This window comes from Pseudomonas sp. SWI44, assembly GCF_002947915.1.
Taxonomy (GTDB): Bacteria; Pseudomonadota; Gammaproteobacteria; order Pseudomonadales; family Pseudomonadaceae; genus Aquipseudomonas; species Aquipseudomonas taiwanensis.
The window spans coordinates 2,061,954-2,119,624 of the sequence record NZ_CP026674.1 but is presented as its reverse complement, the minus strand read 5'-3'; the positions used below and the strand labels follow the sequence as shown (position 1 = coordinate 2,119,624).

The 57,671-nt window shown below is 62.2% G+C and carries 43 protein-coding genes and 1 pseudogene (2 of these 44 cut by a window edge); 25 read left to right on the top strand and 19 right to left on the bottom strand.

Annotated features, from left to right (window positions below; genetic code table 11):
• The 5 genes from mscK to betI form a co-directional block, all read right to left on the bottom strand.
• Nucleotides 1-22: the start of a mechanosensitive channel MscK gene (gene mscK, locus C4Q26_RS09995; protein ID WP_027907922.1), read on the bottom strand. Its footprint begins 3,287 nt before the window's first position; 22 of the gene's 3,309 nt are visible here — the first part of the coding sequence; the start codon lies at nt 20-22; its stop codon lies off the left edge, out of view.
• 36 nt (nt 23-58) lie between these two features.
• The gene (locus C4Q26_RS09990) at nt 59-1,801 is read right to left on the bottom strand and encodes a potassium/proton antiporter (RefSeq protein ID WP_023378259.1); all 1,743 of its coding nucleotides are present in this window, start codon (nt 1,799-1,801) and stop codon (nt 59-61) included.
• A 203-nt stretch (nt 1,802-2,004) separates the two neighbouring features.
• Nucleotides 2,005-3,702, bottom strand: coding sequence for a choline dehydrogenase (betA, locus tag C4Q26_RS09985; RefSeq protein ID WP_023378260.1), 1,698 nt, complete (start codon nt 3,700-3,702; stop codon nt 2,005-2,007).
• Nucleotides 3,703-3,779: 77 nt separating this feature from the next.
• Nucleotides 3,780-5,252, bottom strand: a complete 1,473-nt coding sequence (betB, locus tag C4Q26_RS09980) for a betaine-aldehyde dehydrogenase (RefSeq protein WP_023378261.1) — start codon at nt 5,250-5,252, stop codon at nt 3,780-3,782.
• Nucleotides 5,253-5,290: 38 nt separating this feature from the next.
• On the bottom strand, nt 5,291-5,947 hold the full coding sequence (gene betI / locus C4Q26_RS09975) for a transcriptional regulator BetI (RefSeq protein ID WP_023378262.1): 657 nt from the start codon (nt 5,945-5,947) through the stop codon (nt 5,291-5,293).
• Between the two features lie 477 nt (nt 5,948-6,424).
• Between betI and C4Q26_RS09970 the strand changes: the two genes are divergently transcribed.
• Both C4Q26_RS09970 and C4Q26_RS09965 read left to right on the top strand, forming a co-directional pair.
• Nucleotides 6,425-8,428: a BCCT family transporter gene (locus tag C4Q26_RS09970; protein ID WP_023378263.1), complete on the top strand. Its 2,004-nt coding sequence runs from the start codon at nt 6,425-6,427 to the stop codon at nt 8,426-8,428.
• Nucleotides 8,429-8,547: 119 nt separating this feature from the next.
• Nucleotides 8,548-13,221 carry a DUF6543 domain-containing protein gene (locus tag C4Q26_RS09965; protein WP_104883037.1) on the top strand — a complete coding sequence of 1,558 codons (4,674 nt, stop codon included), beginning with the start codon at nt 8,548-8,550 and terminating at the stop codon, nt 13,219-13,221.
• A gap of 4 nt (nt 13,222-13,225) precedes the next feature.
• On the opposite strand, the gene C4Q26_RS09960 is transcribed toward C4Q26_RS09965, so the two are convergent.
• The 4 genes from C4Q26_RS09960 to gpmI all read right to left on the bottom strand — a co-directional run bounded on the left by C4Q26_RS09960 (nt 13,226) and on the right by gpmI (nt 18,368).
• Nucleotides 13,226-13,993, bottom strand: a complete 768-nt coding sequence (locus C4Q26_RS09960) for a divergent polysaccharide deacetylase family protein (protein ID WP_023378265.1) — start codon at nt 13,991-13,993, stop codon at nt 13,226-13,228.
• A gap of 8 nt (nt 13,994-14,001) precedes the next feature.
• Complete coding sequence (locus C4Q26_RS09955) at nt 14,002-15,318, bottom strand: S41 family peptidase (RefSeq protein WP_023378266.1); 1,317 nt, start codon at nt 15,316-15,318, stop codon at nt 14,002-14,004.
• A gap of 81 nt (nt 15,319-15,399) precedes the next feature.
• A complete protein-coding gene (locus C4Q26_RS09950; RefSeq protein ID WP_027907925.1) occupies nt 15,400-16,692 on the bottom strand; it encodes a murein hydrolase activator EnvC in 1,293 nt (430 codons plus the stop codon).
• A gap of 140 nt (nt 16,693-16,832) precedes the next feature.
• Complete coding sequence (gene gpmI / locus C4Q26_RS09945) at nt 16,833-18,368, bottom strand: 2,3-bisphosphoglycerate-independent phosphoglycerate mutase (protein WP_023378269.1); 1,536 nt, start codon at nt 18,366-18,368, stop codon at nt 16,833-16,835.
• A 205-nt stretch (nt 18,369-18,573) separates the two neighbouring features.
• Here gpmI and C4Q26_RS09940 point away from each other — a divergent pair, with 205 nt between their 5' ends.
• Genes C4Q26_RS09940 through secB form a run of 3 tightly spaced genes read left to right on the top strand, consistent with a single transcriptional unit; the run spans nt 18,574 to nt 19,762 of the window.
• Nucleotides 18,574-18,987: a rhodanese-like domain-containing protein gene (locus C4Q26_RS09940; protein ID WP_023378270.1), complete on the top strand. Its 414-nt coding sequence runs from the start codon at nt 18,574-18,576 to the stop codon at nt 18,985-18,987.
• A 1-nt stretch (nt 18,988) separates the two neighbouring features.
• Entirely contained in the window at nt 18,989-19,243 is a 255-nt protein-coding gene (grxC, locus tag C4Q26_RS09935) for a glutaredoxin 3 (protein ID WP_023378271.1), read from the top strand.
• A 39-nt stretch (nt 19,244-19,282) separates the two neighbouring features.
• Nucleotides 19,283-19,762 (top strand): protein-export chaperone SecB, encoded by a 480-nt coding sequence (secB, locus tag C4Q26_RS09930; RefSeq protein ID WP_027907926.1) that lies wholly within the window; start codon nt 19,283-19,285, stop codon nt 19,760-19,762.
• Between the two features lie 121 nt (nt 19,763-19,883).
• On the opposite strand, the gene trmL is transcribed toward secB, so the two are convergent.
• The gene (gene trmL, locus C4Q26_RS09925; protein ID WP_013974580.1) at nt 19,884-20,345 is read right to left on the bottom strand and encodes a tRNA (uridine(34)/cytosine(34)/5-carboxymethylaminomethyluridine(34)-2'-O)-methyltransferase TrmL; all 462 of its coding nucleotides are present in this window, start codon (nt 20,343-20,345) and stop codon (nt 19,884-19,886) included.
• Here trmL and C4Q26_RS09920 point away from each other — a divergent pair.
• On the top strand, nt 20,344-20,781 hold the full coding sequence (locus tag C4Q26_RS09920) for a hypothetical protein (protein ID WP_104882271.1): 438 nt from the start codon (nt 20,344-20,346) through the stop codon (nt 20,779-20,781). The genes trmL and C4Q26_RS09920 overlap by 2 nt on opposite strands.
• A 568-nt stretch (nt 20,782-21,349) precedes the next feature.
• Nucleotides 21,350-21,535 (top strand): hypothetical protein, encoded by a 186-nt coding sequence (locus tag C4Q26_RS09915; protein WP_023378274.1) that lies wholly within the window; start codon nt 21,350-21,352, stop codon nt 21,533-21,535.
• A gap of 85 nt (nt 21,536-21,620) precedes the next feature.
• On the opposite strand, the gene ntrC is transcribed toward C4Q26_RS09915, so the two are convergent.
• The 4 genes from ntrC to glnA form a co-directional block, all read right to left on the bottom strand.
• Nucleotides 21,621-23,057 carry a nitrogen regulation protein NR(I) gene (gene ntrC / locus C4Q26_RS09910; protein WP_023378275.1) on the bottom strand — a complete coding sequence of 479 codons (1,437 nt, stop codon included), beginning with the start codon at nt 23,055-23,057 and terminating at the stop codon, nt 21,621-21,623.
• Nucleotides 23,054-24,139: a nitrogen regulation protein NR(II) gene (gene glnL / locus C4Q26_RS09905; protein WP_023378276.1), complete on the bottom strand. Its 1,086-nt coding sequence runs from the start codon at nt 24,137-24,139 to the stop codon at nt 23,054-23,056. Before glnL ends, ntrC begins: the two co-directional genes overlap by 4 nt.
• Nucleotides 24,140-24,394: 255 nt before the next feature.
• A complete protein-coding gene (locus C4Q26_RS09900; protein WP_027907928.1) occupies nt 24,395-24,937 on the bottom strand; it encodes a chorismate mutase in 543 nt (180 codons plus the stop codon).
• 148 nt (nt 24,938-25,085) lie between these two features.
• Nucleotides 25,086-26,492, bottom strand: a complete 1,407-nt coding sequence (gene glnA, locus C4Q26_RS09895; protein WP_023378279.1) for a glutamate--ammonia ligase — start codon at nt 26,490-26,492, stop codon at nt 25,086-25,088.
• Nucleotides 26,493-27,106: 614 nt separating this feature from the next.
• Here glnA and thiI point away from each other — a divergent pair.
• Together thiI and typA are read left to right on the top strand one after the other, a co-directional pair.
• Nucleotides 27,107-28,561, top strand: coding sequence for a tRNA uracil 4-sulfurtransferase ThiI (thiI, locus tag C4Q26_RS09890; RefSeq protein WP_104883036.1), 1,455 nt, complete (start codon nt 27,107-27,109; stop codon nt 28,559-28,561).
• 129 nt (nt 28,562-28,690) lie between these two features.
• Nucleotides 28,691-30,511, top strand: a complete 1,821-nt coding sequence (gene typA / locus C4Q26_RS09885; protein WP_023378281.1) for a translational GTPase TypA — start codon at nt 28,691-28,693, stop codon at nt 30,509-30,511.
• A gap of 97 nt (nt 30,512-30,608) precedes the next feature.
• On the opposite strand, the gene C4Q26_RS09880 is transcribed toward typA, so the two are convergent.
• Nucleotides 30,609-31,013 carry a YkgJ family cysteine cluster protein gene (locus tag C4Q26_RS09880; RefSeq protein ID WP_023378282.1) on the bottom strand — a complete coding sequence of 135 codons (405 nt, stop codon included), beginning with the start codon at nt 31,011-31,013 and terminating at the stop codon, nt 30,609-30,611.
• Between the two features lie 188 nt (nt 31,014-31,201).
• Here C4Q26_RS09880 and C4Q26_RS09875 point away from each other — a divergent pair, with 188 nt between their 5' ends.
• The 3 genes from C4Q26_RS09875 to C4Q26_RS09865 all read left to right on the top strand — a co-directional run bounded on the left by C4Q26_RS09875 (nt 31,202) and on the right by C4Q26_RS09865 (nt 35,470).
• Nucleotides 31,202-33,652: a glycogen/starch/alpha-glucan phosphorylase gene (locus C4Q26_RS09875; RefSeq protein ID WP_027907930.1), complete on the top strand. Its 2,451-nt coding sequence runs from the start codon at nt 31,202-31,204 to the stop codon at nt 33,650-33,652.
• Between the two features lie 207 nt (nt 33,653-33,859).
• Nucleotides 33,860-34,870 (top strand): class 1 fructose-bisphosphatase, encoded by a 1,011-nt coding sequence (locus tag C4Q26_RS09870; protein WP_023378284.1) that lies wholly within the window; start codon nt 33,860-33,862, stop codon nt 34,868-34,870.
• Nucleotides 34,871-34,873: 3 nt separating this feature from the next.
• Nucleotides 34,874-35,470: a DUF924 family protein gene (locus C4Q26_RS09865; protein ID WP_023378285.1), complete on the top strand. Its 597-nt coding sequence runs from the start codon at nt 34,874-34,876 to the stop codon at nt 35,468-35,470.
• A gap of 63 nt (nt 35,471-35,533) precedes the next feature.
• On the opposite strand, the gene C4Q26_RS28745 is transcribed toward C4Q26_RS09865, so the two are convergent.
• Both C4Q26_RS28745 and C4Q26_RS28740 read right to left on the bottom strand, forming a co-directional pair.
• Complete coding sequence (locus C4Q26_RS28745; RefSeq protein ID WP_371919599.1) at nt 35,534-36,259, bottom strand: methyl-accepting chemotaxis protein; 726 nt, start codon at nt 36,257-36,259, stop codon at nt 35,534-35,536.
• 177 nt (nt 36,260-36,436) lie between these two features.
• Nucleotides 36,437-37,426 (bottom strand): annotated as a pseudogene (locus C4Q26_RS28740) (cache domain-containing protein); the annotation flags it as partial.
• A gap of 226 nt (nt 37,427-37,652) precedes the next feature.
• Between C4Q26_RS28740 and bamE the strand changes: the two are divergent.
• Both bamE and C4Q26_RS09850 read left to right on the top strand, forming a co-directional pair.
• On the top strand, nt 37,653-37,907 hold the full coding sequence (gene bamE / locus C4Q26_RS09855; RefSeq protein WP_023378287.1) for an outer membrane protein assembly factor BamE: 255 nt from the start codon (nt 37,653-37,655) through the stop codon (nt 37,905-37,907).
• Nucleotides 37,904-38,476 carry a lipocalin family protein gene (locus tag C4Q26_RS09850; RefSeq protein ID WP_023378288.1) on the top strand — a complete coding sequence of 191 codons (573 nt, stop codon included), beginning with the start codon at nt 37,904-37,906 and terminating at the stop codon, nt 38,474-38,476. The genes bamE and C4Q26_RS09850 overlap by 4 nt, the downstream gene beginning before the upstream one ends.
• Before the next feature lie 73 nt (nt 38,477-38,549).
• On the opposite strand, the gene C4Q26_RS09845 is transcribed toward C4Q26_RS09850, so the two are convergent.
• On the bottom strand, nt 38,550-39,914 hold the full coding sequence (locus tag C4Q26_RS09845; RefSeq protein ID WP_023378289.1) for a formimidoylglutamate deiminase: 1,365 nt from the start codon (nt 39,912-39,914) through the stop codon (nt 38,550-38,552).
• 144 nt (nt 39,915-40,058) lie between these two features.
• On the opposite strand from C4Q26_RS09845, the gene hutC reads away from it, so the two are divergent.
• The 10 genes from hutC (at nt 40,059) to hutG (ending at nt 51,299) form a co-directional block, all read left to right on the top strand.
• Nucleotides 40,059-40,769 (top strand): histidine utilization repressor, encoded by a 711-nt coding sequence (gene hutC, locus C4Q26_RS09840; RefSeq protein WP_177325254.1) that lies wholly within the window; start codon nt 40,059-40,061, stop codon nt 40,767-40,769.
• The gene (locus tag C4Q26_RS09835) at nt 40,766-41,344 is read left to right on the top strand and encodes a HutD family protein (protein ID WP_023378291.1); all 579 of its coding nucleotides are present in this window, start codon (nt 40,766-40,768) and stop codon (nt 41,342-41,344) included. Before hutC ends, C4Q26_RS09835 begins: the two co-directional genes overlap by 4 nt.
• Before the next feature lie 317 nt (nt 41,345-41,661).
• The gene (hutU, locus tag C4Q26_RS09830; protein ID WP_023378292.1) at nt 41,662-43,341 is read left to right on the top strand and encodes a urocanate hydratase; all 1,680 of its coding nucleotides are present in this window, start codon (nt 41,662-41,664) and stop codon (nt 43,339-43,341) included.
• A 165-nt stretch (nt 43,342-43,506) separates the two neighbouring features.
• Nucleotides 43,507-44,475, top strand: coding sequence for an ABC transporter substrate-binding protein (locus C4Q26_RS09825; RefSeq protein WP_023378293.1), 969 nt, complete (start codon nt 43,507-43,509; stop codon nt 44,473-44,475).
• Nucleotides 44,476-44,501: 26 nt separating this feature from the next.
• Nucleotides 44,502-45,353 (top strand): proline/glycine betaine ABC transporter permease, encoded by an 852-nt coding sequence (locus C4Q26_RS09820; RefSeq protein WP_023378294.1) that lies wholly within the window; start codon nt 44,502-44,504, stop codon nt 45,351-45,353.
• A complete protein-coding gene (locus C4Q26_RS09815) occupies nt 45,350-46,180 on the top strand; it encodes a glycine betaine/L-proline ABC transporter ATP-binding protein (protein ID WP_023378295.1) in 831 nt (276 codons plus the stop codon). Before C4Q26_RS09820 ends, C4Q26_RS09815 begins: the two co-directional genes overlap by 4 nt.
• Before the next feature lie 8 nt (nt 46,181-46,188).
• Complete coding sequence (gene hutH, locus C4Q26_RS09810) at nt 46,189-47,712, top strand: histidine ammonia-lyase (protein WP_023378296.1); 1,524 nt, start codon at nt 46,189-46,191, stop codon at nt 47,710-47,712.
• A 21-nt stretch (nt 47,713-47,733) separates the two neighbouring features.
• Nucleotides 47,734-49,266, top strand: coding sequence for a histidine ammonia-lyase (hutH, locus tag C4Q26_RS09805; RefSeq protein WP_023378297.1), 1,533 nt, complete (start codon nt 47,734-47,736; stop codon nt 49,264-49,266).
• A gap of 13 nt (nt 49,267-49,279) precedes the next feature.
• Nucleotides 49,280-50,485, top strand: coding sequence for an imidazolonepropionase (gene hutI, locus C4Q26_RS09800; RefSeq protein WP_023378298.1), 1,206 nt, complete (start codon nt 49,280-49,282; stop codon nt 50,483-50,485).
• Nucleotides 50,486-50,495: 10 nt separating this feature from the next.
• Nucleotides 50,496-51,299, top strand: a complete 804-nt coding sequence (gene hutG, locus C4Q26_RS09795; RefSeq protein ID WP_023378299.1) for an N-formylglutamate deformylase — start codon at nt 50,496-50,498, stop codon at nt 51,297-51,299.
• 69 nt (nt 51,300-51,368) lie between these two features.
• Here hutG and C4Q26_RS09790 read toward each other — a convergent pair whose 3' ends face one another.
• Nucleotides 51,369-56,894, bottom strand: a complete 5,526-nt coding sequence (locus C4Q26_RS09790) for a dermonecrotic toxin domain-containing protein (protein WP_104883035.1) — start codon at nt 56,892-56,894, stop codon at nt 51,369-51,371.
• A gap of 147 nt (nt 56,895-57,041) precedes the next feature.
• Here C4Q26_RS09790 and pip point away from each other — a divergent pair, with 147 nt between their 5' ends.
• Nucleotides 57,042-57,671, top strand: partial view of a prolyl aminopeptidase gene (gene pip / locus C4Q26_RS09785; protein WP_023378301.1) — the 5' portion only. The gene runs 342 nt beyond the window's last position; only the first 630 of its 972 coding nucleotides appear in the window; its start codon is at nt 57,042-57,044; the stop codon falls past the right edge of the window.

Below are 57,671 nucleotides of genomic sequence, written 5' to 3'. Positions count from 1 at the left end.
GAAGGTGCGCGCGCAGGGACATAGGCAGACTACATTGTGGATCGGGCAGAATCGGAGTTTAGAGGAACAAGCCCGGGCCGGGTCGGGTTCCTTCGGGGAATCTGACGCCGACTTTCTGGACATTGTTCCCGTCCATGGTCGCGACGGTCCAGATGGTGCCATGCCATTCGACCTGGTCGCCTACTACTGGAGCGCCTCCGACCTTCTGTCGGATGAACTGCGCCAGTGGCATTTTTGCGTCGAGACCATCGAGTTTCAGGCCGTAAAGCGCCGCCACCGCACCCAGTTCGGCATCGCCTTCGAGGACGAAGTCGCCGAAGAAGCGCAGGTCGAGGCCGCGCTGCGGCGCCTGGCTGAACAATTTGCCCAGGGCTGGAAGGTTATGTTCATGGCCAATCACGCAGAGCATGTCGCCGACTTCCAGCACGGTGCTCCCGGAGGGGTGCAGCAACTGCTCGCCCCTGAACAATGCGGCGATGCGCGTGCCTTCGGGCATCTTCAGCTCACGCAGGGCGGCGCCGATGCACCATTTCTCGGCGCCCAGGCGATAGACGAACAACTCCCACTCGCTGGTGACGTGCACCTCCAGTGCGGAGCGGGAAATCGGCGCAGGGTCTGGCGGTACGGTGACCTTGAGCAGCTTGGCCATCCACGGCAGGCTGGTGCCTTGGACCAGCAGCGACACCAGGACGATGAAGAAGGCCAGGTTGAAGAACAGCTGGGCGTCCGGCAAGCCCGCCATGAGCGGAAACACCGCCAGGATGATGGGTACCGCGCCGCGCAGGCCGACCCACGAGATGAAGGCCTTCTCGCGGCCATGGAAGGCCTTGAATGGCAGCAGGCTGGCCACTACCGACAGCGGGCGGGCCACCAGGATCATCCACAGCGCAAGGCCAAGTGCAGGCAGGGCGATGGGGAGCAGGTCATGAGGGGTTACCAGCAGGCCCAGGACCAGGAACATGCCGATCTGCGCCAGCCAGGCCATGCCGTCGAGCATGTGCAGAATGCCGTGGCGGCTGCGAATGGGTTTGTTGCCCAGCACCAGGCCGCACAGGTAGACGGCGAGGAAGCCGCTGCCATGCAGGGCGTTGGTCAGCGAGAACACCACCAGGCCGCCTGCCACCACGAGGATCGGGTACAGGCCACCGGCCAGGTTGATGCGGTTGACCAGTTGCAGCATCAGCCAGCCACCGCCCAGGCCCAGCAGGCCACCGATACCGAACTCGCGGATCAGGTGGGTCAGCAGGCTCCAGTGCAGGCCAGTCTGGCCGCTGGCGATCATGTCGATCAGGGTGACGGTGAGAAACACCGCCATGGGGTCGTTGCTGCCCGACTCGATCTCCAGCGTCGCCGTCACCCGCTCGTTCAGGCCCTTGCCGCCCAGCAGCGAGAACACCGCCGCGGCGTCTGTGGAGCCAACGATGGCGCCGATCAGCAGGCCCTGGATCAGGTTCAGGTCGAACAGCCAGGCAGCGACCATGCCCGTCAGGCCGGTGGTGATCAGCACGCCGACGGTGGCCAGCGACAGGGCCGGCCACAGGGCTACGCGGAAGCTCGCCACCCGTGTACGCAGGCCGCCATCGAGCAGGATCACGGCCAATGCCAGGTTACCCACCAGGTAGGCGGTCGGGTAGTTGTTGAAGATGATGCCGCCACCGTCCACGCCCGCGACCATGCCGACGGCGAGGATGATGACCAGGATGGGGATGCCCAGGCGCGAAGATAGCGAGCTGACCAGAATACTTGCGCCCACCAGCAATGCGCCGATCAGGAACAGGCTGTTGATGGTGCTTGCATCCAAAGGCAGGTACTCCGGGACATCGCGAGAGAAGGGACTTGCGAGAATGAACTAGCAGGTCGCGTGCCAACTGATTCTAACCTGATGAATTAGCAGGCTGTAAAGCGTTTCCGCAGATGAAAAAAAGGCACCGCGCAGGGTGCCTTTTCTGGTGTTGCAGGGGTGGGCTCTTTCGCGGGTTCACCCGCGAAGAGGCCGGGGCAGGTTCATGCCTGCTTCACCTCGCGCATCGGCTTGCCCTTCACCGGTGCACCATTGGCCACGTAGTACTTGGCGGTGCTGCGCGGCAGTGGCTTGCGGCCACGGATCTTGTCCGAGATCTTCTCGGCGATCATGATCGTGGTGGCGTTGAGGTTGCCGGTGATGATGATCGGCATGATCGACGCATCGACCACACGCAGGCCTTGCATGCCATGCACTCGGCCTTCGCCATCGACCACCGCCATGTCGTCGGTGCCCATCTTGCACGAGCAGGACGGGTGGAAGGCGGTTTCGGCGTGCTCGCGGATGAACTTGTCCAGTTCTTCGTCCGTCTGCACGTGCGCGCCCGGGCTGATCTCACGGCCACGGTACGGGTCGAGTGCCGGCTGGGCCATGATCTCGCGGGTCAGGCGGATACCGTCACGGAATTCCTGCCAGTCCTGCTCGGTGGCCATGTAGTTGAACAGGATGCTTGGGTGCTGGCGTGGGTCTTTGGACTTGAGCTTGATGCGGCCACGGCTAGGCGAACGCATGGAGCCCATGTGTGCCTGGAAGCCGTGCTCCTTGACCCCGTTGGAACCGTTGTAGTTAATCGCGACCGGCAGGAAGTGGTACTGAATGTTCGGCCACTTGAACTCAGGGCGAGTACGGATGAAACCGCCCGCCTCGAACTGGTTGCTGGCGCCGATACCGGTGCCGTTGAACATCCATTCGGCGCCGATGGCCGGCTGGTTCCACCACAGCAGCGACGGGTACAGCGAGACTGGCTGGGTGCAGGCGTACTGCAGGTACAACTCGAGGTGGTCCTGCAGGTTCTCGCCAACGCCAGGCAGGTCGTGCACGACCGGGATGTCGAGGCTTTCCAGCAGGGCGCGCGGGCCCACGCCGGAGCGCTGCAGCAGCTGTGGCGAGGCGATGGCGCCGGAGCTGACGATGACTTCCTTGCGGGCGCGGGCTTCGACGCGCTCTTCGCTGTCGCCGACCAGGTAAGTCACGCCGATGGCGCGCTTGCCGTCGAACAGCACGCGGTCGGTCAGGGCATGGGTGACGATGGTCAGGTTCGGACGCTTCTTGGCCTGGTCCAGGTAGCCTCGGGCGGTGCTCGAACGGCGGCCTTTCTTGGTCACGGTACGGTCCATCGGACCGAAGCCTTCCTGCTGGTAGCCGTTGAGGTCTTCGGTGCGTGGGTAGCCAGCTTGCACACCGGCTTCGACCATGGCGTGGAACAGCGGGTTGTTGCCGGCCTTGGGCGTGGTGACGCTGACCGGGCCTTCGCCGCCGTGGTAGTCGTTCGGGCCGATGTCGCGAGTTTCTGCCTTGCGGAAGTACGGCAGGCAGTCCAGGTAGGTCCAGTCTTCCAGGCCTGGCAGTTCTGCCCAGCCGTCGAAGTCCATGGCGTTACCGCGGATGTAGCACATGCCGTTGATCAGCGAGGAGCCACCCAGGCCCTTGCCACGACCACATTCCATGCGGCGGCCATCCATGTGCGGCTCTGGATCGGTCTCGTAGGCCCAGTTGTAGCGGCGGCCCTGCAGTGGGAAGGCCAAGGCGGCTGGCATCTGGGTGCGGAAGTCGAAGCGGTAGTCGGGGCCACCGGCTTCCAGCAGCAGTACGGTGACGCCGGCGTCTTCGGTCAGGCGGGCGGCCAGGGTGTTACCGGCCGAGCCGGCACCGACGATGATGTAATCGAATTCTTGGGACATGGAAGTACCCTCGTGTTGGCGGTGATCAGGGAGCGGAAACGCCCGTGCTCATTGGCACGGGCGTGGCTAGACAGGGTTCAGAAAACCGAGTTGTAGCCGCCCAGCTCGACCTGGACCGACTTGATGCGAGTGTATTGAGCCAGCGAGCTGACGCCGTTCTCACGGCCGACGCCCGACTGCTTGTAGCCACCGACCGGCATTTCCGCCGGCGATTCACCCCAGGCGTTGATCCAGCAGATACCGGCTTCGAGCTTGTGGATGATGCGGTGGGCGCGGCTGATGTCGTTGGTGCACACGCCAGCGGCCAGGCCGTATTCGGTGTCGTTGGCGCGGCGGATGACTTCTTCTTCGGTCTCGTAGGTGAGGATGCTCATCACCGGGCCGAAGATTTCTTCCTTGACGATGGTCATGTCGTCGGTGCAGTCGGTGAAGACGGTCGGGGCCACGAAGGCACCCTTGGCGAAGTCGCCTTGGGTCAGACGCTCACCGCCGCACAGAACGCGGGCACCTTCTTCCTTGCCCTTGGCGATGTAGCCCAGGACGCTCTCCATGTGCGGGAAGCTGACCAGCGGACCGAAGTTGGTGTTTTCGTCTTCTGGGTTGCCAGCACGGATACGGGCCACGCGCTCGACGATCTTGGCTTCGAAGGCTGCCTTGAGTTCGGCTGGGATGAACACGCGGGTGCCGTTGGTGCACACCTGGCCCGAGCTGTAGAAGTTGGCCATCATGGCGATGTCGGCGGCCTTGTCCAGGTCGGCGTCGGCGCAGATGATCAGCGGCGACTTACCGCCCAGTTCCATGGTCACTTCCTTCAGCGAGGAGCTGGAGGCGCTGGCCATGACCTTCTTGCCGGTGGTGGTGCCGCCGGTGAAGGAGACTTTCTCGATGCGTGGGTGCTCGGTCAGCCAGGTGCCGACTTCACGGCCGCTACCGGTCAGGACGTTGAATACGCCATCCGGCAGGCCGGCTTCGGTGTAGATCTCGGCCAGTTTCAGCGTGGTCAGCGAAGTGACTTCCGAAGGCTTGAAGATCATCGCGTTGCCGGCAGCCAGGGCTGGCGCGGATTTCCACAGGGCGATCTGGATCGGGTAGTTCCAGGCGCCGATACCGACGGTTACGCCCAGTGGCTCGCGGCGGGTATAGACGAAGGAGGATTCACGCAGCGGAATCTGCTCGCCTTCGATGGCCGGTACCAGGCCAGCGTAGTACTCCAGCACGTCGGCGCCGGTGACGATATCGACGTAGCGGGTTTCGGAGTACGACTTGCCGGTGTCCAGGGTTTCCAGCATGGCCAGTTCGTCGTTGCGCTCGCGCAGGATGTCGACGGCGCGGCGCAGGATGCGCGAGCGCTGCATGGCGGTCATGGCAGCCCAGACTTTCTGGCCGCGCTCGGCGCTTTCCACGGCTTTTTCGACGTCAGCCTGGGTAGCGCGCTGTACGTAGGCGAGGACTTCGCCAGTGGCCGGGTTGATGGCTTCGAAAGTGGCATCGCTGCCGGCGTCGACATAACCACCATCAATGTAGAGTTTTTGCGTTCCGAAACGGGCCATAGTGTCCTCGCAAGTGCAGTGTGTGGTTGGCTTTCGCGTCACGCTCCTGCCGGGTTGGCAAGTGCCGTGCGCGGTTGTTCAGCGGCCTGGTCGTCAGTGCCCAGGGTGTGCTGTTTAGCCAGTTGTAGATCCATGTATTCGTAAGCAATCCGTATCGCCTGATCGGTGTCGAATGCGTCACCCGACAGTGCTCCACGCAGCCACAAGCCGTCGATCAGGGCCGCCAGGCCGCGGGCTGCCTTGCGCGCATGGTAGAGCGGCAGGGCGCGGCGGAACTGGCAGCACAGGTTGGAGTACAAGCGGTGGTCATTGATCCGCTGCAACCTGTGCAAATCGGGCTGGTGCATGCTGGAAGCCCAAAAGGCCAACCAGGTTTTCATCGCCGGGCCGTTCACCTGGCTGGCATCGAAGTTGCCCTCGATGATCACTTTCAGGTGGGCTCGCGGGCTGTCGTCGGTCAGTGACTGGCGACGCGCCCTCACGCCTTCGTTGAGCATGCTCATGATGTAACCCATCGTCGCTGCGATCAGGCCGTTCTTGTCCCGAAAGTAGTGACTGATGATGCCGTTCGACACCCCGGCCAAACGGGCAATCAGCGCAATGCTGGCGTCCCCCAGGCCGACCTGATCGACCGCCTGTAACGTGGCTTCGATCAACTGCTGGCGGCGGATGGGTTGCATACCGACCTTGGGCATCTTGCTATCTCCTCAGGCCTGCGAGCAGACGACGGGCGGCTGACTCGGCGAAGGCCAGTCTATTTTGTTTTGATTGAACGTTCAATCAATAAAGAATAAGCTCTGCGACAATTTGTGCCATTGACAGTATTTCACACGGTCGAGAAGGCACGAATCGACACCCCAGGAAATCGTGTAACCCCCGGAATACAAGGCGTTGACGGGCTAGAGCGAAGCGAAAGACAGATTCTGCCAGACGGTCGACGACCTGCGGCAGGCCCTTGGAGCGGGCGGTGTGCTCTGTGACCAATGCGCGCACTTTCAGGGTGAGTGCACAGTCGGACACGGACCACCTGTCTGGTTTTTTGCAACGTTTCGATTCGGGATCACGGTTTCCAGGGTGCTTTTATAACACCTGACGCAGTGGGGCTATTGCACCAATTGCGCGGGAAAAGACTGATTAGCCTCCACAGCCGCACTGCCCGGAGCATTCGTGCAATGAGTTCTGCCTCCCTTACCAAACCCCCCGCCGAGAGGGTGCGGGTCAATCGCGTGGTGTTCTACACCTCCGCGCTGTTGGTCCTTGTTCTGACTGCCTTGCTGATCGCTGTACCCGAAACCGCCGGCCAAGTACTGGGCGTAGCCCAGAAATGGCTCACCCGTACCTTCGGTTGGTACTACATGCTGGTGATCTGCGGTTACCTGCTGTTCGTCGTTTACCTGGCTTTCTCCGATTTCGGAAAACTCAAGCTCGGTGGCAAGGACGACCAGCCCGACTTCAGCTACGGCGCCTGGGCCGGCATGCTGTTCTCTTCGGGTATCGGCATTTCGCTGCTGTACTTCGGCGCTTCCGAGCCGCTGGACCACTACTTCAACCCGCCGGAAGGTACGCCAGCCAGTCTCGAAGCCGCGCGCCAGGGCTTGCAGCTGACCTTCCTGCACTGGGGCCTGCATGGCTGGGCGATCTATGCGCTGGTCGGCCTGGCCGTGGGTTACTTCGCCTACCGTCACAACCAGCCGCTGGCATTGCGCTCGGCACTGTTCCCGCTGGTCGGTGAGCGTTGGGTCAAGGGCGCTGCCGGCAATGCCGTGGACATCTTCGGGATGTTCGTCACCCTGCTGGGTCTGGTGACCAACCTGGGTATCGGCGCGATGCAGGTATCGTCGGGCCTGGAGTACCTGTTCGGCATGCAACACAGCCAGACCAACCTGCTGATGGTGATCCTGGTGATGGCTGGCGTTGCTACCGTCGCTGCGGTATCGGGTGTCGAGAACGGTATCCGCCGCCTGTCGAACCTGAACATCATGCTGTTCAGCGGCCTGCTGATCTTCGTTCTGCTGGGTGGCCAGACCCTGCACCTGCTCAATGGCTTCGTGCAAAACATTGGCGACTACCTCAATGGCATCGTGCTGAAGACGTTCGACCTGTACGTCTATGAAGGCGAAGCGGGCAAGTCCGAGCGCTGGTTGGGCCTGTGGACCGTGTTCTACTGGGCCTGGTGGATTTCCTGGGGTCCATTCGTCGGCATGTTCATCGCCCGTATTTCCAAGGGCCGTACCGTGCGTCAGCTGGTCAGCGGTGTACTGTTGATTCCACTGGGCTTCACCCTGGCCTGGCTGTCGATCTTCGGCAACACTGCGCTGGACCTGGTGATCAACCAGGGTGCTGTGGAATTGGGCAAGACCGCGCTGGAACAGCCGTCGATGTCGATCTACCAGCTGCTGGAATACTTCCCTGCGGCCAAGATCGTGATCGGTGTGGCGGTGTTCGTTGGCTTCGTGCTGTTCCTCACCCCAGCCGACTCCGGCGCGGTGATGATGGCCAACCTGTCGTGCAAAGGCGGCAAGGTCGATGAAGACGCCCCGCACTGGATGGTGGTGTTCTGGTCGGTGGTCATCACCCTGGTAACCATCGGTCTGCTGTTCGCGGGTAACTTCGAGGCCATGCAGACCATGGTGGTTCTGGCAGGCCTGCCATTCTCGGTGGTGCTGGTGCTGTTCATGTTCGGCCTGTACAAGGCCATGAAGCAGGACGTCGCGGTTGAAAACGAGCGCGCCGAGCTGGCAGCCCGCGGCCGTCGCGGTTTCAGCGAGCGCTTGACTCAGCTGGATCTGCAGCCGACCCAAGCGGTGGTTCAGCGCTTCATGGACAAGCAGGTCAGCCCGGCGCTGAAAGAGGCGGCCACACAGCTGCAGAACCTTGGCTTCGACGTGGAAACCCGTGTAGGCCAGTCGCGCAACATGATGGGCCTGCGGGTGATGATGGAAGAGGGCAACCCGTTCGTCTATGAAGTGAGCCTGGATGGCTACCTGGCCGCGCCGAGCGAAGCCCCGGTGGAGGGCGAACCGCAAGTGCGCCAACGCTTCTACCGTGCCGAGGTCTACCTGCACGATGGCAGTCAGGAGTACGACCTGATGGGCTTCGCGCCTGATCAGATCGTGCGTGATGTGCTCGATCAGTTCGAGAGCCATCGGCAATTGCTGGGACGCGTCTACAGCTGATGCGTATGAAAAAGCCCTGCTGCAATAGCAGGGCTTTTTGTCGGTGCTTGCAATAAGTAGCACCGCAGGCGCGACCCTGCGCGCAAGGCTTCCGGTCCACTCACCAGGAGGCCAAGGGCATGCCCAGTTTCGACACCCCGACATTCGACTTTCAACGCGCCGCTGCCCGGCAGTTCGGCGATCGCCCGACGCTGCGCCAGGTCGCGAGCGAACAACTGCTCAAACTGCTGCTTGCCGAGCTGCCGTGGCTGGCATCCGTACAGCCTGCATTGTCGTCCGCCGACCCATTGACGTTGGACAGTCCAGACCCATCGACCCCGTACTGGAACACCCAACCGTTGGTCGAGCGCGTTCTGCAGGCCATGCTCCAGACCCAGTCCATCGACCTGCAACCGCTTGATGGGCGCCATCATAACCTCGGGCTGATCGCACCTTATCGCTTCGCCGGTTCCAGCAGCGCGTACGACACCCGCCAGTTGCCGGACCTAGGCCCGGCGCTCGACGAGCTGATCGAGCGATTGCCGCAACATTTCTGCCAGGCTCAGCTCGACTATTGGAACGGTGTCGGCAGTGGTGCAAGCAGCCGAGACAGCTGGATGCGGTTGCTGTTGAAGACCGCGCTATTGCGTGGGTTGCCATTGCAAGGCTTGGATGCCCAGGAGCAGGCGTGCATACGAGGGCTGATTCGCGGTGGTGGCGATCAGCCTGACGTGAGCTTCGTGCAGGTCGAGTTATCCACAGGCTCGCGTAGCGTGAACGAAACCTTGGGTCATCTGCTGGTCACCGGCGAGTGGGATGAGCGGGAGGTCATCCTATGGTGCGCGCCTTCTGGGCAGGTGAGCAGTTTCGCCTCGATGAAGGCGTTTGCCGTGGCCCTGCGCAATGAACTGGCGCAGCGCTACAGCTTCGATGCCATGAGCTGGCAGCGATACAGGGTGGAGGGCAATGTCGCGGCGCAACAAGTGGTGCAGTTGCTGGAGCAGATGTTCGAACGGGTCCAAAGGGTGCGCTACGGGCGCTTGGCCGATGTGCCGGCGCTGGAACAGCTGTTCGCCCAGCTGAGCGACCCGGCGCAGTGGTTCGTCAGCTACCTGGACGACACGCCTGCGGTCAAACCGCCACCGGGGCTGCTGACAAGCGCAGCCAATGACACGTTCCAATACCGCAATGCGTTGCTGCAGCTCGCTGTGGACCACTTGGATGCCGAAGGCGTGGCTGCCCTGGATGGCGTCATGAGCTTGCACGACTACACCCACCAACGACTGAGCGAGCAAATGCTCAAGGAGCATGGCGATGCCATGTCGCCGGATGAACTGCTCCTTGAATTCTACATCGCGTCGGGTATCCCCGGAGGATCGGCCACAGGAGCCGGTGGGGGCGAGCCTCTTGCCTGGGCGGGCGAAAAGACCTTGACCGAATATGCCATCGGCAAGCTTGGCTCGCTCAAGGACGCCTCGGTAATACGTATCCGTCATGCACAGGGGGCCACAGTACCCGCGTGGCTGAACGCCGAAGCGGCCAGGCGACTGGTCGAGCGCGTCGACATCGGCGGCACCTATCCTCGCTATGTAGCGCAAGTGCTGGATGATCCGCTGCAGCGGGACCGGCGTGTCCAACGGTTTGGCCGGGAATGGCGCAATGCCCTGCGGTTCAGCGCCCTGCAAGGCAAGCTGGACGGTAAGATCACCGATACTGGCCTGCAGTGTGTCGTCAACTTCTGCAATGGTCATGACGATCCGGACGCACCGCGAATTACCCTGATGCCACTGACCTTCAGGCGCCAGCCCCAGTCCCGCCACGATGACACGGTGCGTGGCATGTACGTGTTGTTCTGCGCCGAGCCCACGCGGGTGCTGCTGTATCGTCCGTTGTACAGGCAGGACACACTGCGTGAGTATGCAAGCTTCGAGAAGTTGCTGGAACACGTGCAAACGTCCGTGCGATTGCAAGCGAGCGTACTCGACTGGTTGCAGCCGCAGGTTCGCCATATCTACGACAACGGCGGTTTCATCGAGCCGCATGTCGCCAGCATCGGCCTGGACCCTTCCAGCTTGCCCGAGCGACCGGCTCCGCCAGTCCTTCAGCCGGTGTTCTGGAATACCAGTCTGGACAACAAGCTTTACGACGCGAACCGTGATTTGCTGGTAGAGCTGGCCGACCAGCAGTCCACCTCCAATGCCGAGCGCCGCTGGGAAACGCTTTCACAAGGCGCTTGGCTGCTGTTCGATGTGGTCACGCTGGTGTTGCGCGGGCCTGTGGCCAGCGTGACGTGGATGGTGCAACTGCTAACGTCTCTCGATCACGATTTGCTTGCCCTTGAACAGGAAGGTGACTTCGACCGGTCTGCCGCCGTGGTCGATTTGTTGCTGAATCTGGGAATGGTCCTGTTGCATGCACGCCAACCCGGCGCTTTGCCTGAAGGTTTTGGGCAAATCCCAGACGCATCGGCTCTTGAAGGGCTGGCCGCGCAGAGCGGTGCGTTTCGCGAGATTTCCCTGGTGCCCTCAGAAGGGCCGGTAGCGATGGTCGGTGCACTGGGGGCGCTGCCCGACCGCCAGCTGGACTTCACCTGGCGGGGCAACCATGGTTTCAACTGGCTGCCACCTACTCAGCGCCAGGCGTTGCGCGCCATGCGCTCGGGCGTGGCGTTCGATTCCTCCAGCCTGCAGGCCAGCGGAGATGCCGCGGGCCTGCACCTTGTCGACGGGCAGTTCTATGCCGTCATGAGCGCAGACGCCTACCCTGTGGAGGTGACGGCGCAGGGCGTGCGGGTAATCGACGGCAAGGGCGGTTACGGGCCCTGGTTAGTCCATGTGGATGGCGGCTGGCGAGTGGATAGCACGCTGCGCCTTGCCGGAGGCATGAAGAACAGTCGCTTGGGCAAGAACCTTGCCGCTCAATTCGAAGCGCTCAGGCACTCGGTCGAAGCGCTCGATAGTCAAGGCAAGGTCGCGATCAGTGCCTTCAGCCAGATCAGTCTGGACATCACCGAACTGCTGGAGAAGATCGACAAGCTCAAGGCGCTTCGCCAAGGTGCGCAGGCCACGCTCGAGGCTGGAGGCTCAGCCGACCAACGCAAGTCGACCGAGGCTGTCATCGAGCACTACGACGCTCGGATCGGTCAATGGCAAGCGCAACTGCTCAGCAAGCGCCATGAATCGGTTCCTCACCTTGAGGTGGCCGTGCAAAAAGACAAGCAGATCAAGGTCAAGCTCGACGCCATGCTTGAACCGAAGTATTCCAACAGCCGCAGCCAGGCGCTCGATAGTGCGATCCAGCAACACAGGGACAATGTCCTGAGCAGCCTCATCTATTACAGCGACTTCATCCTCAACGAACTGTGGAGCCTTGCTGACTACACCGAGTTGTTGGCGCTCAAAGCGGCAGTCGAAGGGCAGCCGCTGGTGCAGGTACAAGAACAGTACCTGGCCTATCTCGACAAGCTCAAGCGTGTCGCGGCAGTCCAGGATCGTATTCTGAGCGCCTATGAGGACCTCGACGTGTTGCTGGTCGAGGCTCCTGCCGATCTGGTCATAAGCATCGGCATGGAAGCCGTCACTCGAACCGCTGGTTCACTCATTCCCAAGCGAAAGTTCAGTACGGTGCAGTTTCGCTTTCACCATGTCCTGAATCTGGCCGACCTGGCGCTGAATCTGGGGTCTGTGAATGATCAGCACATCTTGCGTGGTTACCGGAAAGAATTGGCCGGGCATGAGTTGCGTAATGTGGCCGGTGCCCATGGTGAGCTTGATTTCGCCAATCTGCCGGTCGATGACCGCATAACCATTCTCCAGGATGCCTGGGATGGCTACTCCGAGGCGCTGCTCAACAGCGCGCGCATCGGCAGGGAAGGTGGTGCCTTGGTCAGGGGCGAGATGCTTGACCGCTACCGGACCGAACTGGAAAAACTCAAGGCAGATGCAGGACGACGGCTGGTGGACGCCGTCGAGGAGGCCGAGAAAGGCGTCGTGGCAAGCCAACGTAAAGCTTATCTGGCTACCACCAACTCTCAACGGGTGGTGCGTAACGGGAAGGGGCAGATACTCATCGGCACTGTGATCTCGGAGAACGGACAGGACGTCCTGGAGGTGCGGGAGCCATTCAGCGATACGCTGCTGGCCCGTTTCGATCGGGTGAATGACCGTTGGCAAGAGCGCGACTCAGAGCCAGTCTCTGCCGAGCCGGTGGTGCAAGAGACGGATTCGGCGATGCGCGTGCAGCGCTTGTTGGATGAAAATGCTCAGCTCTCGCGCAAGGCTGATGAATATGTCAAAAGCGACATCAAGGGAACGCGGCTGGCGCAACTGTTCGATGAACAAGTCGATAAGCTAGGCCGTGAGGTGGACTGGTTGACCAGGCAAGGTGCTAGCACCAGTTTGATCAAGGCATTGGAGGCTGCCTCCGACGAGCTGCGCGCGGAAAAGAACCTGAAGCTGATCAAACTCTACACCGAAACGCGTTATCCAACCGCCGAGGCGCTTCGCTTCCTGCATTCTCAGCAGCTGCTGAGAGTGCAGTACATGGGCCCGCGACAGGTCATGCGCAATGACAGTGCATTCGATGAGTACAAGATTATGCGCACCCAGGCGGGCGCTGCGTCTGGCAGGCCGTTGTGGGTGGCGCATTTTCACATGCGATCTGCGGACTCGCCGGCGCGGGATTTCACCCGAGGCCACCTCAAAACCTGGGCTCAGCGGCGCGTGAGTAGCCAGGAGGCCGCGCAGATGGGGCGTCGGGTCCATCGTGGCAGGCTGACCCTCGAGCAAGCCGAGGGCATCATCCCGTTCGATTGAAGCCTCAGCGGTTGCTGTAGCGGCCATGCTTGCCATGGGCAGGCATGGCCTGGTTGCTTCGTACGCTTATCATCTGGCGCAGTCCAATCAGGACAACACCTTCAGACTTCAGGCGAGGCAGCTCGCGCTCGAGCACTTGCAGGGTCTGTGGGTAAGGATGCCCGATCACCACGGCCGAGCCTTGGCGCTGCGCCAAGGCGACAGCCTGGTGCAGCTGTCCCTCGATCGCCTCCACGGTGCGTACGTCATCCAGGAACACATCCCGCGAGACATGCGCGACGTCCTGGGCCTGCGCCTCGGCTGCGGCCACGGTGGCGGCGCTGGTGCGGCTGTCGACGAAGAACAGATGGCGCCGTTGCAGCTCGCCCATCAGCCAGGTCATGGGCTCGCGTTGGGCGGTCATGCGGCTGCCCATGTGGTTGTTGAGACCGGCGGCATAGGGCACTTTGGCCAGGGCTGCATCCAGTCGACTGGCCAGTTCCGGCAACGGGGTGCCGGGGTGCCAGGCATAGGGGCCGGTGGCCGGATCCATGGGCATGTGCAGGATGACGGTCTTGCCTGCCTTATGGGCCTGGCGGGCGAAGTCGGTGGCATGGGGCGTATCGGGCATCACGGCCAGGGTGATCGGGCCGGGCAGGGCGAGGGTGCGGCTGTCGCGCTCGCTGCTCTGGCCTAGGTCGTCAATGATGATGCTGATGTAGGCCTTGCCGGCCGGTGCCGCTTGCGCGACCCCGGCCAACAGCCATAGCAGTGAGAACAACAGGTACCGCATGGGGGGCATCATTTACCCGAGGTGATGTTCAAACCTTTGAGCAGGCTCAGCGCCTGGCTCAGTTGGAAGTCATTGTCCTGCGGGCGCTCCTTGCGCTTGCCGCTACCGGTCGGACGGTCGGCGCCACCGTTACCGTTGCCCAGGTGGCCTTGCAGGTCGGCTTCCTTGAAGTTGTCATTGTCGACCTCTGCGGTGAGCTTGGCCGGGCGCACTTCGATGTCCGGCACGATACCCTGGGCTTGGATCGAGCGGCCATTGGGGGTGAAGTACAGTGCGGTGGTGAGCTTCAAGGCACGGTCGTTGGCCAGCGGCAATACGGTCTGCACCGAGCCCTTGCCGAAACTGTCGGTACCCATCAGCACGGCGCGTTTCTGGTCCTGAAGGGCACCGGCGACGATCTCCGAGGCCGAGGCGCTGCCGCCGTTGATCAGTACCACCAACGGCACGCCTTCGCTGGCGTCGGCCGGGTCGGCGGAGAAGCGCAGCTCGGAGTTGGCGATGCGGCCCTTGGTGTAGACGATCAGGCCCTTGGTCAGGAAGTGGTCGGCCACCTCCACGGCAGACTGCAGCACGCCGCCTGGGTTGTTGCGCAGGTCCAGCACCACGCCGCGCAGTTTCTTGCCGTTGTCCTTGCGCAGCTTGGCCAGGGCCTTGCCCACTTCGTCGCCGGTCTTGACCTGGAACTGGGTGATACGGATGTAGCCGTAATCGTTTTCCAGCAGCTGGCTCTTCACGCTCTTGACCTGGATCACCGCGCGGGTGAGGGTCACATCGAATGGGTTGCCGCCATCGCGAACCAGGGTCAGGGTGATCTTTTCGCCAACCTTACCGCGCATCTTGTCCACGGCTTCGGTCATGGTCTGGCCGCGAGTCGGTGCGCCGTTGATCTTCACGATCAAGTCGCCAGCCTGGACGCCTGCGCGCGAGGCCGGGGTGTCGTCGATGGGCGAGACCACCTTGATGAAACCGTCTTCCTGGCCGACTTCGATGCCCAGGCCGCCGAATTCGCCGCTGGTGCTTTCCTGCAGCTCCTGGAAGTCTTCCGGGCCCAGGTAGGCCGAGTGTGGGTCGAGGTTGCTTAGCATACCCTTGATGGCGTTCTCCAGCAGGGTCTTGTCGTCCACGGGTTCGACGTATGCGGCCTTGATACGGTCCATGACCTCGGCAAAGGTACGCAGCTCCTCCAGCGGCAACGGCGCCTTGGCCGTCACTTCGGTGGCCGGTACCGAGGCTGGCTTGGCCGGCTCGGCAGCGATGGCCAGGGGCGCGCCGACCACCAGGGCGATGGTCAGGGCCAGCTGGGTGAGACGTGGGGAGTGCAGCATGTCGAACGAACTCCTGATCCTGTAGGCGCTCCCTGCGGGAGCATCGGTGCGGTGCCGGGCACCGCGCCGTAAAAAAGTGAACTAGCCTCGGCACCACTGGGCTGGGTCGGTAGGACGACCCTGCTGACGGATGGCGAAGTACAAACCTGCGCTGTCCTGCCCACCGCTGTCACCCACGGTGGAAATGGCCTCGCCGGCCTTGACGATGTCGCCGGCGCTCTTGAGCAGGCTTTGATTGTGGCCGTACAAGCTCAGATAACCATTGCCATGGTCCAGAATGACCAGAAGTCCGGCGCCACGCAACCAGTCGGCGAACACCACGCGCCCGCCATGCACGGCGCGGACCTGGGTGCCGGGGCTGGCGCTGATCATCACGCCGTCCCACTTGGCCCGGGCATCGCTGCCTCGGGCATCGCCGAAGCGTGCAAGCAATCGACCATTGACCGGCCATGGAAGTTTTCCCCGTGCGGCGGAAAATGCACCGCCATAGCTTGCGCCATCGCTGGACACCATCGGGCCCAGGGTGGTGCGGGCCTTTTTCGCAGGCTCGGCATCGTCGCGCTCGCGGGCGGCGGCCAGGGCCTCCTGCTGACGGCGCTTTTCCGCTTCCTGCTGGGCCAGCAGGGCTTTCTTGCGCGCCTCCTCGGCCTCGCGGGCCTGGCGAGCCAAGGTTTCCTCGATGGTCTTGAGCACCTTGGCCAGGTCGGCCTGGTCCTGCTCGCGGGCCTGTAGTTTCTGGTCGCGGTCCTTCATGTCGCTGTTGAGCTTGGCCAGCACTTGCTGACGCTTGCTGCGCTCAGCCTCCAGGGCCTGGCGCTGGGTATCGAGGTCGGCGCGCTGGGTGAGCAATTGTTCCTGCTGGCGAGCGATGTCCTGTTCGACATTGGCCAGTTGGCGCAGGGTTTCGTTGAAGGCGCGCAGTTGCTCCATGCGTGCCTTGCTCAGGTAGTCGTAGTAGGTAAGGGTGCGCGCGAACTTCTCCGGGTTCTGCTGGTTGAGCAGCAGCTTGAGGTACTCCTCGCGACCGTTCTGGTAGGCCGAACGGGCCTGGATGGCAATCAGTCGCTGTTGTTCAGTGCGGGCGCTCTGGAGTTTTTTTTTCTCGGTATCAAGGCGCTCCAGCTCGCCCTCGGTCTTTTTTAGTTCTTGCTGCAGAGCCTCCACCTGCTTTTCGAGGTTGCCGATGTCGGTCTCGGTGCTCTTGAGGTCTTTTTGCACGCCTGATTTTTCTTCCTGGAGCTTGCCCAGCATCTTCTTGAGCTCGGCGATGTCCTGGCGGGTGGCGTCCAGTTGTTGCTGGGTCTGTGCGCGCTCGTCGGCGAAGGCCGGGCTGAGCAGGCAAGACAGGGCGAGGAGGATCAGGGCGCGAAGCATGAGGTTGGGCGTACCAAGGATGGAGACTGGCCTAGTATGCCCGCGCAAGCCTGCAAAAAAAACGCCTCACTGCCGGTGCAGAGAGGCGTTTGTCTGGAATTCATGTGCCAGGGGGCCGCAAAGCAGCCCCTGGGTGTCGATCAGGCATCGACCAGAATCGAGGTGCCGGTCATCTCCACCGGCTTTTCCAGCCCAAGCAGCTTCAGCATGGTCGGCGCCACGTCAGCCAGGACGCCGCCTTCGCGGACCTTGACGTTGCGCTTGCCGACATAGATGAACGGTACCGGCTCGGTGGTGTGGGCGGTGTGCGCCTGGCCTGTGCACTCGTCTTCCATTTGCTCGACGTTGCCGTGGTCGGCGGTGATCAGCGCCTCGCCGCCGACTTTATCCAGAGCCTCGACAATGCGCCCGACACAGCCGTCCAGTGCCTCGACCGCCTTGACCGCTGCTTCGAACACGCCGGTGTGACCGACCATGTCGCCGTTCGCGTAGTTGACCACGATCACGTCATAGCGCTGCTGCTCGATGGCTTCGACGATACGGTCGGTGACCTCGGGGGCGCTCATCTCCGGTTGCAGGTCGTAGGTGGCGACCTTCGGCGAAGGGATCAGGATGCGTTCTTCGCCTTCGAACGGCTCTTCGCGGCCGCCCGAGAAGAAGAAGGTCACATGGGCGTATTTCTCGGTCTCGGCGATGCGCAGCTGGGTCTTGCCCTGTTTCGCCAGATACTCGCCCAGTACGTTGTTCAGGCTGGCCGGGGCGAAGGCGGCGGGTGCCGGGATTTTGGCCGAGTACTGCGTCAGGCCGATGTAGGCGGCCAGTTTCGGCAGGCGGGCGCGAGGGAATTCGTTGAAGTCCGGCTCCACGAACACCCGGGACAGCTCGCGGGCGCGGTCGGCACGGAAGTTCATGAAGATCACGGCATCGCCATCTTCGACCTTGACCGCTTCGCCGATACGCGTGGCCTTGACGAACTCGTCGCTTTCGTCACGGGCGTAGGCGGCTTCCAGGCCAGCAACGGCGCTGTCTGCGGTGTACTCGGCAACGCTGTCGACGATCAGGTTGTAGGCGGCGCTGACGCGGTCCCAGCGGTTGTCACGGTCCATCGCGTAGTAGCGGCCGATCAGGCTGGCGATACGGCCCTTGCCGAGCTTGGCGAAAGTGGCGTCGAGCAGCTCGATGGAGGTCTGCGCGCTACGCGGCGGAGTGTCACGGCCGTCCAGGAAGGCATGCAGGTAGATTTTTTCAGCGCCACGTCGAGCGGCCAGTTCGGCCATGGCGATCAGGTGGTCCTGGTGGCTGTGCACGCCGCCGTCGGAGAGCAGGCCGAGGATGTGCACCGCCTTGCCGGCACCGGCAGCCTTGTCCACGGCGCCAGTGAGTACGGGGTTTTCGAAGAACTCGCCGTCGCGGATGGCTTTGGTGACGCGGGTGAAGTCCTGGTACACGACACGGCCAGCGCCGAGGTTCATGTGACCGACTTCGGAGTTGCCCATCTGCCCGTCCGGCAGGCCGACGTCCATCCCGGAACCGGAAATCAGACCATGCGGCTGACTGGCGCGCAGGCGGTCGTAGACCGGGGTGTTGGCGGCATAGATGGCATTGTATTCGGGGCTTTCGCTATGACCGAAGCCATCCAGGATGATCAGGACCAGGGGTTTGGGCGTGCTCGTCATCAATCAAACTCACGGTTGTTCAAAGATGATAAAGACACGCATTTTAGGGCAAATGCGCCATCAACGGCGAATAATCGTCCCGTTGCCCGACCGGCGCGGCGATGGTGCGGGATGAAAGTGCCTTCGCCGCCGGCCCGTCGGGCTTTGGTGGTCATAAGCGGCTGTGTATACTGGCCGGCATTTTCAATCGCGTGGAACACCCCAGATGGTTGCTAACCTGATTCAATTTGCGACAAACCACTACATCCTGGTGGCGATCTTCGTTGTCTTGCTGGTCGCCCTGTTGGTCAACGAAATCCGTCGTGGCGGGCAGAGCCTGAGCAACGGCCAGTTGACCGCACTGGTCAACGCCGAAAAAGGTCTGGTCATCGACATTCGTCCGGCCAAGGAATACTCCACCGGTCACATCGTCGGCGCGCTGAACATCCCCCAGGACAAACTGGTCAACCGCATGACCGAGCTGGAAAAGCACAAGGCCAAGACCCTGATCGTCGTCGATGCAATGGGCCAACAGTCCGGCACCATCTGCCGCGAGTTGCTCAAAGCTGGTTACACAGCCGCCAAGCTCAGCGGTGGCGTTTCCAGCTGGAAAGCCGATAACTTGCCCCTGGTGAAGTGATATGAAGCCCGTCATCGTCTATTCCAGCGACTACTGCCCCTACTGCATGCGCGCCAAGTACCTGCTCGAGAGCAAAGGCGTGGAGTTCGAGGAAATCAAGGTCGACGGCAAGCCGCAGGTACGCGCCGAGATGAGCCAGAAGGCCGGCCGTACTTCGGTGCCGCAGATCTGGATCGGCAGCACCCACGTCGGTGGATGCGATGACCTCTACGCCCTGGAGCGTGCCGGCAAGCTCGACGCGCTGCTGGCGGCCTGATTTGCATTGCATTCAAAAACATTAGGATAAGGATCTGCCATGACTGACCAACAGACCAACGGCGCAGCAGAAGACAACAGCCCTCAGTTCTCCATGCAGCGCATCTATGTGCGTGACCTGTCGTTCGAGGCCCCGAAAAGCCCGCAGATCTTCCGCCAGCAGTGGGAGCCGAGTGTTGCCCTGGACCTGAACACCAAGCAGAAGGCACTGGAAGGCGACTTCCACGAAGTGGTGCTGACCCTGTCGGTTACCGTGAAGAACGGCGAAGAAGTGGCCTTCATCGCTGAAGTCCAACAGGCCGGCATCTTCCTGATCAAGAACCTGGATGCGGCGTCCATGAGCCACACCCTGGGCGCTTTCTGCCCGAACATCCTGTTCCCTTATGCCCGTGAGACCCTGGACAGCCTGGTCACCCGCGGTTCGTTCCCGGCGCTGATGCTGTCGCCGGTCAACTTCGACGCCCTGTACGCTCAAGAAATGCAGCGTATGCAGGAAGCCGGTGAAGTGACCGTGCAGTAATCGCTGCCCACGAAAAAGGCGACTTCGGTCGCCTTTTTTTATATTCGTGCGCCGTGCTGATCGCCGGCAAGCCGGCGCCTGCAGGGACTGCGATGGTTTTCCGAACGCCGTAGGTGGTCGATCAACTCCCGGCAAACCCGTTTTGTCGCCACGCCTCGTACACCGTCACCGCCACGGTATTGGACAGGTTCAGGCTGCGGCACCCAGGCCGCATCGGCAGGCGCAGGCGTTGTTCGGCTGGCAGGCTGTCCAGCACCTCGGCCGGTAGCCCACGGCTCTCGGGCCCGAACAGGAACGCATCGCCCGGCTGGTAGGCCACTTCGTGAAAGGGGTGCGAGCCTTTGGTGGTGAAGGCGAACAAGCGGGGATTGCCGAGGCTCTCCAGGCATCCGGCCAGGCTCTCGTGGCGTTTGAGCGTGGCATACTCGTGGTAATCCAGCCCCGCCCGGCGCAGGCGCTTGTCATCGAGCTCGAAGCTGATGGGTTCGATCAGGTGCAGGTCGCAACCGCTGTTGGCACAGAGGCGAATGATGTTGCCGGTATTCGGCGGAATTTCTGGTTGAAAAAGGATGACGTGAAACATGCACGGCTCCAAGCGTGAAGATGGCGAGCATTCTACCCCTGAACCGGACCTGCGTTCGAAAGGCTTCCCACGGGTGATGCTCTCGTTGGCGATCATCGGTCTGATGGTCGGCCTGATGATCGGTAAGTTGACCACCCCTGACCAGCGTGTGCTGGAGCAGGTGGAGGTGGTGCAGGACGGGCTGGACCTGTGGTTCAACGAAGAACCCAAGCTGCATGGCGAGAACGTGGAGGGAACGGTCGCGGTGCTTTTCGAGGCTGAGGGCAAAGCCCAGCGAGGCCAGTTGAGCCTTCAGGGCAAGCCAGTGGGCTGGCGTTTACAGAAGCGTGATGAAGGGCTGCTGCTGACCCTGGTAGCCGCGCGTCCCCTGCACGGCGAGTGGGCCGGTGCAGAGGACGCCGGACGTTGGCGCGTGCAGGTGAGGCTGCACGAATAAAAGAGGGGATTCCCGGCCTGCCTGTACCGAGGTCCCCGAAGGGCGATGCTACGGCATGTAAAAGAGGGGATGTCTCGGCCTGCCTGTACCAAGGTCCCCGAAGGGTGGTGCTACGGCATGTAAAAGAGGGGATGTCTCGGCCTGCCTGTACCAAGGTCCCCGAAGGGTGGAGCTACCGCGTGTAAAAGAGGGGATGTCTCGGCCTGCCTGTACCAAGGTCCCCGAAGGGTGGAGCTACTGCGTGTAAAAGAGGGGATGTCTCGGCCTGCCTGTACCAAGGTCCCCAAAACTGGAGCGACTGCGAATAAAAGAGGGGTTCACCCGGCCTGCCTGTACCGAGGCCCCCGAAACTGTAGGTACAGGTCTTATTGCAGATGGCGTGCCAGTTTTGAAATACCCGGAAACAGGCGGGTTTAGGGTGATTTGGCCGACTTTTGAGGGGGTTTGTGCCTTAGCAAGGTGCAGCGGGCACAGGATCGGTGCAGGAAGCCTTACCGAGTTCAGTCAAGGGCGCTTGGGTTTTAGTGTCGATATCGGCATTTGCCATCCATCGAAACGGAGATGAATCATGAGCGAAGACAAGCAGCCCACCACCGTGGAGCAGGCGATGAAGATCCTGGATGATCTGTCCCAGCTGGGGAAAGTCGAAGAGATCGGGAAGGGCGGCCAGCAGTCGCTGGCGCTTCTGGTCGATAAGCTCCTGGGTGTCCGTGGGGCCTTCGACAAGTGGCGGGCCAAAGCCCAAGCAGAGTAATTGATCCAAATGCTGGTCGCCCTACACCACTGGCCTGCCAGATTGGCCGGTGGTGCAGGGCAGCGACGGGTTTGAGGATTGGGACTTAACCTTCCTCGTCTCCATCGTCATCCGCGGCATCGACATTCATGCCCAGTTCCTTGATCTTGCGGGTCAGCGTGTTGCGACCCCAGCCCAGCAACACCGCGGCATCCCGGCGACGGCCAGCAGTGTGCTTGAGCGCTGTCTCGATCATGATCCGCTCGAAACTGGGCACCGCGCTGTCGAGCAAGTTCGACTGCCCGCGTGCCAGTGCCTGGTCGGCCCACTGACGCAGGGCCTGCTCCCAGTTGGTCACCGGGGCGGCGTCCTGAGGCAGGTTGAGCAGTTCAGGGGGCAGGTCGCCAATCAGCACTTCGCGGCTGGATGCCATCACCGTGATCCAGCGGCAGGTATTTTCCAGCTGGCGCACGTTGCCCGGCCACGGCAGGTTACGGATGAACTCCTCGGTCTCAGGCTTCAGCAGCTTCGGCTCGACCGCCAGCTCCTGGGCCGCGCGGCCGAGGAAATGACGAGCCAGGGCCGGAATATCTTCACGACGGTCCGCCAGGCGCGGAATGTGGATACGGATCACATTCAGGCGGTGGAACAGGTCTTCACGGAACTTGCCAGCCTGTACCAGGGATTCGAGGTTCTGGTGCGTCGCGGCGATGATGCGCACATCGACCTTCACCGGAATATGGCCGCCGACCCGATAGAATTCGCCATCGGCCAGGACCCGTAGGAGACGGGTCTGGGTGTCGGCGGGCATGTCGCCGATCTCGTCGAGGAACAGCGTGCCACCGTCGGCTTGCTCGAAGCGGCCACGGCGCAGGTTGGCCGCACCGGTAAATGCGCCTTTCTCGTGGCCGAACAGTTCCGATTCCATCAGATCCTTGGGAATGGCCGCCATGTTCAAAGCGATGAACGGCGATGCCGCTCGCGGACTGTGGCGGTGCAGGGCGTGGGCCACCAACTCCTTGCCGGTACCGGATTCGCCGTTGATCAGTACGGTGATGTTGGAGTGGCTGAGGCGGCCGATGGCGCGGAATACCTCCTGCATGGCCGGCGCTTCGCCGATGATTTCCGGCGTGCGCGCCAGGCTTTGCGGAACATCCAGTCCCTGCTGCTCCTGTGCGTGCTGGTTGGCCCGCTTGACCAGCGAGACTGCCTCGTCCACGTCGAACGGCTTGGGCAGGTACTCGAAGGCGCCGCCCTGGTAGGACGCCACTGCGCTGTCCAGGTCCGAGTGGGCCGTCATGATGATGACCGGCAGGCGTGGGTGCTGTTCGCGGATCTGTGCCAGCAGGTCGAGGCCGCTGGCACCCGGCATGCGGATGTCAGAGATGATCACATCCGGTTGCTGGCGGGCCAGCCGGCTCATCACGCCATCGGCGCTGTCGAAGCTCTGGGTGGCCATGCCTTCCTGTTGTAGGGCTTTTTCCAGGACCCAGCGAATGGAACGATCATCGTCGACGATCCATACGGTTTCACTTCGGCTCATGAGGCAGTGGCTCCTTGTTCCAGGGGCAGGAAGATCGAGAAAGCGGTATGGCCGGCATGGCTTTCGCACTCGATCAGGCCCTGGTGCTGGCTGATGATGTTCTGGGTGATGGCCAGGCCCAGCCCGGTACCGTCCGGGCGTCCACTGACCATGGGATAGAAGAGGGTGTCCTGCAGTTCCGCCGGAATGCCTGGGCCGTTGTCGATGATCTCGACCCGGGCGACCAGGCGGTGGCGCACATGGCCGATGGTGAACTGACGCACCGCACGGCTGCGCAGGGTGATGCGGCCAAGGCGCAGTTCGTTCTGCGAGCTGATCGCCTGCATGGCGTTGCGCACGATGTTGAGCACCGCCTGGATCATCTGCTCGCGGTCGATCAGTACGTCTGGCAGGCTAGGGTCGTAGTCACGCACCAAAGTGATGCAACCCTGGCTTTCGGCCTCCACCAAGCTGCAGACCCGCTCCAGCACCTCATGGATGTTGGTCATGGCCAATGACGGCAGCTTGTTCGAGCCGAGCATCCGGTCGACCAGATTACGCAGGCGATCGGCCTCTTCGATGATTACGTTGGTGTAGTCGCGCAGTCCGTCATCGGGCAGTTCGCGCGATAGCAACTGCGCCGCGCCGCGAATGCCGCCAAGGGGGTTCTTGATTTCATGGGCCAGGCCGCGCACCAGCATCTTGGTGGTTTCCTGCTTGCTCAGCTGAGCTTCTTCCTTGGTGATGCGCAGCAGTCGGTCACGCGGGTGCACCTCCAGCAGCAGCAAGGTATTGCCCAGGTGCAGGATTGGCGTGACGGCATAATCGACGGTGATGGTCTGGCCGGTCAGCGACGTCAGTTGCGCCTCGCGCTTGGTGAACGGGTGTGCCTGTTCCACCGCCTGGCGCAGCGAATTGAGCGCTTCGGTCGATTCGGTGAACAGCTCGCTGATGAACTGCCCGTGGCTGCGCTGACCGCTGACTGCCAGAAGCATTTCGGCAGCCGGGTTCATGTACTCCAGACGCAGCTCCGAATTGAGCAGGAGCGTGGCCGTGGTCAGGTTGTCCAGAAGCAGACGGTGCTGTGCATCGCTGATGGTCATAAGGCGTCGGTGACCTCTTTTTGCGCTGGCGTATCCTTGGCCGTGCCAGGGATGGGGGCGCTATGGATCCGCTGATGCCAGGAAAATGCAAGAAACAAACCAAAGCTCCGAAAAGAAGCGGTATTTCGTGACAAAGTCCCGAAATTGCGCTTATTCGGATCAAAAAGCGGTGGTTTAACGTTTCAAGTGACCTTTTTTGGGCTGCAGCGTGGGGCGTCGATCATTGTTGCGCACCAATATAGAGCATAGCGATGGTCAGGACTTCACGCACAGCTGCGCCGTGGCTCGGACCAGCGCTATGTGCCGTAGCGGATCATTGGTGCGTTGTTGCAGTGCGCTAGCCAGCTTTTTCGGGCAGTCACGCATGTCGAGCAGGTCAAAACGGCGGAGCTCGTCCAGCAAAGTCGCTTGAAGCGTGTCCAGCCGTGGGCGAAGTTCGTGCACGAGGTCGCGGGATGTGCTGGTGGGCTGACTGCCCAGGGCATTCCAACGATCGATCAGCGTGTATTGAACGAGCTTGTTGGCTTCGATCTGGTCGCTGAAGAATGCCGCTGCGCGAGGTGGATCGAGGTCGTAGTCGGGCGCATCCTGGCGGACCTTGGCCAGGACTTGCTGCTCGCGTTCAGGGGCTTGGACCGGTAGCGTGAGTTTCCATTTGTGCGTCGCGACCGAAACAGCAAGGTCCAGGCGGTGTTCGATGGCGGTGAGCAACGGGTCGAATTCGGGCTGGGTGGGCGAGGTTGCGCGGCAGCCGTTAAGGGCCAAGGCCAAGCACATCATGGCGGGGATAAGGCGCATGTTGATCTCCTTTTCGTGGAGACCTGAGTGTGGCCAGTCTGCGGGCTTTCACTTGTAGGAAGCTGCTGATAGGTCTGTGCGTAAACAAAAACGGCCTTCGTATGAAGGCCGTTTCTGGTGATTCAATCAGCGCAGCGCGCCGATGTCATCAAACGCTGTAGTACAGGTCGTATTCCAGCGGGTGAACGAAGGTACGGACCTTGATCTCTTCTTCCGATTTCAGCTCGATGTAGGCATCGATGAAGTCGTCGGAGAACACGCCGCCCTTGGTCAGGAACGCACGGCCCTTGTCCAGCTCTTCCAGAGCTTCCTTCAGGCTGCCGCAAACCTGCGGGATTTCCTTGGCCTCTTCAGGCGGCAGGTCGTACAGGTTCTTGTCGGCTGCATCGCCTGGGTGGATCTTGTTCTGGATACCATCCAGACCAGCCATCAGCAGGGCGGCGAAGCACAGGTACGGGTTGGCAGCTGGGTCCGGGAAGCGCGCTTCGATACGGCGGGCTTTCGGGCTGGAGACGTAAGGGATACGGATCGAGGCCGAACGGTTACGGGCCGAGTAGGCCAGCATGACCGGCGCTTCGAAGCCAGGTACCAGACGCTTGTAGGAGTTGGTCGCCGGGTTGGTGAAGCCGTTCAGGGCCTTACCGTGCTTGATGATACCGCCGATGAAGTACAGGGCGGTGTCGGACAGGCCGGCATAGCCTTCGCCCGAGAAGGTGTTCTTGCCGTCTTTGGAGATCGACATGTGAACGTGCATGCCCGAGCCGTTGTCGCCGTACAGCGGCTTCGGCATGAAGGTAGCGGTCTTGCCGTAGGCATCGGCAACGTTGTGCACGCAGTACTTCAGGGTCTGAACTTCGTCAGCCTTGGTGACCAGGGTGTTGAAGCGCACACCGATTTCGTTCTGGCCGGCAGTGGCCACTTCGTGGTGGTGAACTTCGACGACCAGGCCCATTTCTTCCATGGCGTTGCACATGGCGGTACGGATTTCGTGGTCGTGGTCGCACGGCGGAACCGGGAAGTAGCCGCCTTTCACGGCAGGGCGGTGGCCCTTGTTGCCGCCTTCGACGTCCTGATCGGTCATCCAGGAGCCTTGCTCGGAGTAGATCTTGAACATCGAGCCCGAGATGTCGGACTTGAACTTCACCTGGTCGAAGATGAAGAACTCAGGCTCCGGGCCTACCAGTACGGTGTCACCGATACCGGTCGACTTCAGGAATTCTTCGGCACGCTTGGCGATGGCGCGTGGGTCGCGGTCGTAGCCTTGCATGGTGGACGGCTCGATCACGTCGCAGACCAGGATCAGGGTCGGCTCTTCGGTGAACGGGTCCAGGACGGCGGAGGAGTCGTCCGGCAGCAGGATCATGTCGGAAGCTTCGATGCCTTTCCAGCCTTCGATCGACGAGCCGTCGAACATCTTGCCAGCTTCGAAGAAGTCGTCATCCAGCGCGTCGCGAGCGGGCATGGTGACGTGGTGCTGCTTGCCTTTGGTGTCCGTGAAACGCAGATCAATCCACTTGACGTCATGATCTTTGATGAGTTGAACCGACTTCGACATGTTGTCCTCCGGATGGTCTAGGGCGCTTAGCCGCTGCCCTGGAAAAAGGGTGTCGCCGGGCGCGCATAGTCGGCCAAGCTTACCTGCCTCACAAGAGAGCAAATTGCATGCCAGTGCCCAAAAATGGCGAGGGCGGGATAAAAGGGGGCGTTTACGGGCATCTGGCCGGCGTCTGGCGTACAAAAGTGCATCTTTTGAGGGCGCTTTCTGGTGCTCGCGCACCAAATATGTGCGTGTCGTGGTTTTTGTGGTGCGCCTGAGGTCGCACCGCCCGCGCGGCGCATCGCGAGCAAGGCTCGCTCCTACATTTGTTCCTGGCCACTAACGTCAATGACAGGCGCGCGCGACCGCCTTGTGTGTACGCCGCGATATCGTGCCGGGCACCAAGGCGTTCGCGCGTAGATCCCACAGACCTCATAGGCCAGAAACAAATGTAGGAGCGAGCCTTGCTCGCGATGCGTCGCGCGGGCGGCATTCGATCTCACAGGCAGCGGAAAACCCGCCCCCGGCATCCCCTCCCAAACGCTCTGACCAAAAGTTGGTCAAAACCTGAGCAATATCCGCTATAATTCGCGCCCCTCATTTTCGGCAGGCCCTGCGCGCGCTGTTAACCAATGAAACTTATCGTCAAAGTCTTCCCAGAGATCACCATCAAGAGCCGGCCGGTGCGCAAGCGTTTCATCCGTCAGCTCGGCAAGAATATCCGTGTCGTGCTCAAGGACCTGGACCCTGAGCTCGCGGTCGATGGTGTCTGGGACAATCTCGAAGTGGTCACCCGCATCGAGGACGAGAAAGTCCAGCGCGAAATGATCGAGCGCCTCACCTGCACGCCGGGTATCACCCATTTCCTGCAGGTCGAAGAATACCCGCTGGGCGACTTCGACGATATCGTCGCCAAGTGCAAGCAGCACTTCGGCCACCTGCTGGCCGGCAAGCGTTTCGCCGTGCGCTGCAAGCGCGGCGGCCATCACGATTTTACCTCGATGGACGTTGACCGCCACGTCGGCAGCCAGTTGCGTCAGCAGTGCGGCGCCGTCGGCATCGACCTGAAGAACCCGGAAGTGCTGGTGCGCATCGAAATCCGCGATCAGCGCCTGTACGTCATTCACAACCAGCACAACGGCATCGGCGGCTACCCGCTGGGTGCCCTTGAGCAGACCCTGGTGCTGATGTCCGGTGGCTTCGACTCCACCGTGGCGGCCTATCAGATGATGCGCCGCGGCCTGATGACCCACTTCTGCTTCTTCAACCTGGGCGGCCGTGCCCACGAGCTGGGCGTGATGGAAGTGGCCCACTACTTGTGGAAGAAGTTCGGCAGCAGCCAGCGCGTGCTGTTCATCAGTGTGCCGTTCGAGGAAGTGGTCGGCGAGATTCTGAACAAGGTCGACAACAGCTACATGGGCGTGACCCTCAAGCGCATGATGCTGCGCGGTGCCGCGCGCATGGCCGAGCGTCTGGAAATCGATGCGCTGGTCACCGGCGAGGCGATTTCCCAGGTTTCCAGCCAGACCCTGCCGAACCTGTCGATCATCGATTCGGCTACCGACAAGCTGGTACTGCGTCCGCTGCTGGCCAGCCACAAGCAGGACATCATCGACACGGCCTCCCAGATCGGCACCGCCGAGTTCGCCAAGCACATGCCCGAGTACTGTGGCGTGATCTCGGTGAACCCTACTACCCATGCCAAGCGTCACCGCATGGAGCATGAAGAGAAGCAGTTCGACATGGCCGTGCTTGAGCGCGCCCTGGAGCGCGCCAAGTTCATCTCCATCGACCATGTGATCGACGAGCTGGGCAAGGACGTCGAAATCGAGGAAGTGGCGCAGGCCTTGCCGGGTCAGATCGTCATCGACATCCGCCACCCCGATGCCCAGGAAGACGAACCTCTGGTCATCGACGGTATCGAAGTCCAGGCCATGCCGTTCTATGCGATCAACAGCAAGTTCAAGCACCTGGATGCCAACCGCCAGTACCTGCTGTATTGCGACAAGGGTGTGATGAGCCGTCTGCACGCACACCATCTGCTCAGTGAGGGACATGCCAATGTGCGTGTTTATCGTCCGACATAAGACGCCAGGGCTATATGGCGGCAGCATCCGCCATCGCCCTCCCGACAGCCGGCCCCGCTGAGCCTTATGCCTTACATATTGGCCGCCTAGACTGGGCGGCAACCCGAATCCTCTGATCGAGATACAGTTGTGATCGAAAATCTGCGTAACATCGCCATCATCGCCCACGTTGACCATGGTAAAACCACCCTGGTCGACAAACTCCTGCGCCAGTCCGGCACCCTGGAGCGTAACGAGCTCAACGACGAGCGCGTCATGGACTCCAACGACCAGGAAAAAGAGCGCGGTATCACCATCCTGGCGAAAAACACCGCCATCCGTTGGAACGACTACCGCATCAACATCGTCGACACCCCCGGCCACGCCGACTTCGGTGGCGAGGTTGAGCGTGTCATGTCGATGGTCGACTCGGTGCTGCTGCTGGTCGATGCCCAGGACGGCCCGATGCCGCAAACCCGCTTCGTGACCAAGAAGGCCTTCGAAGCTGGCCTCAAGCCGATCGTCGTGATCAACAAGGTCGACCGTCCGGGCGCGCGTCCTGACTGGGTACTGGACCAGATCTTCGACCTGTTCGACAACCTCGGCGCCACCGACGACCAGCTGGACTTCCAGGTTGTCTACGCCTCGGCCCTGAACGGCATCGCCGGTCTGGACCACACCAACATGGCCGAAGACATGACCCCGCTGTACCAGGCCATCGTCGACCACGTTCCGGCTCCGACCGTTGACGTCGACGGCCCGTTCCAGATGCAGATCTCCGCGCTGGACTACAACAGCTTCCTGGGTGTTATCGGCGTAGGCCGTATCGCCCGTGGCCGCGTCAAGCCGAACACTCCGGTCGTCGCCATCGACACCGAAGGCAAGAAGCGCAACGGCCGTATTCTCAAGCTGATGGGCCACCACGGCCTGCACCGTGTCGACGTCGAAGAAGCTACCGCTGGCGACATCGTCTGCATCAGCGGTTTCGACGAGCTGTTCATCTCCGACACCCTGTGCGACATGAACCACGTCGAGGCGATGAAGCCGCTGACTGTCGACGAGCCGACCGTTTCGATGACCTTCCAGGTCAACGACTCGCCGTTCTGCGGCAAGGAAGGCAAGTTCGTCACCAGCCGTAACATCAAAGAACGTCTGGACAAAGAACTGCTGTACAACGTTGCCCTGCGCGTCGAAGAAGGCGACTCGGCTGACAAGTTCAAGGTTTCCGGCCGTGGTGAGCTGCACCTGTCGGTACTGATCGAAACCATGCGCCGTGAAGGCTTCGAGATGGCTGTAGGCCGTCCTGAAGTGATCATCCGTGAGGTGAACGGCGTCAAGCAGGAACCGTACGAGAACGTCACCATCGACATCCCTGAAGAATCCCAGGGCAAGGTCATGGAAGAAATGGGCCTGCGTAAGGGCGACCTGACCAACATGGCGCCGGATGGCAAAGGCCGTGTTCGTCTGGAGTACAACGTCCCAGCTCGCGGTCTGATCGGTTTCCGTAACCAGTTCCTGACCCTGACCAACGGTGCAGGCATCCTGACCTCGATCTTCGATCGCTATGACACCATGAAGCCTGGCCAGATGTCCGGCCGTCTGAACGGTGTTCTGGTTTCGATCGAGACCGGCAAGGCCCTGACCTACTCGCTGGAAACCCTGCAGGCTCGTGGCAAGCTGTTCATCGAGCACGGCCAGGATATCTACAACGGTCAGATCATCGGTCTGAACAGCCGTGACAACGACCTGGGCGTCAACCCGACCAAAGGCAAGAAGCTCGACAACATGCGTGCTTCGGGCAAGGACGAAGTCATCGCCTTGGTTCCGCCGGTTCGCCACACGCTGGAACAGGCCCTGGAATTCATCCAGGACGACGAGCTGTGCGAAGTCACGCCGAAGTCGATCCGTCTGCGCAAGAAGATCCTGGACGAAGGCGAGCGTACCCGCGCTGCCAAGAAAGCCAAGGCTTGATCGTCTAGCTTGAGTTGAAACGAAAACGCCCCCGGTCGAAAGGCCGGGGGCGTTTTTGTTTGCCTGCTGTTCCTGAGAGAACAGGGCAGGCAGGCGATCAGCGGGTTGTGGCCTTGGGCTTGTAGGCGCAGTACCCCGGGCGAGGCCCGACCTTCGGATGGTTCCGGCAGGTATCCGGTCGCTTGTCATAAATGGTGCACAGCCGGCTCTTGCGATCCAGATAGAGGCAATCGTCGTTGCTCATCCGCGTCAGGGTGAAAATGCCTGACTTCTGGTTGAAACGCTCGATGATGCCGTCTTTCTGCAGGCGTTTGGCGATGTTCTTCGGCGGCTCGTCCTTCTCGAACTCGTCTACCACGCCGATGCGGATCAAGTCTTTGATCTTCACTTCAACCGGCAGGGTGCAGCAGGTCGAATGGCAGCCCCCGCACATGTGGCTGGCATAGCGCTGCCAGGTTTCCAGGCGGTCTACTTCGGCCGCGGCAATCAGGGTCGTTTTCATCGTTTTTTAAGAGGTGAATCACGGTCTTGGGGCGCGCGATCATACCGGAGTTGTTCAAATTGTGAACAACCTTTTGCCGGAATCGTAAAGCGGGCATGAAAACTGCGAACAGGTGCTGTCACTCCTTGTCGAAGGGTCTAGTCTCAACACTCTCCCTCCGCTTTCGTCAACTTGCCCGAGGATGCCGCATGTCCCAGGAACCCAAAGCACGTGACGCCGAGGTGGCCGAGTTCCGTGCCGCTGTACTGGCCAAACTGACCTATGCGGTCGGCAAGGACCCAGAGCACGCTTTCGACCATGACTGGTTCGAAGCCATCGCCCTGGCTGCCCGCGACCACATGGTCGAACACTGGATGGATCACACCCGTCGCGCCTATAGACGCAGTCAGAAACGGGTCTATTACCTTTCCCTGGAGTTCCTCATCGGTCGGCTGCTGTATGACAGCCTGAGCAATCTGGGCCTGCTGGACATTGCCCGTGAAGCCTTGGAAGGGCTGGACGTGGACCTGGAGCGGATTCGCCTGCTGGAGCCGGATGCAGCGCTGGGCAACGGTGGCCTGGGCCGGTTGGCGGCGTGCTTCATGGAGAGCATGTCGACCCTGGGCATCGCGGCCCATGGCTATGGCATTCGCTACGAGCATGGCCTGTTCCGTCAGGCGGTGGTCGATGGCTGGCAGCAGGAACAGACCGAGAACTGGCTGGATTTCGGCAACCCCTGGGAGTTCGAGCGGGCAGAGGTCATCTACCCGATCAGCTTCGGTGGCAGCGTCGAGACGGTACACGATGCCAATGGCCAGCAGCGCCAGGTATGGTGGCCGGGCGAAACGGTGCGGGCGGTGGCCTACGATACGCCGGTAGTCGGCTGGCGTGGCGCCAGCGTCAATACCTTGCGGCTATGGCGTGCCCGGGCGCTGGAAGAGCTGCATTTGGAGCGCTTCAATGCGGGCGACCACCTGGGCGCGGTGGCCGAAGTGGCAAGGGCCGAGAGCATTTCGCGGGTACTGTACCCCGCGGACAGCACCGAGGCCGGCCAGGAACTGCGGCTGCGTCAGGAATACTTCTTCGTGTCCGCCTCGCTGCAGGATTTGCTGCGCCGCCACCTGAACATGCACAAGGACTTCCTCAACCTGCCTGATGCGGCCGCCATCCAGCTCAACGATACCCACCCCTCGATTGCCGTGGCCGAGTTGATGCGGCTGTTGGTCGACCAGCATGAAGTGCCTTGGGACAAGGCCTGGGAGCTGACCGTCGGCACGCTGGCCTACACCAATCACACGTTGTTGCCGGAGGCACTGGAAACCTGGCCTGTGGCCCTGATGGAGCGCATGCTGCCACGGCACATGCAGATCATCTATCTGATCAACGCCTACCATATCGACGCCTTGCGCGCCAAAGGCCTGCACGATTTCGACGTGCTGCGCGCGGTCTCGCTGATCGAGGAGGACAATGGCCGCCGTGTGCGCATGGGCAACCTGGCGTTCCTCGGTTCGCACAGCGTCAACGGTGTTTCGGCGCTGCACAGCAAGCTGATGAAAAGCACGGTGTTCGCTGAGCTGCACAAGCTCTACCCGCATCGAATCAACAACAAGACCAATGGCATCACCTTCCGCCGCTGGCTGTATCAGTCCAACCCGCCGCTGACCGCGATGCTGGTCGAGGCGCTGGGGCCAGAGCTGTTGGATGACCCGGAAGGGCGCCTGGCCAATCTGGTGCCTTTCGCGGACAAAGGCAGTTTCCGCAAGCAGTTCGCCGCCCAGCGCCTGCACAGCAAGCGTGCGCTGGCCAGCATCATCCAGGACCGCCTGGGGGTGACGGTCAATCCCGAGGCGCTGTTCGACGTGCAGGTGAAGCGTATCCACGAGTACAAGCGGCAATTGCTCAACCTGCTGCACACCGTGGCGTTGTACCAGGCGATGCGCGCCGAGCCCGGTACCGCGTGGGTGCCACGGGTGAAGATCTTCGCCGGCAAGGCGGCAGCCAGCTATCACCAGGCCAAGCTGATCATAAAGCTGGCCAATGACATCGCCCGTGTGGTCAACAACGACCCGACCGTGCGCGGGCTGCTCAAGGTGGTGTTCCTGCCCAACTACAACGTCAGCCTGGCCGAAAGCATTATCCCGGCGGCAGACCTTTCCGAGCAGATCTCCACAGCCGGGTACGAGGCGTCGGGCACCAGCAACATGAAGTTCGGCCTCAACGGAGCACTGACCATCGGGACCCTGGACGGCGCCAACGTGGAGATGTGCGAGCAGGTCGGTGCCGACAACATGTTCATCTTCGGCCTGACCGCCCAGCAGGTGGAGACGCGGCGCCGTGCCGGGGATTTCGGTGCCGGTGCCGCCATTGCCGCCTCCACGCGCCTGAGCGACGTATTGCAAGCAATCCGCAGCGGGGTGTTCTCGCCAGACGACCCCTCGCGCTACGCTGGGCTGATCGATGGCCTGGTGGCCCATGACCGGTTCCTGGTATGCGCCGACTTCGACGCCTATTGGGATGCCCAGCGACGGGTGGAGGAGTTGTGGCACAAGCCGGAGGAATGGTGGCGCATGGCGGTACTGAATACGGCGCGAATGGGCTGGTTCTCGTCTGACCGGACCATACGCGAGTACGCCACCGAAATCTGGAAGGCGCTGGATTGATGCAAAGGGGCCGCGACGCGGCCCATCGCCGGCTATTCGGCACCTGCCGTAAGCTCGCGCGGGAGACGGCTTGCCGGCGACCGGCCCCGACCATTGGCAGGGCGGTGGCTGAACTCAAGGCAGCAAGATGAGTCTCTTTGCTCGCTAGCATTGAACACTCCCTGTAAACTGCGGGGGTTTTCTCCCCCTATCCTTTCGGAGCCATACATGTCCCGCGTTACCCTGAGTCGCTATCTGATTGAGCAGACCCGCAGCAACAATACCCCTGCCGATCTGCGCTTCCTGATCGAAGTGGTGGCGCGTGCGTGCAAGGAAATCAGCCACAACGTGTCCAAGGGCGCCCTGGGTGGCGTGCTGGGTAGCATGGGCACTGAAAACGTGCAGGGCGAAGTACAGAAGAAACTGGACGTCATCTCCAACGAGATCCTGCTCGAAGCCAACGAGTGGGGCGGTCACCTGGCCGGCATGGCCTCCGAGGAAATGGACAACGCCTACCAGATCCCGGGCAAATACCCCAAGGGTGCTTACCTGCTGGTCTTCGACCCGCTGGATGGCTCGTCCAACATCGACGTCAACGTCTCGGTCGGCACCATCTTCTCGGTACTGCGCTGCCCGAACGAGTACCTGAGCCAGAACGAAACCCTGAACGAAAAAGCCTTCCTGCAGCCAGGTACCCAGCAGGTCGCCGCCGGTTATGCCATCTATGGCCCGCAGACCATGCTGATCCTGACCCTGGGCAATGGCGTCAAGGGCTTCACCCTGGACCGCGAGCTGGGCAGCTTCGTCCTGACCCACGAAAACATTCGCGTACCGGAAAGCACCGCCGAGTTCGCCATCAACATGTCCAACCAGCGTCACTGGGAAGCCCCGGTTCAGCGCTACGTGGGCGAACTGCTGGCTGGCGAGACCGGCCCGCTGAACAAGAACTACAACATGCGCTGGATCGCCTCGATGGTGGCCGACGTACACCGCATCCTGACCCGTGGTGGCCTGTTCATGTACCCGCGCGACGCGCGCGAGCCGAGCAAGCCGGGCAAGCTGCGCCTGATGTACGAAGCCAACCCGATGTCCTTCATCATCGAGCAGGCGGGTGGCGCTTCCACCAACGGTTACGATCGCATCCTCGATATCCAGCCAGAAAGCCTGCACCAGCGCGTGTCGGTCATCCTGGGCTCGAAGGAAGAGGTCGAGCGCGTTACCGCTTACCACAAGGAGTAAGACATGCTCGCACCTTGGCAGCCGTTGCTGGAGTGGTGGTTCGGTTGGGGCACCAGTCCCCAGGCCGTGGCTGACGAGAAGAGCACGTTGTGGTTCGGCAAACACCACGACGGCGAGGCTCAGGCGCTGTTCGGCGAGCTCGTCGAGCAGGCCTTGGCCGGCGGCCTCGATGAATGGCAGCAAAGCCCGCAAGGCTGGCTGGCCCTGCTGATCCTGCTGGACCAACTGCCGCGCATGATCTACCGCGACACGCCGCGCGCCTTCGACGGCGACCGGCGTGCCCAGGTGGTTGCCATGCAGGGGCTGCAGAAGGACTGGGATTACCAGCTGCTGCCTATTCAGCGGGTGTTCGTGCTGCTGGTGCTGGAGCATGCCGAGGTGCTGGACTGGCAGAACCTGTGCGTCGAGCGTTACCAGATCCTGCTCGATGAACAGCCGGAGGCGAACCGCCGGTTGTTCGAAGGGTTCCTCGACTATGCCGAAAAGCACCAGCGGGTAATTGCCCGGTTCGGGCGTTTCCCGCATCGCAACCTGGTGCTGGGGCGGCCGAGCACCAGTGAAGAGATGGACTTTCTGCTGGAGCCTGGGTCCAGGTTCTAGCGCCGTGCGCCGGCTCCCACAAGACGCGTAGGAGCCGGTTTGCCGGCGATGCGGCCCGCCATCTCAGATCCGGAAACTCCCCACCAGCTGTTTCAACCGCTCCACCTGGTGTTCGAGGTCGGTGCAGGCACGCAAGGTGCTCTGCAGGTTTTGCACGCCTTCCTGATTCAATGCATTGATCTCGGTAATGTCGACGTTGATCGACTCCACCACGGCAGTCTGTTCTTCGGTAGCGGTCGCGACCGACTGGTTCATGCCATCGATTTCCCCAATGCGCTGGGTCACGCTGCTCAACCGTTCACCCGCCTGATTGGCGATGCCAACGCTGTGGTCGCTGTGCTGTCGGCTCTGGTTCATGGTGCTGACCGCCACCTGCGCGCCGGCCTGCAGCTCTTCGATCAGGCACTGTACCTGCTGTGCCGATTCCTGGGTGCGATGGGCCAGGTTGCGTACCTCATCGGCCACCACGGCAAAACCACGTCCGGCCTCGCCCGCGCGAGCAGCTTCGATCGCGGCGTTGAGCGCCAGCAGGTTGGTCTGCTGGGAAATACCGCTGATCACATCGAGAATCTGGCCGATGTTCGCGGTGTGTGCGTTCAGCGTTTCGATGTTGCCGCAGGAGTCGCTGATGCGCGCCGACAGCTGGTTCATCACCTCTATCGTGCGACCAACCACCTGGTGGCCATCCTCGGCCAGGCCTCGTGCTTCGCTGGAATGCTGCGAGGCCAGCGCCGCGTTCTGGGCGATTTCCTGGGCCGCGGCACCCAGCTGGTTGATGGCCGCGGCCACGCTGCTGGTGCGGCTGGACTGCTGGTCGGCATTGTCGATCGAGGCATTGGAGGCCGACACCACCTGTGCCGCTACCGCATTGACCTGGCCAGTGGCCGAGGCGACTTCGCGGATGGACTCGTGGATTCGCTCGACGAAGCGGTTGAACGATTTGCCGAGGCTGCCGAATTCGTCCTGAGCATGAATGGTCAGGCGGCGGGTCAGGTCACCTTCACCTTCGGCGATGTCATGCATCGCGCGTCCCATCAAGTGCAGTGGCTCCATCAGCACGCGGATCAGCAGGCTCAGCAGGCCAATGATCACCACCACCGCAATCAGGGTCGCGACGATGGCCGAGGTGCGTAGTTCGCCCAGCATGGCGAAGGCCGCGTCTTGGTCGAGGACCAGTGCCACGTACCAATCAGCAGAGGGTACGCCGTCGACATGGGTGAAGCTGATGAACTGCTTGCGCCCGTCCAGCTCGACCTCCTGCAGGCCGCTGGTGGTGCGCGGCGGAGTGCCTGGATAGACGTCGGCCAAGGTCTTGAGCGCAAGTTCGGCCTTGGGGTGGATCAGGATCTTGCCTTCGCCGTTGACGATAAATGCATGCCCGCGGCCATCGAAGTCCAGGGTGTTGATCAGGTTGCTGATGGTCTGCAGGTCGGTGTCTACGCCGCTGACGCCAATCAGCTTGCCAGCCTGTTGCACCGGCGTGGCCAGGGTGATCACCAGCTTACCGGCGGATGCCGAGATGTAGGGTTCGGTGACGATGGTCCGGTTGGCGGCGCTGGCGGCCTTGTACCAGCCTCTTGCACGAGGGTCGTAGTCGGCGGCGCGGTTGCCGACCGGTACCGACTGCATGCTGCCATCCTGGCCGCCGAAGTAGGTGAGTTGGAAGTTGCTGCCATACACCGGCAGCGACAGGCTGCGGTCGAGGCTGGCGTTGCCAGGGCCGTCCAGCGCGACTTGCTGGGCCAGCGAGTCGAGCAGTTGGATGCGGCTGTCGAGCCAGTTGTGGATGTTGCCCGCCGTCAGATTGCCCAGGTCCCTCAGGGTAGCTTGCGTATCGCTGCGCAGCGACTGACGTTGTCGGTAGTCGTTGAACAGGACGAAACAGGTGAAGGCGACCGCTACCACGAGGGCGGCGGCCAGCAGAATCTTGTGGCTGAACTTCAGGTTCTTGGTCATGAATACGGTCTGCGCAAGGCAAGTCGGAGGGAGAGGGTGTGGCAATCCGCCACAGCGCCGCTCGCTGTGTCGACCTGGCGTAAGGAAACCTTAATCGTTTGCGCAGCGCCAGCCGACCGACGGTGCATGTGTAAAGGGTGGCATCCAGGGAACCAGGGAGGGTTTTTCCCGTCGAAGGACACTGCAGGCCACTCGCCTGCACCTACTTGTCCAGGAGTGTCCCTTCATGTCGTTGCGTTCCCTCGCCCTGTTGTCCTTGTGCGTCGTCCTGACTGCGTGCAGCAAGATCAATCAGGAAAACTATTCCAAGCTCAAGGCCGGTATGAACAAGGCCGAGGTCGAGCAACTGCTCGGCACGCCCACCGAGTGCTCTGGCGCACTGGGCATGAGCAGCTGCACCTGGGGGGACGAAAAGAGCTTCATCAGCGTGCAGTACGCAGCTGACAGGGTTCTGATGTACTCAGGGCAGGGTCTCAAATGAAGCGTCTGCACCTGCTGCTGGGTCTGTGCCTGGTGATGCTGCTGGGGGGGTGCGCCACGTCGGCCAACGACCCGCTGGCACCAAAGACCGCAGGCAACGTCGACCTCAAGCGTTACCAAGGCAAGTGGTACGAGCTGGCCCGACTGCCAATGCCTTACCAGAGCGAATGTGCCCAGTCAGAGGCCCATTACAACCTCAAGCAGGATGGCTCGTATGGCGTGCTCAACCGGTGCCGGACGATGGGCGACGAGTGGTTGCGCGCCGAGGGGCATGCCAACATTCAGGAGCCAGGCCATACCGACAAGTTATGGGTGGAATTCGATAACTGGTTCACCCGCCTGGTACCGGGTCTGACCAAGGGCGAGTACTGGATCCTGTACGTAGATGACCGTTACCGCACGGCAATCGTCGGCAGCCCGGACCGCAAGTACCTGTGGATTCTTTCGCGCACGCCGACCTTGCCGGCCTGGGAGCGCGAGAACCTGTTGTCCAAAGCCCGGCAGCAGGGTTATGACACCAGTCGCTTGATCTGGCGCACGGCCGACAAGCAGATCGTGCAGATGCATTGATGCCAGCCTCCTCGCCGGCATCCAGCTCCTCGTAGGAGCCGGCTTGCCGGCGAAAGGGCCATTTCTCGACACGTCATCCCAACAGCTGCCGCAACACCTGTGCGAACGCCCGCGCGCTTTCCTCTTCCTGGGCATGTCGCCCCTGACGCACTACCCACTGACCATTGACCATTACATCCCGTACCTGACGATCTCCACCGGCAAACAGCCAGCGGTTCAGAATGGCGTCGCCATCGGCAGTGGCGATGTACGGGTCCTGCCCGTCGAGCACGAGCCAGTCGGCCCGTTTGCCCCGTTCCAGGGTGCCGATGGTCTGGCCCAGCGCCTGGGCCCCGCCGCTTAGCGCTGCGTCATACAGCGTGCGTCCCACCATCGGCTGGCGTTCACCATGCAGGCGGTTGCGCCGCTGGTCCCGCAGGCGCTGTCCGTATTCCAGCCAGCGCAGTTCTTCCACTACGCTCAGCGAGACATGGCTGTCCGAGCCGATGCCCAGTCGTCCACCTTCAGCCAGGTAATCCACCGCCGGGAAGATGCCATCACCCAGGTTGGCTTCGGTGGTCAGGCACAGGCCTGCGACGGCACCGCTGCGGGCCATGGCCGCCACTTCATCGGCAATGGCGTGGGTGGCATGTACCAGGCACCAGCGCGGGTCGACGCTTACGTGCTCGTACAGCCACTGCAGTGGGCGCAGGCCGCTCCAGGCCAGGCAGTCATCCACTTCTTTCTGCTGTTCGGCGATGTGGATGTGAACCGGGCACTGCTGATTGGTCGCTGCCAGCACCTGGTCGATCTGCCCAGGGGTAACCGCACGCAAGGAGTGGAAGCACAGGCCGAGCTGCTGCGCGGGTTGGGCCGCCAGGACAGGGGCGAGCTGTGCCTGCAGGGCCAGGTACTGTTCCGTGGTGTTGATGAAGCGGCGCTGGCCTTCATTGGGGGCCTGGCCGCCGAAGCCTGAATGGCTGTAAAGCACGGGCAGCAAGGTCAGGCCGATACCGCTGCTGGTGGCGGCGGCGCTGATGCGCCGGGACAGCTCGGTGGGGTCGGCGTAGGCCTTTCCTGCCTGGTCATGATGGACATAGTGGAACTCGGCCACCGAGGTATAACCGGCCTTAAGCATCTCGATGTAAAGCTGGCGGGCGATGACGTGCAGTTGCTCCGGCGAGATCTTGCCGACCATCCGGTACATCAGCTCGCGCCAGGTCCAGAAGCTGTCGTTGGGATTGCCGGCCACCTCGGCCAGGCCTGCCATGGCGCGCTGGAATGCGTGGGAGTGCAAGTTCGGCATGCCCGGCAACAGCGGCCCGTGCAACCGTTCGGCGCCCTCAGCGCTGGCATTGGCTTGCACGTCTGTCAGGTGGCCATCAACAGCGACCTCCAGACGGACATCGTTAGCCCAACCGTTGGGCAGGAGGGCGCGTTCGGCGAAGTAGGCGGGCATGTGGCGATCCTGTTATTGTTCAGCTTGTATATACATATACAGCCGTTTGCCTGCCGGGTAAACTCCGGCAAGCTACCGCTCAATCAATTCGCACAAGGACCAAACGCCGTGCCGACACCTCCTGTCTCCACGCTGGTCGCCCAGATGGGCGAAGGGCCGGCGCCGCTGTATGCCCGGGTCAAGCAGATGATCGTCCAGCAGATCGAAAACGGCAGCTGGCCGCCACACCACCGGGTTCCCTCGGAAAGCGAGCTGGTCAGCGAACTGGGCTTCAGTCGCATGACCATCAACCGCGCCCTGCGCGAGCTGACCGCAGAGGGCTTGCTGGTCCGCATGCAGGGCGTAGGTACCTTCGTCGCCGAACCCAAGACCCGCTCGGCGCTGTTCGAAGTCCATAACATCGCCGACGAAATTGCCGCCCGGGGCCACCAGCATAGCTGTCAGGTGATCACCCTTGCCGAAGAGGCGGCCGGTTCCGAGCGGGCGCTGGCCCTGGACATGCGCGAAGGCCAGCGGGTGTTCCACTCGCTGATCGTGCACTACGAGAATGGCGTACCGGTGCAAATCGAGGACCGCTATGTCAACGCTGCCATCGCCCCGGACTACCTCAAGCAGGATTTTACCCGGCAGACCCCGTATGCCTACCTGTCCCAGGTTGCGCCACTGACAGAAGGCGAGCATGTGGTCGAGGCCATCCTCGCCGAACCCGATGAGTGCCAATTACTGCAGATCGAGCGTGGCGAGCCTTGCCTGCTGATCCGTCGGCGTACTTGGTCCGGTCGTCTGCCCGTGACCGCCGCTCGGTTGATTCACCCCGGTTCCCGTCATCGCCTGGAAGGACGTTTCAGCAAATGAGCCAGCTGCAGTTGTTACGCGCACGGGACTACCCGCGCATGCCTTGGAAGAACGGTGGCGGTTTCACCGAAGAAATCACGCGCGATGCGGGTGATGGCCTGGACGGTTTCGGCTGGCGCCTTTCCATTGCCGACATTGAAGCATCCGGCGGATTTTCCAGCTTCGCCGGCTACCAGCGGATCATCACCGTGCTGCAGGGTGACGGCATGCGCCTCAGTGTCGATGGCGTCGCGTCACGGCCATTGTTACCGCTCGATGCGTTCGCCTTCGATGGCCAGAGCCAGGTGAGTTGTCACCTGCTGGGTGGGCCGATCCGTGATTTCAACCTCATCTATGCCCCCGAGCGTTACCGTGCGCGCCTGCAATGGTTCAACGGCAGTACCCGGCTGTTCAGTGCTGCCGGCACTGTGTTGGTGTTCAGCGGGCAGGCGCAACTGCAAGTCAGTGTCGGTGGCCAGCCTGTGGATAACCTCGACCGCTATGACTGCCTGCACCTGAGCGGTAATGAGCGCCTGATGGAACTGGCGATCACTGGCTTGTGCTGTGTCATCGAACTGAGCGACGTTTCCCGGTAACGCACTGCGATCGCACAATTTGTTACCGAATGCCCCAGGGTGGCGCAATGCCGCCTTGGCCTGAATCCTCTACCGCAACGCCTCCCCAGATTTTTCTCACATCCCGTAACCCTTGAATGACGTGGCTTTCAAGCAGCCGCGGGGCCGCTGTCGCGCGCTGGGAAAAGTGACTTGGCAATTCAATTGCATATGCTTGTATGTACAAGTAAAGCCAAGTGCGCGAAAGTGGATAGGCCGTCCCTCTCGCGTTTGACCCAACGCACCACTGGCCCGCCGATCACGTCGGGTTTGGATAGATCGCTCAAGGAGCACTTTTCGTGACTGACAACAACTTGAACAAATTCCGTGACGTCGAGATCCGCGCCCCGCGTGGCAACAAGCTGACCGCCAAAAGCTGGCTGACCGAAGCGCCGCTGCGCATGCTGATGAACAACCTCGACCCACAAGTGGCGGAGAACCCCAAGGAGTTGGTGGTATACGGTGGTATTGGCCGCGCCGCGCGCAATTGGGCGTGCTACGACAAGATCGTCGAGAGCCTGACCAACCTGAATGACGACGAAACCCTGCTGGTGCAATCGGGCAAGCCGGTCGGTGTGTTCAAGACCCACGCCAACGCCCCGCGTGTGCTGATCGCTAACTCCAACCTGGTGCCGCACTGGGCCAACTGGGAACACTTCAACGAGCTGGATGCGAAGGGCCTGGCCATGTACGGCCAGATGACCGCTGGCAGCTGGATCTATATCGGCAGCCAGGGCATCGTTCAGGGCACCTATGAAACCTTCGTCGAAGCAGGCCGCCAGCACTACAACGGCAGCCTCAAGGGCAAGTGGGTACTGACCGCCGGCCTTGGCGGCATGGGCGGCGCCCAGCCGCTGGCCGCGACCTTGGCAGGTGCCTGCTCGCTGAACATCGAATGCCAGCAGAGCCGCATCGACTTCCGCCTGCAGACCCGCTACGTGGATGAGCAGGCCACCGATCTGGACGATGCCCTGGCGCGCATCGCCAAGTACACCGCCGAAGGCAAGGCCATCTCCATCGCCCTGCACGGCAACGCCGCCGAGATCCTGCCCGAGCTGGTCAAGCGTGGCGTACGTCCGGACATGGTCACCGACCAGACCAGCGCCCACGACCCGCTCAACGGCTACCTGCCAGCCGGTTGGACCTGGGAGCAGTACCGTGATCGCGCCCAGACCGAGCCCGCCGCTGTGGTCAAGGCCGCCAAGCAGTCCATGGCCGTGCACGTCCAGGCCATGCTCGACTTCCAGAAACAGGGCATCCCGACCTTCGACTATGGCAACAACATCCGCCAGATGGCCAAGGAAGAGGGTGTGAGCAACGCCTTCGACTTCCCAGGCTTCGTGCCGGCCTACATCCGTCCGCTGTTCTGCCGGGGCATCGGCCCGTTCCGCTGGGCGGCGCTGTCCGGCGACGCCGAGGACATCTACAAGACCGACGCCAAGGTCAAGGAACTGATCCCGGACGATGCCCACCTGCATCGCTGGCTGGACATGGCCCGCGAACGCATCAGTTTCCAGGGCCTGCCGGCGCGTATTTGCTGGGTTGGCCTGGGTCTGCGCGCGAAGTTGGGCCTGGCGTTCAACGAAATGGTACGCAGCGGCGAACTGTCGGCACCGATCGTGATTGGCCGTGACCATCTGGACTCGGGTTCTGTATCGAGCCCCAACCGCGAAACCGAAGCCATGCGCGACGGCTCGGATGCGGTGTCCGACTGGCCGCTGCTCAACGCCCTGCTGAACACCGCCAGTGGCGCCACCTGGGTGTCGCTGCACCATGGTGGCGGCGTGGGGATGGGCTTCTCGCAGCATTCGGGCATGGTAATTGTCTGCGATGGTACCGACGAAGCCGCCGAGCGTATCGCCCGCGTACTGACCAACGACCCGGCCACTGGCGTGATGCGCCATGCCGATGCGGGGTATCAGATTGCGATTGATTGTGCCAAAGAGCAGGGGCTGAACCTGCCGATGATCACTGGCTGACGGGCCCTGAGGCTGCTGTGCAGACCATGGCCGGTACGCCGGCTCCTACAGGTACGGTGTTGAGCCCTGAGGGAGCCGATTTGCCGGCAATGGTCCGTCACGTGGCCTCGGCCCCCTTTTTCGAGCCCTGCCGATTTCCACTTTCAAGTTTGGGAGCGTCACGCAATGAAAACCAACAAGACCCTGCTCGCCTCGCTGTTCGCCCTTGGTCTGCTCGGTGCTGCCGGTAGCAGCCAGGCCGCGGGCTGGTGTGAATCCGGCAAGCCGGTGAAGTTCGCCGGGCTGAACTGGGAAAGCGGCATGCTGCTGACCGACGTGATGCAGTTCGTGCTCAAGCACGGCTACGGCTGCGAGACCGACAGCCTGCCCGGCAACTCCATCACCATGGAGAACGCCCTGGGCACCAATGACATCCAGGTGTTCGCCGAGGAGTGGGTAGGCCGCAGCGAGGTCTGGAACAAGGCCGAAGCCGCCGGCAAGGTGGTAGGTGTCGGCGCCCCTGTGGTGGGCGCGCAAGAGGGCTGGTACGTGCCGCGCTACGTGATCGAGGGCGATGCCAAGCGCAAGCTCGAAGCCAAGGCGCCAGACCTGAAGAACGTCGCCGACCTGGCCAAGTATTCCAGCGTGTTCAAGGACCAGGAGGAGCCGAGCAAAGGCCGCTTCTACAACTGCCCTGCCGGTTGGACCTGTGAGCTGGACAACACCAAGATGCTCAAGGAGTACGGCCTGGAAAGCAGCTACACCAACTTCCGTCCAGGTACTGGCCCGGCACTGGATGCTGCCGTGCTGTCGAGCTACAAGCGCGGCGAGCCGATTCTTTTCTACTACTGGACCCCAACCCCGCTGATGGGCCAGGTCGACCTGGTCAAGCTGCAAGAGAAGGAAGGCGTGGACAAGTCCGTGACCATCAAGGTCGGTCTGTCGAAAGCGTTCCACGAGCAAGCCCCCGAACTGGTCGCGGTGCTGGAGAAGGTCAATCTGCCGATCGACCTGCTGAACCAGAACCTGGCGCGCATGACCAAGGATCGGATCGAATCGCCAGAACTGGCCAAGACGTTCCTCAAGGAACATCCTGAAGTTTGGCAGTCCTGGGTCAGCACGGATGCCGCCAAGAAGATCAACGCGGCGCTCTGAGCGTCCTCAGCTGATGAGTGGAACCTATGTTTCCTGACAACCTGACATTCTCCATCGCCGACTGGGTCAACGGCTGGGTCGACGCCCTGGTGACCAACTACGGCGATGTGTTCCGGCACATTTCCGACACCCTGCTTTGGGCCATCGTCAGTCTCGAAGGCCTGCTGCGTGCCACACCCTGGTGGCTGATGCTGGGGGTGGTGGCGGTCATCGCCTGGCACGCCACCCGGCGTGTACTGCCGACCTTGGTGATCACCGGCTTGTTGTTCCTGGTCGGCGCTGTCGGCCTCTGGGACAAGTTGATGCAGACGTTGGCACTGATGCTGGTCGCCACCGTGATCTCGGTGCTGGTGGGCATTCCGCTGGGCATCCTGTCGGCGCGCAGCAACCGCTTGCGCGCAGTGTTGATGCCATTGCTGGACATCATGCAGACCATGCCAAGCTTCGTGTACCTGATTCCGGTGCTGATGCTGTTCGGCCTGGGCAAGGTGCCGGCGATCTTCGCCACGGTGATCTACGCCGCGCCGCCCCTGATCCGCCTGACCGACCTGGGGATTCGTCAGGTCGACGGTGAAGTGATGGAGGCCATCAACGCCTTCGGCGCCAACCGCTGGCAACAGCTGTTCGGCGTGCAGTTGCCACTGGCATTGCCCAGCATCATGGCCGGCATCAACCAGACCACCATGATGGCGCTGTCGATGGTGGTGATTGCCTCGATGATCGGCGCCCGGGGGCTGGGCGAAGACGTGCTGGTCGGTATCCAGACCCTGAACGTCGGCCGCGGCCTCGAAGCGGGTCTGGCGATCGTCATTCTCGCGGTGGTGATCGACCGCATTACCCAGGCCTATGGCCGGCCACGCCACGAGGTGAGCAAATGAGCACGCAGGCGATCAGCAAGATCGAGGTGAAGAACGTCTTCAAGATCTTCGGCGACCGTGCCGAGGAAGCCTTGCAACTGATCCGCAACAAGCAGGGCAAGGAGCAGGTGCTGGCGCAGACGGGTTGCGTGGTCGGGGTCAACGACCTGTCGCTGTCCATCGGCAGCGGCGAGATCTTCGTAATCATGGGCCTGTCCGGTTCCGGCAAGTCGACCCTGGTGCGCCACTTCAACCGGCTGATCGACCCCACCAGTGGGCAGATCCTGGTCGATGGCGAGGACATTCTGAAATACGACATGGAAGCCTTGCGCGAGTTTCGCCGGCGCAAGATCAGCATGGTGTTCCAGAGTTTTGGCCTGTTGCCGCACCGCAACGTGCTGGACAACGTCGCCTATGGCCTGAAGGTGCGGGGCGAGAGCAAGCAACTGTGCGCAGAGCGCGCTCAGCAGTGGATCGAGACCGTCGGTCTGAAGGGCTACGAGAAGAAGTATCCGCACCAGCTGTCGGGCGGCATGCGCCAGCGCGTCGGCCTGGCCCGGGCCTTGGCGGCGGACACCGACATCATCCTCATGGACGAGGCGTTCAGCGCCCTGGACCCGCTGATCCGCGCTGAAATGCAGGACCAATTGCTCGAACTGCAGAAAACGCTGCACAAGACCATCGTGTTCATCACCCATGACCTGGATGAAGCCGTGCGCATTGGCAACCGCATCGCCATTCTCAAGGATGGCCGCCTGATCCAGGTCGGTACGCCGCACCAGATCCTTCACAACCCGGCCGACGAATACGTCGACCGTTTTGTCCAGCGCCGCGCGGTTGCGGTATGAGGAGCGCCATGTCGCAAGCTGAAACCGTCGTCATCACTGGCGCCCCGGTGCGCTGGCAGGACATCGCCGCCGTCGCCCGCCATGGCGCGCGCCTTGAGCTGGCACCTTTGGTGTGGGCGCGTATCGACAACGCCCAGGCCATCGTGCGGCATATCGTCGACAGTGGTGAGCGTGCCTATGGGGTCAACACCGGCCTCGGCGCGCTGTGCAACGTATCGCTGCAAGGCGAGCAACTGAGCGCGCTGTCGCGCAACACCTTGCTCAGTCACGCCTGCGGCGTGGGGCCGGCGCTGCCCGATGAGCAGACCAGGGCGATCATCTGCGCCGCCATCGTCAACTACAGCCATGGCAAGTCCGGCCTGCAGCGTGGCGTGGTCGAAGCGCTGCTTGCACTGCTCAACCACGGCATCACCCCGCAGGTGCCGTCCCAGGGTTCGGTGGGCTACCTGACCCACATGGCCCATGTCGGTGTGTGCCTGCTGGGTATCGGCAGGGTCAGCTATCGCGGGCAGGTCGTGGAAGCCGCCCAGGCCCTGAGTGCCGAAGGGCTGGAGCCTGTCCAGCTGGGTGCCAAGGACGGCCTGTGCCTGGTCAATGGCACGCCGTGCATGACCGGCTTGGCCAGCTTGGCCGTGGACGATGCCAGCCGCTTGCTGCAATGGGCCGATGTGATCGGGGCCATGAGTTTCGAAGCGTTGCGTGGTCAGATCGCCGCCTTCGACCCCGAGATCATCGCCCTCAAACCTCATGCGGGCATGCAGGTGGTGGGTGCGAATCTGCGCGCCTTGCTCGAAGGCAGCGAAGTGATCGCCACCAGCAAGGGTATCCGCACCCAGGATGCGCTGAGCATTCGTTCGATCCCGCAGGTGCATGGCGCTGCCCGTGACCAATTGGCCCACGCGGTGCGGCAGATCGAGGCGGAACTCAACGGTGCCAACGACAACCCGTTGCTGCTGGGCACGCCGGACGATTTCCGCGTGGTCTCTCAGGCCAACCCCCACGGCCAGTCGGTGGCCATGGCGGCGGACCTTCTGGCAATCGCCATGGCCGAGATCGGCTCGATCGCCGAGCGCCGTCTGGACCGTCTGGTGAACCCGCATGTCAGCGGCCTGCCGGCCTTCCTGGTCAGCGACCCTGGAGTCAACTCGGGCATGATGATCGCCCAGTACGTCGCGGCCTCGCTGTGCGCACAGAACCGTCAGCTGGCGCAACCGGCGGTGCTCGACAACTTCGTCACCTCGGGCTTGCAGGAAGACCACCTGAGCCTGGGCACCAATGCCGCCTTGAAGCTGCACCAAGTCCTGGAGAACTGCACGCAGATCCTCGCCATCGAGTACCTGCTGGCAGCCCAGGCCTTCGAGTTTCTCAAGGAGCAGCGCTTCGGCGTCGGTACCGACGCTGCCTGGCGCCTGCTGCGCAAACAGGTTCCGGCCTACCTGCAGGATCGTTGGCTGGCACCGGACATCGCCTGTGCCGCAGCCCTGCTCAAAGATCCCCGGTTGCCGCAGCCTGTGCTGTCGGCGCTGAACTGAACAATAACAAGGAGCCAGCACATGGAAGCTTTCAACCTCGTTCCCGGCAGCCTGACTTTGGCCCAATTGCGCCGGATCCACCATGCACCGGTTCGGCTGACGCTGGACCCAAGTGCTGACGCTGGGATCGACGCCAGCGTCGCCTGTGTCGAGCGCATCATCGCCGAAGACCGCACTGCCTACGGCATCAACACCGGTTTCGGTCTGCTCGCCTCGACCCGTATCGCCAGCCACGACCTGGAGAACTTGCAGCGCTCGCTGGTGCTGTCCCATGCAGCCGGCATCGGCGCGCCACTGGACGATGCCATGGTGCGGCTGATCATGGTGCTGAAGATCAACAGCCTGAGCCGCGGTTTCTCGGGCATCCGGCGCAAGGTGATCGATGCGCTGATTGCCTTGGTCAACGCCGAGGTCTACCCGCACATCCCGCTCAAAGGGTCGGTCGGTGCTTCCGGCGACCTCGCACCGCTGGCGCACATGTCGCTGGTCTTGCTCGGCGAAGGTAAGGCGCGCTACCAAGGTGAATGGCTCCCCGCCAACCAAGCCCTAGCTGTGGCGGGCCTCGAGCCGCTGACCCTGGCTGCCAAGGAAGGTCTGGCGCTGCTCAACGGCACCCAGGCCTCCACCGCCTACGCCTTGCGCGGGCTGTTCCAGGCCGAAGACCTGTTCGCCGCGGCCATCGCCTGTGGTGGGTTGACCGTGGAAGCCGCGCTGGGCTCGCGTGCACCGTTCGATGCCCGCATCCATGCGGCGCGCGGCCAGCCTGGACAGATCGACACCGCAGCCTGCTTCCGTGATTTGCTGAGCGACTCGACCGAAGTGTCGCGCTCGCACCAGAACTGCGGCAAGGTCCAGGACCCGTACTCCCTGCGGTGCCAGCCTCAAGTCATGGGGGCTTGCCTGACCCAGTTGCGTCAGGCAGCGCAGGTGCTGGCAGTGGAGTCCAATGCCGTGTCCGACAACCCATTGGTATTCGCCGAGCAGGGCGATGTGATTTCCGGTGGCAACTTCCACGCCGAACCGGTAGCCATGGCCGCGGACAACATCGCCCTGGCGATTGCCGAGATCGGTGCGCTGAGCGAGCGCCGCATCTCGCTGATGATGGACAAGCACATGTCCCAGCTACCGCCGTTCCTGGTGGAAAACGGCGGGGTGAACTCAGGGTTCATGATCGCCCAGGTCACCGCTGCCGCATTGGCCAGCGAAAACAAGGCCCTGTCCCATCCGCACAGTGTCGACAGCCTGCCGACCTCGGCCAACCAGGAAGACCATGTGTCCATGGCGCCGGCCGCTGGCAAGCGTCTGTGGGAAATGGCCGAGAACACCCGGGGCGTGCTGGCCATCGAATGGCTGGGCGCCTGTCAGGGCTTGGACCTGCGCGAGGGGCTGAAAACCTCGGTGAAACTGGAGCAGGCGCGCCAGGTGCTGCGCCGCGAGGTGCCGCACTATGACCGCGACCGCTTCTTCTCGCCGGACATCGAAGTGGCCAGCGCCTTGTTGGCTGAAGGCAAATTGACCGCGCTGTTGCCGGCCGGCGTGCTGCCAAGCCTCTGACAGGAGTACCCATATGAGAACGCTTTGGCAGCACTGCCACGCGGCAACCATGGCCCAAGGCAGCTACTCGATCATCGAGGACGCGGCCATTGTCAGTAGCGCAGGGCTGATCGAATGGATCGGCCCGCGTGGCGAACTGCCGACGCTAGAGATCGACCGCACGGTGGACCTGAACGGCGCCTGGGTCACTCCAGGCTTGATCGACTGCCACACCCACGCCGTGTTTGGCGGCAATCGCAGCGGTGAATTCGAGCAGCGCCTGCAAGGCGTGAGCTACGCCGAGATCGCCGCGCAAGGCGGCGGCATCGCCAGTACCGTGCGGGCCACACGCGCAGCCAGCGAGGACGCGTTGTTCGCCAGTGCCAGGCAGCGAGTCCAGGCGCTGATGCGCGATGGCGTGACGGCGATCGAGATCAAGTCCGGCTACGGCCTGGACCTGGCCAACGAACGCAAGATGCTGCGCGTCGCGCGGCGCTTGGCCGAAGAGCTGCCGGTGGCCGTGCGCGCCACCTGCCTGGCGGCCCACGCCCTGCCGCCGGAGTATGCCGGCAGGGCGGATGACTACATCGCCCACATCTGTGACGAGATGCTGCCTGCGCTGGCCGAGGAAGGGCTGGTGGACGCCGTGGATGCCTTCTGTGAACACCTGGCGTTCTCGCCCGACCAGGTGGAGCGGGTGTTCATAAAGGCGCGCGAACTGGGCCTGCCGGTCAAGCTGCATGCCGAACAGTTGTCGTCACTGCACGGTTCGAGCCTGGCGGCACGCTATCAGGCGTTGTCGGCAGATCATCTGGAGTTCATGACCGAAGACGATGCAATTGCCATGGCCAAGGCCGGCACGGTGGCCGTCTTGCTGCCAGGCGCCTTCTACTTCCTGCGTGAAACCCAACTGCCGCCGATGGATGCCCTGCGCCGTCATGGCGTGAGAATCGCCCTGGCCAGCGACCTCAACCCCGGCACCTCGCCTGGGCTGTCGTTACGGCTGATGTTGAACATGGGCTGCACGCTGTTTCGCATGACGCCGGAGGAGGCGCTGGCAGGGGTGACCCTGCATGCCGCCATGGCGTTGGGCCTGGGAGCCAGTCACGGTTCGCTGGAGCCTGGCAAGGCGGCGGACTTCGTCGCCTGGCGGATCGAGCGCCCCGCCGACCTGGCCTACTGGCTCGGGGGGGACTTGCCCAAGCGTATCGTGCGCATGGGTCACGAGATTTCCAATTGAGCGAGACGAGATGGACAAGGTACTGAGTTTCCACCAAGGCACGCTGCCGTTGCTGATCAGCATGCCCCATGCCGGCCTGAAACTGTCTGCCACGGTGCGTGATGGGCTGGTCGATCAGGCCCGCAGCCTGCCGGATACCGACTGGCATATCCCCCGGTTGTACGATTTTGCCCGTGAGCTGGGTGCCAGCGTCGTAGCGGCGGAGTACTCGCGGTTTGTCATCGACCTGAATCGTCCCGACGATGACAAGCCCCTGTACGCTGGTGCTACCACTGGCCTTTATCCGGCCACGCTGTTCGACGGCGAGCCTCTGTTCAAGGACGGCCTGGCGCCCAGTGGCGAAGAGCGCAAGACCTACCTGGAGCGAATTTGGCGTCCCTACCACGACACTGTCCGTCACGAGCTGGCGCGCCTGCGTGAAATCCATGGCTACGCCCTGTTGTGGGATGCCCACTCGATCCGTTCGGTGATTCCGCACTTGTTCGACGGCACGTTGCCCGACTTCAACCTGGGGACCTTCAACGGCAACAGTTGCGATGCTCAGCTGGCCGAGCGGCTGGAGAAGGTTTGCGCCGAGGCCAAGGGTTACACCCACGTTCTGAATGGGCGTTTCAAGGGCGGGCATATCACCCGTCACTACGGTCAGCCGGCCTCGCATGTCCATGCGGTGCAGCTTGAGCTGGCGCAAAGTACCTACATGGAGGAGGTGGAACCCTTCGCCTACCGCGAAGACCTCGCAGCGCCAACCCAGAAAGTGCTGAGGCAATTGCTCACGGCGATGCTCGATTGGGGGCGTGAACGCTACCCTGGCTGATGGCCGGGTACAGCCTGCGCAGTGCCGTGGAGCAGTCTGCGCAGGCTGGCCTGGTGAGGTGGGTGGCGGCTACGCGCTTGTCGAGCGTGGTCGGCGATCAGGGTTTGCAAAAGCGGTGAGTTCACGGATCAGCCGTGATTCGCGAGCTTTCTTGCTGCGATCCAAGGCTTCGAGCGCTTCGGTAAGGGTGCTGAGCGGGCTGTCGGCATGTTGCTCCGACAGTTCGGTTACCTGGGCGCGATAGGTGTTCTCGATATCGGCGAACCGTTCGGCGTGGGTCAGGCGCAGGTGTTGCACCCAGCGCTCGTTCCCTTCGGCGAAGTGCAGGAAGTCCTCGCCCAGTTCGCCACGCTGTACCTGCAACTCCGCATCGGTCAGTTCCTCGATGCTGGCGTTGATCGCATAGCGCAGGCTGTCCACGGGTTGGCCGAGTTCCAGGGGGACGTTCAACTCGCGCAGGTAGGTCAGGCGCACCTCCGCTTCGTCCCTGTCGCCGGTCTCCCGCTTGGCCACTTCGTCCAGCGTGTGCAGGCGATACAGGCGTCGTACTTCCCGGTAGAGGTTGGCCTCGGAATCGACCCCGTCGATCTGCAAGCGTTGGTTGGCCATGTAGAACTCGATGTTCTTGAAAGCCAGCAGTGCCCCGTCATGGCAGGTCTGGCTACCGTTCTCCTGGGGCAGGGCTTCCCTGGCCTGGAGGTTGAACAACACCAGGTCGTCCGGGTTGAGCAAGGCCTGGACCAGCACCTTGCGCACCCGCTCGCAGAACGCCAGGCGAGTGCTGCCGTTCTGGTAAGACGCGGTATTTTTCAGGCGACCCACCAGCATCAACAGGTCGTTTGCCGCGCCGGATGCTTCGAGTTGCTGCCAACAATCGCTCATGGCCTGATTTTCGACCTCCGATGCCAGCAGCCAGTCGTCCAGGCGTGGCTCATCGCTGAGCGTGTCGAGCACGGGCGAATGGAAATGGCCGAACCAATCGCCGTCGTCCGAAGAGTCTGGAGCATCCATGGCGAAGGTAAAACTGCGCTGACTGTCCGAAGACAGCCGGGCACGGTAGACCGTTTCGTCGGTCAGTGGGTTGTTCAGCAACAGGATCGAGCTGATGGGAAGGTCGCTATCGAGGTTGGCCAGGACATTCGCCGGCAATTCGGTGAGGCGGTTGTCACTCAGGTCCAGCATCTCCAGGGGAAGCAGACTGTCGACCCAGCTGGGCCAATGCCTCAAGCCCATCTCGTTCAGGTCCAGTCGACGCAACGAGCGCAGGGCCGGCGGCGTGGTGGTGATCTGGCCCATCCGGTTACCGCTGAGGTCCAGTGTATCGAGGCTGTGCAGGCGCCCAAGCGTATCGAGTACGGCCTGGTCGATCTCCAGCCCCGAGTTGCGCAGTGCGAGTTCGGTCAGGTTGGGCAGACGCAGCAGTGCCGACGGCAGTGTCTGCTGTGCCTGGAGATAACTGTCGACGGTCAGGCGAGTGACCTGCGCGAAGCGGCCTAGCAGTTCGCTCAACTGGTTGCTGGTGCCTCTGACGCGCTCCAGTGTGAGGCTGCGTACCTGGTCTGTGAAGAACGCGGGCAAACGCCTGGGGAAATGTTCCAGTGAAATGCCCTCCAGGCGCAGTGGCGAGCGCGTCAGGCCGATCTCTTGGTTGTGCCAGAAATCGGACAGGGCCGTTGCGATGCGCATTCGACTGGCCATTACCGCCTGACTGAGGATAGCAGTCGAGCTGGAGGCATTGACGTAGTTATCGATAAGGTCGCGCAACTGCTGCCGCCGCTCCAGCAGCAGGGCGAGGTGGGCCCTGAAATCGGCGGTCTGGTCCATTTCGAAGCGGGCTGCGCGACCATCTTCGCTCAGCAGCACACGTTGCATCTCGTCCTCGAAGATCTGGTTGCCCTGCAAAGAGAGCTGGGCATGCTCGGCGACGCTGACGCGGTTGCTCAGGAGCAGGTTGGGCAACACCCTGATCTGATTGTTGCGCAGGGAAATGTGACGTATGTGGCTGACGGCGTTGTAGCCCAGGCCGCGTGGCCAATGGTCCAGGTTCATATTGTCCAGGCCGAGGTAATCCAGCGTCAGTTCGTCGAAGCTGGGTGGGTATTCCTCCGACAGCCGATTACCGCTCAGGTCCAGGCGTCGCAGGCTCGTCAGTGTCATCAGGCTGTCGATGTCCGTTGCCGACAGCGACAGGTTCTGATGGGTAAGGCTGAGCGATTCGAGTGAATGAACGTGCTGGGCAATCAGTGGCAGGCTGAACTGGAACGGAGAGGGCGGCGCATCAGGTCGATAGGCGCGGCTGATGTCCAAGGTCCTCAGGTTCGAAAACTGTCGCAGCAGGTTGTTCAGTTGTGGCGCGTGCCGAGTCCAGCCTTCGAAGGCTTCGGGTGATGTGTCGACCAGTTGCAGGTCGGTAACGCCCTCGGTGAAGAACTCCGGCAAATTTAGCGGGAATTCGAGCAAGGACAGGCGTTCGAGCCGCAGCGGCTGACTGGCCGGAGCAAATGCACTGTCGTACCAGTACTGCGAAATGGTGCTTAGCAGTCGCTCCAAGTGATCAGCCGGCTGATGGGGCATGCGTTCGGCCAGTCGCCGCCATTGCCCGAGGCTGCTGTGCAACTGATTGCGCTGGCCCATCAGGTTTTGTAGCAGGTCGTTGATCGAGGTGCGTGTCATGCCTCGGCTTTCCAGGGCGGCCAAGGTCTGTTCGGCAGGCCTGGGGACTGGTGCGTGAAGCCCTATCTGGCGGATGGCGTTGAGCAACGTTTGCCGGGAAATGCTGGTGATGCGAGGGCGAGTGCCACCCAGCGGGTAGCCGATGCGGCCATCCGCCAGGCGCATGGGCGAGCGAAAACCTGGACGCACCGGCTGCATTCCCAGCACCTTGCGCAAGGCCGCACGCGTTAATGGAGTGCCTTGCTGAACCAATCGTTTGAGCGCCTGCCCATGCGTTACGCCCAGCGCCTGGCGCTGCGTGGGTGCAAGCACTTCGAATAGAGCCCCGTACAGTGAGCCGTGAGCGAAAATCGGTTGGTCGAGGCTGTCACTGTCCACCACGACGTAACCGGTGCGCGTGCAGATGATCGTTTTGCGTCCCGACGCATCATGCGGGCCAATGCTGTCGGCCTGGGTCGGTGAATGCAGGCGCTGCTCCAGGGTGATAGCGATATCGGGTGACCAGCCAGGCAGGCCTTCCAGGGTGTGCAGGACCAGCAGGTCGGTATCCCAGTTGCGCACATTCTCCAGGTACAGGCCTTCATAGGCGCGATTGAGCCTTACCTGCTGTTGCAGCAGGCGGGCCTCTTCGGCGAGGCGCCGAGGGATTCTTCCCGTGCGCAGCTCGGCCAGTTCGTCCGGCACGACGTTTTGCAGCAGCTCTTCGATGACCGGCTTCGGGAGGTTCGGGTAGCGCGAGCGGACAGTATCGGCGCCGGGGAAGACGCTGACGGGTTGCTCCAGGTACTGCGCCTGGAATGCGGCATGGATGTGGCCGGGCTCTGTCAGCGCGGGCTGCTGGGTGATCGACTGGTACAACTCGAAGCGGGTCATCGAGTCTTGCAGGGGCCCCGGCAGTCGGTGCTGCTCGATGACTGTCCGTCGCAGGACATCTTCATCGGTACCACTCACACGCAGCAGGCGCACCGCTGTCCGATCATCGAACCTTGTGCTCAGGTGGCTGGCGCGGCGGAACAATGCCAGTTCCTGCCATTGCTCGGGGCGGTCCAGGGGATGCAACCAGGCGCCCGCGCCATTATGACGCAGCGGTGGTTCATAGCTCAAAGGACGGACGGGGTGAACGAGGCGATATTCATTCTGGGGAGGTGACTGTTCGACCCTGTAGGTTTCGCCGTCGATGGGTAGCCAGGTCTTGCCGTCATGGTGGTACAGACCGGCCTCGTCAGGTTCGAGGCCGGCAGGCAGCACAATGTCATGAGCGAACGGCTTGAGGTCTGGCTGCCACAGGCGAGTATCGCCGTCGGGCAGGGTGACAGGTTCGAGCGCTTCGATGAACGAAGGCGTTTCCACCGAAATACGCTCGATGGCGGGCGTGCCATTGGCTCCGCCCGTTGCGCCCAGCACGCCTAGGAGAGCGACGTTTTCCACCACGTCCAGCAAATAGTCGAATGCTTGATCCCGGTCGCCGTCTGCCCAGCTCTCGACGCCTTCGTACACTTCGTAACTCAGTTGGATGGCCGAGAGGCCCAGCATCAGCGCGCCCAGGCCGGGTACGACGAACGCACCGATATTCAGTGCGGTGAATGCCAGTTGCTCGAAATAGGCACGCCGTTTCTGCGCACTTTTCTGATCCTCGAACGCAGTCGGTACGGCATGGAACAGCGCGTCATCCTTGAACCGAAGCTGTTTCTGACGGGCCAGTTCATCGGCGAGCGGACGGGTGATCGGTTGCAAGGTGACCGGGACCCAGGCGTCGGGGTCGCGTACCCGCTGGGCCTGGCCACCCTGATGCCCCGGCTTCGGGGTGTACGTGGTCCAGTCGATCGGTTGCAGGCAATCGCGCAGCCTGGTGATGAACGTGGCGCTGTCGCGAGCCGCTACGGCCTGCTGCAGGTGGCGCACCTCCATGGCCCACAATTGCTCCCGCAGATGCGCCTGAGCCTGGTGCACGCCAGCATGGGCCTTCAAGGGTATAGGCGCGCCTGGCAGATAGGTGAGCAGAACGTCCTTGTAGGGCAGGGTGGTCGCGTCGTACCACAGGAGCTGCTCTGGGGACGGCACGACACCGATGACCAGCGCGCCAGTAAGCGGTATTTCAAAAAGGTTGAGGAACGCGCATCGCAGGTAGCCACCCTGGTAGTCGCCCTGGCCATGATCGACGAAGGCCAGAAGGGCTTCATGCAAGGTCTGGTCGATCAGCTCGCCGAGATAAGCCCTATGGATCTCGAGACGGAACGCCGATTGCTCCGCCGCTGCGAGGGCTGTCGAAGCGTCCTGGATCAAGGCCTGGTATTGGCCGCCAATGTCCAGTTCGCGCACCCGCGCAGCGAACGCGTGTGGCGCAAGCCGCACAGGGTTGCCAGTCGGTTGAAGCCCCTGGAAAGCGTTGCTGTCCAGCACGCTGGACACCAGCGTTTCGCCATCGAGCCCCCCAGGCAGCGCTTCGGCTGCTTCAAAATTCTGCAGGGCACAGTGCAGCAAGGACTGCGTCGCAAGCCTGAAGGCCCGCTGGGCGCCAATGAGCGGATCGCCATTGACGGGCGCCTGGTAGGCTTGGGCCTTGCTTGCGTTGAACAGAAAGGTCTGGGTGACATCCAGGTCGAGGTCGAATCGCGTTTTCATTGCCGCCGTCAGCTGTTGCCTGGCGAACTGCTCCAGGTCGGGCAAGGACTCGAAGTGGGACCGTACCTGCGCCTGTGCGGTTCGGTAGACCTCATAGTCGCGGGCCAGGCGGCGTGCGACCGTCGGTTTGCTGGCGCATGCTTGCAGGAAACCGTGTGGCGCGTCTTTGATCGCCGCACGCATTTGCTCGAACGTGTGTGGCGCAGCGCTGAGCATCCAGGTGGGGAGCTTGGCGAGGATAAGGTCGTGGGGATGAAGGTGCTGGTGGTTATCCAGCGGCAAGTCGCTAAAGGTGGTCATTCGGGCGCCTCGTTCGGTAAAGCGCCGATGCTAGGGATCGCTGTTCTGCTCAAGCACATAACATGATCTATCCATAGACACATGCTCAAAGGCCAATTCAGGTTTATGATGCCCAACGGCAGATTAAATCCTCACACGGAGTGCGTAATGCAGACCCTGTACCCGCAGATCAAACCCTACGCCCGGCACGATCTGGCCGTGGAAGCGCCGCATGTGCTGTATGTCGACGAGAGCGGTTCGCCAGAAGGTCTGCCGGTGGTGTTCATCCACGGGGGGCCAGGCGCGGGCTGCGATGCCCAGAGCCGTTGCTACTTCGATCCCAACCTGTATCGCATCATCACCTTCGACCAGCGCGGCTGTGGCCGCTCCACGCCTCATGCGAGCCTGGAGAACAACACCACCTGGCATCTGGTCGAGGACCTGGAGCGCATTCGCAAGCACCTGGGTATCGACAAGTGGGTGCTGTTCGGTGGCTCGTGGGGTTCTACCCTGGCCCTGGCCTATGCCCAGACCCACCCCGAGCGGGTCCACGGCCTGATCCTGCGCGGCATTTTCCTGTGCAGGCCGCAGGAGATCGAATGGTTCTACCAGGAAGGTGCCAGCCGCTTGTTCCCTGACTACTGGCAGGACTACATCGCACCGATTCCGCCGGAGGAGCGAGGTGACTTGGTCAAGGCCTTCCACAAGCGCCTGACCGGCAACGACCAGATCGCCCAGATGCATGCCGCCAAGGCGTGGTCCACCTGGGAGGGTCGCACCGCTACGCTGCGCCCGAAT

What these genes read in the sequence shown, in the direction of transcription:
- betA (WP_023378260.1), bottom strand. Translation starts at nt 3,702, where the DNA reads ATGTCCCAAGAATTCGATTACATCATCGTCGGTGCCGGCTCGGCCGGT.
- betB (WP_023378261.1), bottom strand. Translation starts at nt 5,252, where the DNA reads ATGGCCCGTTTCGGAACGCAAAAACTCTACATTGATGGTGGTTATGTC.
- betI (WP_023378262.1), bottom strand. Translation starts at nt 5,947, where the DNA reads ATGCCCAAGGTCGGTATGCAACCCATCCGCCGCCAGCAGTTGATCGAA.
- C4Q26_RS09970 (WP_023378263.1), top strand. Translation starts at nt 6,425, where the DNA reads ATGAGTTCTGCCTCCCTTACCAAACCCCCCGCCGAGAGGGTGCGGGTC.
- C4Q26_RS09965 (WP_104883037.1), top strand. Translation starts at nt 8,548, where the DNA reads ATGCCCAGTTTCGACACCCCGACATTCGACTTTCAACGCGCCGCTGCC.
- C4Q26_RS09960 (WP_023378265.1), bottom strand. Translation starts at nt 13,993, where the DNA reads ATGCGGTACCTGTTGTTCTCACTGCTATGGCTGTTGGCCGGGGTCGCG.
- C4Q26_RS09955 (WP_023378266.1), bottom strand. Translation starts at nt 15,318, where the DNA reads ATGCTGCACTCCCCACGTCTCACCCAGCTGGCCCTGACCATCGCCCTG.
- C4Q26_RS09950 (WP_027907925.1), bottom strand. Translation starts at nt 16,692, where the DNA reads ATGCTTCGCGCCCTGATCCTCCTCGCCCTGTCTTGCCTGCTCAGCCCG.
- gpmI (WP_023378269.1), bottom strand. Translation starts at nt 18,368, where the DNA reads ATGACGAGCACGCCCAAACCCCTGGTCCTGATCATCCTGGATGGCTTC.
- C4Q26_RS09940 (WP_023378270.1), top strand. Translation starts at nt 18,574, where the DNA reads ATGGTTGCTAACCTGATTCAATTTGCGACAAACCACTACATCCTGGTG.
- grxC (WP_023378271.1), top strand. Translation starts at nt 18,989, where the DNA reads ATGAAGCCCGTCATCGTCTATTCCAGCGACTACTGCCCCTACTGCATG.
- secB (WP_027907926.1), top strand. Translation starts at nt 19,283, where the DNA reads ATGACTGACCAACAGACCAACGGCGCAGCAGAAGACAACAGCCCTCAG.
- C4Q26_RS09920 (WP_104882271.1), top strand. Translation starts at nt 20,344, where the DNA reads ATGCACGGCTCCAAGCGTGAAGATGGCGAGCATTCTACCCCTGAACCG.
- trmL (WP_013974580.1), bottom strand. Translation starts at nt 20,345, where the DNA reads ATGTTTCACGTCATCCTTTTTCAACCAGAAATTCCGCCGAATACCGGC.
- C4Q26_RS09915 (WP_023378274.1), top strand. Translation starts at nt 21,350, where the DNA reads ATGAGCGAAGACAAGCAGCCCACCACCGTGGAGCAGGCGATGAAGATC.
- ntrC (WP_023378275.1), bottom strand. Translation starts at nt 23,057, where the DNA reads ATGAGCCGAAGTGAAACCGTATGGATCGTCGACGATGATCGTTCCATT.
- glnL (WP_023378276.1), bottom strand. Translation starts at nt 24,139, where the DNA reads ATGACCATCAGCGATGCACAGCACCGTCTGCTTCTGGACAACCTGACC.
- C4Q26_RS09900 (WP_027907928.1), bottom strand. Translation starts at nt 24,937, where the DNA reads ATGCGCCTTATCCCCGCCATGATGTGCTTGGCCTTGGCCCTTAACGGC.
- glnA (WP_023378279.1), bottom strand. Translation starts at nt 26,492, where the DNA reads ATGTCGAAGTCGGTTCAACTCATCAAAGATCATGACGTCAAGTGGATT.
- thiI (WP_104883036.1), top strand. Translation starts at nt 27,107, where the DNA reads ATGAAACTTATCGTCAAAGTCTTCCCAGAGATCACCATCAAGAGCCGG.
- C4Q26_RS09880 (WP_023378282.1), bottom strand. Translation starts at nt 31,013, where the DNA reads ATGAAAACGACCCTGATTGCCGCGGCCGAAGTAGACCGCCTGGAAACC.
- C4Q26_RS09875 (WP_027907930.1), top strand. Translation starts at nt 31,202, where the DNA reads ATGTCCCAGGAACCCAAAGCACGTGACGCCGAGGTGGCCGAGTTCCGT.
- C4Q26_RS09870 (WP_023378284.1), top strand. Translation starts at nt 33,860, where the DNA reads ATGTCCCGCGTTACCCTGAGTCGCTATCTGATTGAGCAGACCCGCAGC.
- C4Q26_RS09865 (WP_023378285.1), top strand. Translation starts at nt 34,874, where the DNA reads ATGCTCGCACCTTGGCAGCCGTTGCTGGAGTGGTGGTTCGGTTGGGGC.
- bamE (WP_023378287.1), top strand. Translation starts at nt 37,653, where the DNA reads ATGTCGTTGCGTTCCCTCGCCCTGTTGTCCTTGTGCGTCGTCCTGACT.
- C4Q26_RS09850 (WP_023378288.1), top strand. Translation starts at nt 37,904, where the DNA reads ATGAAGCGTCTGCACCTGCTGCTGGGTCTGTGCCTGGTGATGCTGCTG.
- C4Q26_RS09845 (WP_023378289.1), bottom strand. Translation starts at nt 39,914, where the DNA reads ATGCCCGCCTACTTCGCCGAACGCGCCCTCCTGCCCAACGGTTGGGCT.
- hutC (WP_177325254.1), top strand. Translation starts at nt 40,059, where the DNA reads ATGGGCGAAGGGCCGGCGCCGCTGTATGCCCGGGTCAAGCAGATGATC.
- C4Q26_RS09835 (WP_023378291.1), top strand. Translation starts at nt 40,766, where the DNA reads ATGAGCCAGCTGCAGTTGTTACGCGCACGGGACTACCCGCGCATGCCT.
- C4Q26_RS09825 (WP_023378293.1), top strand. Translation starts at nt 43,507, where the DNA reads ATGAAAACCAACAAGACCCTGCTCGCCTCGCTGTTCGCCCTTGGTCTG.
- C4Q26_RS09820 (WP_023378294.1), top strand. Translation starts at nt 44,502, where the DNA reads ATGTTTCCTGACAACCTGACATTCTCCATCGCCGACTGGGTCAACGGC.
- C4Q26_RS09815 (WP_023378295.1), top strand. Translation starts at nt 45,350, where the DNA reads ATGAGCACGCAGGCGATCAGCAAGATCGAGGTGAAGAACGTCTTCAAG.
- hutH (WP_023378296.1), top strand. Translation starts at nt 46,189, where the DNA reads ATGTCGCAAGCTGAAACCGTCGTCATCACTGGCGCCCCGGTGCGCTGG.
- hutH (WP_023378297.1), top strand. Translation starts at nt 47,734, where the DNA reads ATGGAAGCTTTCAACCTCGTTCCCGGCAGCCTGACTTTGGCCCAATTG.
- hutI (WP_023378298.1), top strand. Translation starts at nt 49,280, where the DNA reads ATGAGAACGCTTTGGCAGCACTGCCACGCGGCAACCATGGCCCAAGGC.
- hutG (WP_023378299.1), top strand. Translation starts at nt 50,496, where the DNA reads ATGGACAAGGTACTGAGTTTCCACCAAGGCACGCTGCCGTTGCTGATC.
- C4Q26_RS09790 (WP_104883035.1), bottom strand. Translation starts at nt 56,894, where the DNA reads ATGACCACCTTTAGCGACTTGCCGCTGGATAACCACCAGCACCTTCAT.